The sequence below is a fragment of the Cellulosimicrobium marinum genome (assembly GCF_020551945.1).
Lineage (GTDB): Bacteria > Actinomycetota > Actinomycetes > Actinomycetales > Cellulomonadaceae > Cellulosimicrobium > Cellulosimicrobium marinum.
The window spans coordinates 128,108-185,778 of the sequence record NZ_JAJBZH010000001.1 but is presented as its reverse complement, the minus strand read 5'-3'; the positions used below and the strand labels follow the sequence as shown (position 1 = coordinate 185,778).

The following is a 57,671-nucleotide window of genomic DNA, read 5'->3' as shown; positions in this document are numbered from 1 at the left end:
ATGGCCCCGGCGAACGCCGTGAGGACGCCGCCGAACCGGCGCAGGCCCTGCGCGGTGGGCGAGAAGTACGCCGAGCAGTAGACGAGGACGAGCGCGCCGACCCCGCCGACGAGCAGGAGCATGAGCCACGACAGCGTGTCCATGCGGAACGCGAGCTCGAGGCCGAGGCCCGGCACCCACTCGACGACCGAGGTCGGGTGCTCGCCCGCCATGACCCGCCCGGTCCACGCGAGCGCGTACACCGCCGCGGACGCCGGCGCGAGTGCCATGACGAGGAAGGCCTTGCGACCGAGGAGGGAGACGAGTGCGGGCGCGCCGAGTGCCATCGCGAGATGCGCGAGGAGCACGTAGGTCACGGGCCGCTCCGTCCGGGTCGGGGGCGGGTGGGCGGGTGGGGCATGAACTTGTCAGGCGTGTCAGGCGCTGCCATTTTACCGGCCGACGAGCGGGCCCGCGGCCCGCGCGGCCCGGACGTGGCCCGTCCCACACCCGGGACACGCTCCACCCGGACGCGCTACAGGTCGTCGGGCTCCACGAGGAACTCCGCCTCGTCGGCGATCTCCCCGCCCACCGCGCGGTGCAGCGTCCGGGTGATCTGCGCGACCACCTCGGCGGCCCGCTTGCGCGCCACCCGGTGGTCCATCGACGGGTGCTCCTGCTGCGACTCCACGAGGTCGCGCGGCTCCCAGCGCACGCGGTAGCTCACCGCCCCGGCCGACGCCCACGGCAGCCCGCGCAGCAGCAGGGGGAGCTGGTCCTCTCCCCCGACCTCGACCGCGACGACGCCGTCGAGCGCCAGGTCCACCAGGAGCCCGTACCCGTCGAGGACCGACCCGGTCGTCAGCGCCGCGATGTCGGCGTCGTCCGCGGCCGCGTGGATCGCGCGCCGCCGCTCCGGGTCCATCTTCTCGCCCGGGTACAGCGGCAGCTCGGCGATGCCCTTCGGCGGGCCCGCGTACGACGCCCCCTCGGTCGCGAGGACGGCCCGCGGGTGCTGCCGCGCGACGAGCGCCCGCGCGGCGTCGGGCTCCAGCCACACGTCCGAGTACAGGCACATGTCGATCGCGACGCCCGGGTCAGGGGTGAGCACGACCCCCGCCGAGGCCGGGTTGCCGACGTCGGTGCGCACCGACCCGCCGAGGCGACGCGCCGCGGCGACGAGCCACGCGACGACCCGCTCCTCCTCGCGCACCGGCAGCCCGCCCGCGAACGCACGACCGATGCCGTCGCGGTCCCCGCCGCCGGGGTAGGGCGCCTCCCCGCGCTCGCGGGGGCACACGACGTCGAACACGAGCGCGGTGCCGGGCGGCAGGCCGGACCCGGTCGCCGCGTAGGGGCCCGTGAGGGTGGTGTGCCGGGACGTGCGCAGGACGCCCGGCTCCCCGGGCCCGGCGGTCCGGGCCGGCGGGACGAGCGGTTCCGTGCCGGCCGGGGCGACGTCCCAGCGCGCCCCGGCGAACCGGGACAGCGCGAGCGTCTCGACCTCGTCGACCAGCACGTCGGCGGGGACGCCGAGCAGGTGCCGCGCCTGGTAGCCCTGCGCGGCGCCGGGCCCGTCCGGGTGCGGCAGGGCGGGGAGCGCGGTCACGGTCGCCACGTCACACGTCCGTCCGGTGGAAGCCCTGGAAGGAGCGCGACGCGGTGGGCCCGCGCTGCCCCTGGTACCGCGACCCGTACACGCTCGACCCGTACGGGTTCTCGGCCGGCGACGACAGCCGGAAGAAGCAGAGCTGCCCGATCTTCATGCCCGGCCACAGCGTGATGGGCAGGGTCGCGACGTTGCTCAGCTCGAGCGTCACGTGCCCCGAGAAGCCCGGGTCGATGAACCCCGCCGTCGAGTGCGTGAGCAGCCCCAGGCGGCCGAGGCTCGACTTGCCCTCCAGACGCGCCGCCACGTCGTCGGGCAGCGTCACCGTCTCGAACGTCGACCCGAGCACGAACTCGCCCGGGTGCAGCACGAACGGCTCGGCCGGGTCCACCTCCACGAGGCGCGTGAGGTCCGGCTGGTCCTGGGACGGGTCGATGAACGGGTACTTGTGGTTGTCGAACAGCCGGAAGTACCGGTCGAGGCGCACGTCGATGCTCGACGGCTGGATCATCGCCGCGTCGTACGGGTCGAGGCGGACGCGGCCGGCGTCGAGCTCGGCCCTGATGTCCCTGTCGGAGAGCAGCACGGGGCCACGCTAGCCGACACCGTGCGAGCACCGTCGCACACGTCTACGTTCTCCCTCATCGTCGAACGGGAGGAGTCACCATGAAGGCCAAGATCGCCCTGCTCGTGGGCGTCGGGATCGGCTACGTGCTCGGGACGCGCGCCGGACGCGAGCGCTTCGAGGAGATCAAGGTGAAGGCGCAGGACCTGTGGCGGTCCGAGGACGTCCAGTCCGCCGTCCACACCGCGCAGGAGAAGGTCACGGCCGTCGCGAAGGAGCAGGGCTCGCGGCTCGCCGACGTCGCCAAGGAGCAGGGCGGCAAGGTCGCCGGGGCCGTCAAGGACCAGGCCGCCTCGCTGCGGACCGGCGACCCGTCCTCGCCCGACCCCGTCGGGCCGGACGACTACCGCGTCTGAACCGCGCGCCCCGGCCCCTGACGGGCGTCAGGCGCGCAGGGGTCGGCCCGTCGAGTCGACGGCGTACGTCCCCTGCTTGGCGGTGAGGTAGAGGATCCCCTCGACCAGCCCCCAGATCGACACCGCGATCGGCGCGAGGCCGAACGTGGGGAAGAAGCCGATCACCGTCACGAGCAGCATCGTCAGCCCGATGCCCGTGTACCCCAGGTAGAACCGGTGGATCCCCAGGGCGCCCAGGAAGATCCCCAGCAGGCCCGCCGCGAGGCGCGACTTCGCACCGGGGTCGAGGTTCGGGTCGTACCCGTACGGGTGCTGCAGCGGCGGGTAGCCGTACGGCTGGCCCGGCGGCGGGTACGGGGCCTGACCCGGCGGCGGGTAGCCCGGGGCCGGGTACTGCGAGGCCGTGCCGTAGCCCTGCGGCAGCGGCTGCGTGGGCGGCGTCGTGCCCGACGACGGCTCCGGGCTCCCGTACTCCGGCTCGGGCTGGTACGGGTTCTGGGTCACGGGCGCTCCTCCGACACGATGCTGGCATCCCCGGCGGCGTCCGCTATGATCGGGGCGCGCGCTGGTTCGCCAGGATCCTCCCACGAGGCTCCGCGGCGAGCGCCACCAGCGCCGCGCGGGTGTAGTTCAATGGTAGAACTTCAGCTTCCCAAGCTGATAGCGCGGGTTCGATTCCCGTCACCCGCTCAGCGCACGAGAGCCCCGCACCACGAGGTGCGGGGCTCTCGTCGTCTGCGGCGTGCGCACCGATCGACACTCGGACACGTCTCTCCCGACGCGAAACCTCGGGTCGACGCCTACGGTCGGGCTCCAGGTCCGCACGGATCGCCAGGCATGCCCGCTCGAGCGCGGCGAGCGGCTCTCCGATCGTCGCTCGAACGATCTGGGCGTCGAGCTTGTCGTAGTGGTGCCCGATGAGGTCGCGCATGCGTGCGACCTTCGACCACGGGACGTCGGGCCGGCGCGCTGTCACGGTGTCCGGAAGCGCCTTGACCGCTTCCCCGATCGTGAGGACCCAGTACTGGATCGCCGCGACCGCGACCTCTTCGACCGCGTCACCGCCGTCGCACTGCAGGAGCGCCTCGGCCCTCCGGACCGCCGAGACCGCGTCGAGGATGTCGTCCAGCCGTTCGGCGATGCTGCGGCTCACAGCGGGACCGCCGTGGCGAGGGCGGACTCGGCGACGTGCGGCGCGAGCGCGTCGACCGGGACGACGTCGACCCGCTCGCCGAGCAGCACCGACAGCTCGTCAGACATGTCCGCGACCGGGAACAGACCCCGACGGTGCACATCGAGGTCGACCAGGATGTCGACGTCCGAATCCGGGCCGTCGTCTCCGCGCGCCACGGAGCCGAAGACGCGGACGCCCGACGCGCCGTGCCGCCGGGTGATCGCCAGGATCTCCCGGCGGTGCGCTCGGAGCGTGGACATGCGCGACGTCCGAGCGTCGAGTCGTCGCGGGGCCTGCCTGACCGACATCTCGAGACGCGCGCCCATGACCGCGAGGAGCCTCTCGAGCGTCGTGACCGACGGCGAGCTGGTCCCGGCCTCGTACCGCGACACCGCGGGCTGCGAGGTGCCGCCCCTCGCTGCGAGCGCTGCCTGGCTCAGGCCAGCGCGCTCCCGTGTCGTCCTGATCAGGGTCGCGACGTCCATCACCGCAGTATACCTGTACCAGTATCCCGCAATCAAAGGCTGCGGTGTCGCCTCAGAGCGTCTTCGCGAAGTGGTGGGCGACGATGTCCATCCGCTCGCGCAGGTAGAAGCGGTGCGCGTCGAACCGCTGGACGCCGGAGTCGAGGTCGAGGACGGAGCACCCGGCCGCACGGGCGCGTCGCTCCAGCTCCCCGAGCAGCAGCGCGCCGACGCCGCGCGAGCGTGCCGTGGCCGCGGTGACGAGGTCGTCGACGTAGAGCTTGCGGCCCGCGCTCGTGTTCGCGACCAGACGCCAGCCCGCGACGCCGAGGCACGTGTCGCCGTCGAACGCGGCGAGAAAGCGGGGCCCGGGGGCGTCGTCGACGAGGACCTGGCGCAGCGCCTCCGCCGTGAGGTGCGGGCGCAGCTCCTGCAGCACGGGCAGCACGGCTGCCCAGCGCGGGTCGTCCGCGGCCAGGTCGTCGAGGGTCACGGCGTCGGGCTGGTGTCGGGTCACGTCGCGCACCCTAGTCCGCCGAACCCTGGATTGGTCGGCAGGATCCGGCCGACGTGCCGCACAACCCGGGGCTCGGCGACGGGTGGTGACGCGGAACCCCGGGTTCGGCGCGACGCTCAGCCGAGGATGCGGCCGGCGGCCTTGGCGGAGGCGGCGAGCGAGCCGGTGAGGGGCAGGTCCGGCAGGATCGCGGCCTGGGCGGCATGGTAGACGTCGGGCTTGCCGACCCACGTGACGCCGTCGGGCGTGTTGTGCGTGTCGAGCTCGTGGTGCCAGGACCCGCGCTCGTGGTCCACGAGGTGCTGGTCGACCCACGCCCACCACTGCGTGGCCAGGGCCGTGTACCGGGTGTCGCCGGTGACCCGGCCGAGCACGTCGGCGGCCGCGACGGCCTCGGCCGCGACCCAGTGGTAGCGGCGCGCCTCGACGGGCACCCCGTCCCAGCCGACGGTGTACACGAACCCGCCGCCGTGCTCGCCGTCCCACCCGTCGACGACGGCCTGGTCGAAGAGCGCGACGGCGGCGTCCGAGCGCGCGCCGGGCGTCCCTGCCGCGACGTCGAGCTGGAGCAGCAGGCGCGCCCACTCCAGGCCGTGCCCGGGGGTGGACCCGTACGGCTTGAACGGGTCGCGCGGGCGGTCGGCGTTGTACTCGGGCAGCGGCGTCCACGACGCGTCGAAGTGCTCGGGGATGCGCCAGTCGTGCTCGGCCGCCCAGCCGACGACGCGGTCCGCGACCGACGCGGCGCGGGCGAGCCACTCGGGGTCGCCGGTGGCGTCGTGCGCGGCGAGCAGCGCCTCCACGGCGTGCATGTTCGCGTTCACGCCGCGGTAGGTGTCGAGGGTCGACCAGTCGCGCGACCACTCGTCGGCGTGCATCCGCGGGCCCGGCTCCCAGAACCGCTCGTCGAGCACGGCGAGCGCGGCGTCGAGCAGCTCGCGCGCGCCGTCGCGCCCGGCGATCGCCCCCGACGCCGCGGCGAGCACGACGAACGCGTGCGCGTACGCGCTCTTCGTCCCGTCGACGGGCCCGTCCGCGCTGTCCACGACGTCGCCCGGGCGGGGGTCGGGCCCGCGCGACGCGACCCAGCCGCCGTGCTCCGCGTCGACGAGGACGGCGCGCAGCCCCTGCAGGGCGCGGTCCGCGCGCTCACCGGCACCGGGGACGCCGAGCAGCGACGCGAACGCGTACACGTGCGCCATGCGGGCGGTGATCCACGTGTGCACGGGCTGCGTCGGGTCGGGGCGACCGTCGTCGTCGAGCCACTGCGCCGCGCCGTCGGCGCGCAGCGAGGCCTCGCCGAAGCGGAGCAGCGCGGCGAGCTGGTCGCGCCGCCAGGAGGTGCCCCCGGGGGCGTCCGGGGCGGCGGCGGGAACGGGGGTGTCGGTCGTCATGAGGGCCCTTCGGGTGTGCGGAGGCTGATCGGGCACGTGCCCAGTCTCCTCCGGTACGGCGCGGTGCCCCGGGAGGATCCTCCCGGGGCACCGCCGGTGGTGCTGCCCGGCCCGGGTCCTGGACGTCAGGACCCGGGGCGGGCGGCCGCGCGACGAAGCCGCACGGCGGCCGACGTCAGCCGCAGCTCACGGCGTCGTAGCCGGCCTCGAGGCTCGCGGTCACCTCCTCGTCGCCCGCACCGCGGACGGCCTCGACCGTCACGGTCCCGGCGTCGACCTCGGTGGCGCGGGTCGCGAACGACTGGTAGGCCGACGCCCCGGGCTGCACGGACGCGTACTGCTTCGACCCGTACGGGGTGACGAGCCGGATCGCGAGCGGCACGTCCTCGCCGTTCGTCGCGCGGACGGCGACGTACGCCTTGCCGGCGAGGCACCGCGTGCTCGTGGTGACCTCGACGTCGAGCGTCGGGGCGGCGTCGGTCACGGTCACGGGGACCTCGACGACCTGGCTGGTCCACCCGTCGTCGACCACGACGTACGCGGTGTACGTCCCGGTCTCCGCGTAGGCGTGCGCACCCGTCACGGTCCCGTCGGCGACGGTCCCCGCGGCGACGTCGCTGCCGTCGCCCCAGGTGATCGCGGCGGTGAGGTCGGCGCCCTCGCGGCCGCCGGCGACGGTCGCGAGCACCGTGTCGGTCTCCTGCCCGACGCCGACGCTCACGCCCTCGGCCGCCGTCACCTCGAGCGGTGCGTGGTCCGCGAACGTGCCGTCGTGCGCGACGGCGAACACGTGGATGCGGCCGTCGCGGGAGAGCTCGCCCGGCTGGTCCGGGAGCGTGAGGCTCACGGCCCGCTTGCCCTCGGGCAGGTCGACCGGCGCGGTGGCGAACATCGCCGCCGGGGTGCCGGTCTGCGGGCTCCCGCCGCGCAGACGGTCGTCGGTGACGGCGACCGCGATGTTCCCGTAGACGGGGTTGCGTGCGGCGCCCGACCAGTCGCCGAAGCTCAGGTCGATCGCCTGCGTCGAGCCGTCGTCGAAGGTCAGCGTGCCGGAGGCCTGCTGGTTCTTCTCCGTGCCCGTGCCGATCACCGAGAGCTGCTCGGCGTCGGCCGGGAGGTCGAGCTCGACGGTCTGGCCGTCACCGGTCGCGTTGTCCGGCTCGCCCGCGGGGACCGCGGGCAGGTCGAACCGCAGGTCGGTGCCGGGGACGTCGATGCGCTCGCCCTGGACGACACCCTTCTCCTCGAGCTGTGCCCGGTCGAAGAAGACGCCCTGTCCGTCGCACGACCCGAGGGTCGTGCCGAGGTCGCCGATGCAGACGTTGTCGTACGCGGCGAGCAGCGAGCCCTCGCGCAGCAGCGACACCGAGACGTGCGTGGTCGCCGTGGCCGGCTCGCCGCCCTCGGGCGTCACGGTGACGGTCACGGGGTAGACCCCCGCGGCGTCCCACGTGTGCGCGGCACGGACCGCCCACGCCCCGAACGACCCCTCGACGAGGGTCGCCTCGACCGGCTCGCTGCCGTCGCCGAAGGAGACGGTCGCCGCGAGGCCGGACGGGTCGCCGTCCTCGACCCCGGTCAGGGTCGCGAACGTGCCCTCGACCTCGCGGCCCGTGACGGCGTCGCGGTCGGCCGCGGCGGTGAGCGTGAGCTCGTCCGCCCCGGACTCGGACGGGTCGGCGAGCAGCTCGACCTCGGCGAGGGACAGCGCAGCACCCGAGGTGCCGCCCGCCGTCGCCGTGACCGCGACCCGGTAGTGCGCGTACGCGCCCGGCTCGGCCACGGTGAACGGCCGGGTCTGCAGCGCCCAGTGGAACTCCTCGCCGGAGCGCTCGTCGAGCGTCGTCCACGTCTCGCCGTCGTCCGAGCCCTCCAGGGTCCAGGCGGCGGGCGACGCCGTGCCGCTCGCCCCGGACGTCAGGGTGTACGACCCGACGGTCGGGCGGATCCCGTTGCCCGACCACGTGACCGTGGGCGTGCTCGTGGCGAACGTCGTGCGCGAGCCCGACGTGTTGTCGACGAGCGCGGCCGCGCCGGTCGACGCGTCACCGTCGGCGACGGTCGTCGTGCCGAGGCCGGCGGTCGTCGCGTCCTGGACGGGCTCGGGAGCCTCGTCGCCCTCGGTGAGCGACGGCGGGGCGTCGTCCTCGCCGGTGCCCCAGTCGGACGGCTCCGGGCCCATGACGAAGTCGAGCGTCGCGCCGCCGGAGAGGTCCTCCTGCGAGAGCGAGGTCGAGGTCACGGCCTCGCCGTCGACCGCGAGGGACTGCACGTAGACGTTGTCCACCGAGTTGTTCGCGGCGTTGACGACGAGGTCGCCGTCCGGCAGGTGCACGGTGGCCTTGTCGAACAGCGGAGACCCGACGGCGTACTCGGCCGAGCCCACCTGGAGCGGGTAGAAGCCGAGCGCGGAGAAGAGCCACCACGACGACATCTCGCCGTTGTCCTCGTCGCCGGGGTAGCCCTGGCCGATCTCGCTGCCCGTGAACAGGCGGCGGGTGACCTCGCGGACCGTCGACTGCGTCTTGGACGGCGCGCCCGCGGCGTCGTACAGCCACGGGATGTGGTGGGACACCTGGTTGCTCATGCCCCACATGCCCATGCGGACGTCGCGGGCCTCGCGCTGCTCGTGGATGCCGCCGCTGCCGGCGCCGAGCTCGGGCGTGGAGAAGAACGCGTCGAGCTTGGCCTCCAGGCCCTCCTTGCCGCCGTACAGGTTGGCCAGGCCCTGCGGGTCCTGGGGGGCGTGGAAGGCGAAGTTCCAGCCGTTGGTCTCCGTGTAGCCGCCGCCCCACGCCGCGGGGTCGTACGTCTCCGGGTCGACGGCGAACTCGCCGTCCGCGTGCCGCGGCACGAAGAAGTCGACGTCGGCGTCGAAGAGCTCCACGTAGTGCGTGGCGCGCTCGAGGAAGTACGCGGACTCCTCGCGCAGCGCGTCGCGGCGCTCGTCCGGCGTGGCCGGGTCCTCGGCGAGGGCGGCCGCCATGTTGCCGATGCCGAAGTCGTTGACCAGGCCCTCCAGGCCCCACGACACGGACTCGTGCGTGGACTCCGGCGTGAACCCGAGGAACGGCGACGTCTGGAGGCCCTTGCGGCCCACCGCGTTGTTCGGCGGGGAGACGGTCGCGTTCTTCAGCGCGGCGTCGTACGCCTCCAGGGCGACGTCCGTGTCGAGCGAGCCCTTGAGGTAGGCGTCGGCGAACGCGACGTCCGAGCTCGTGCCCGTCATGAGGTCGGCGTAGCCCGGGGAGGACCAGCGCGCGATCCAGCCGCCGTCGCGGTACTGCTCGACGAACCCGTCGATCAGCTCGCCCGCGAGCTCCGGGTACAGCAGGGAGTACGCCGGCCAGGCCGTGCGGTACGTGTCCCAGAACCCGTTGTTGACGTAGATCTTGCCCTCGACGACCTTGGCGTTCGTCGTCGTGTCCGTCGCGGAGCCGGTCGTCGCGGAGACGGGGCTCGCGTACTCGTACACCGGCTCGTCGACCGTGCCCGTGTTCTCGAACTGCGAGTTGGGGTACAGGTTGAGGCGGTACAGGTTGGAGTACAGGGTGACGAGCTCGTCCTCGCTCGCCCCCTCGACCTCGACGACGCCGAGGCGGTCGTTCCAGGCGTCGGCCGCGGCGGCCTTCACCTCGGTGAACGTGCGCCCCTCGACCTCCTGCGCGAGGTTGGCGCGCGCCTGGTCGAGGCTGATGAACGACGTCGCGACGCGTAGCTCGACGGTGTCGTCGGACGACGTGTCGAACGTGGCGAAGCGTGCGTCCGCGCGGTTGCCCGCCGCCGTCCCGACCGCCGTCGGACCACGGTCGAAGGTTCCGGTGACGAACATGCGCGTGCGCCCGACCGAGAGGCCGGAGCCGTTCTCGACCCAGCCGGACAGGGTGCCCGTGGCCTGGTCGAACGTCAGCGTGGAGCTGCCGTCGACCTTGTCCACGAGCACGTGCCCGACGTCGCCCGGGAAGGTGAAACGCAGCACCGCACCGTGGTCGGTGGGCGTGGCCTCGAGGGCGGAGTCGTTCGTGAAGGTCACGCCGTAGTAGTCCGGCCGCGCCGTCTCGTCGGCGTGGTCGAACTCGAGGCCGCGCTGGGACAGCGTGCCGCTGGGCGTGCCGGTGGCGGTGGACGGCAGGAACGTGAGCTGGTTCCGGTCGCCCATCCACGGGCTGGGCTCGTGGGAGATGCCGAAGCCCTCCAGCACGGGCTTGTTGTTGGCGTTGTTGCCCTTGTGGTACTCGTACAGCCAGCTCTGGGAGTCCGCGTTGGTGAACGGCACCCAGAAGTTGAAGCCGTTCGGCACGGCCGTCGCCGGGATGTTGTTCCCGCGGGAGAAGCTGCCCGTCGCGTGCGTGCCGCGGCGCGTGTCGACGTAGTTGGCGAGGCTCGACCCGTCGATCACGGGCGGCTGCGCCTCGATCGCGACGTCGTCGAGCCAGCCCGCGAACTGGGTGCCGGCCTCGCCGCCCGGGTTGTCGTACCCGATCAGCACCTTGTCGACCGTCTTGCCCGCGGCGACGTCGCCGAGGTCGACGCGCACCGAGTTCCACTGGTCGGCGTAGAGGATCTTGCCCTCGCCCTGCTCCTGGGCCGACGCGCCCGTGCCGTGCGCGTCCGTCGCGTCGAGGTCGGAGAGGTAGGTGCCGTCGGTGAACTCGAGGTCCACGGACGCGAAGGTCGACGGGTACTGCAGGTCGTCGAGCAGCTCGGGGAAGATCTTCCAGCTCAGCCGCGTGTCCTCGCCGACGGTGACCTCGACGTCGTCGTAGAGCACGTTGGTGGCGTTCGCCTCGCCCTCGCCGAGGTGCGAGCCGTCGTACCGCAGCGAGTGCGTGCCGGTGAACCCGACGCCCGCCTTGTTCGTGAAGCTCACCGACGGCCCGGTGCCGACCTCGGTCGTCATCGGCGCCTCGGCGGGGGGTGCGTCGAGGTCGGCCGAGAGGTCCCACTCGGCGAGCTGGACGATCCCGTCGCCCGAGTTCGCCGTGATGTTCAGCCGGTAGTACCGGTGCGCCTGCGTGGGCTCGTCGAGCTCGAACACCCGCTGCTGGAAGCGCTGGGGGAAGTCCTCGTCGGTGCGCTGGTCGACGGCGGTCCACGTGGAGCCGTCGTCGGACGCCTCGATGGTCCAGTTCTTGGGGTCGCGCCCCGCGGAGTCGTTCGCGGACGTCAGCGCGTACGCCTCGATCGCGACCGGCTCGGCGAACTCGTAGACCACCCAGCCCGTGGACGCGAACGCGAGCCACTTGCTGCTCGCGGACCCGTCGGCGAGCTTCGCCGCGCCCTCGTTGGGCAGGTTCTGCGCGCTGGCCGTGACGGCGCCGAGGGATCCGAGCACGCTGCCCGGCAGGCCCGACGTCGCGGCGGCGATGTTGGACTGCCACGGCGCTCCGTCGCGCTGGGCGACGGTGGACTCCAGGGGGGCCGCGTCGCTCTCCTCGAAGGACGTGGCGAAGTCCCCGGGCTCGGCGGCCGCCGCCGGGAGCGCGGTGAGCGAGCCGACGGGGACGGCGAGGGGGACGGCGAGCGCCGCGGCGAGCGCGACGCCCCAGGGGCGTGGACGGCCCCCTGCGGGGCGCGCCGACCCGGCGCGCGCGGGGACGGGAGGGTGGGTCATGACGAGCGATCTCCTTCGATCGACAGCGCTGTCTGCTCTCCGAGGACGAACGATGGACAACGCGAGGGAAGCGCTGTCATCCAGGCGAACCTATGTGGCGCGGAGGTCGATGTCAACGGCTCCGGCCCACACGGCCGGGGCCGTCACTCCCAGCGGACCGGGACGTCCTCGAACGTCGGCCACGTCGGCACCACGGACACGTAGAGCGACGACAACGACTCGTCGAGCGGCCGTGGCAGGTACACCTCGTAGCGCACCGTGCCGCCGACCGCCGTGCGCGCGCCGAACGGGTCGGACTGCAGCTCCAGGCCGCGGCTCTCCACCGGCTCGTACGAGACGAGCGCGTACGGGTCCACCGCCCGCGGGTGCAGCTCGCCGCCCGTCAGCTCGTACACGGTCAGGCGGTCGGAGTCGCCGTCGACCGGGTCGAGCGGCGTGAGCTGGAGCCGCAGCCGCATCACCGAGCCGCGGACCACGATCGGCTCCACCCCGACCCGCACCCGCGCCTCGCCGCCCTCGGGCAGCGGCACGTCCACGACCTCGCGCGTGACGACCTCCGCGTCCTCGACCGGCTCGACGCGCGGCCCCTCCGCCGGCTCGTACGGCACGGTGACGGGCGCCAGGTCCTCCTCCTGGCGCTCCAGCATCGACGCACCCGGCGCCGTGCCCGAGTACCGCAGCTCGACGCGACGGTTCTGCGCCCGCGCGTCCGCGACGTCCTCCCCCGACTCCGCGACCTTGAGCCGCGACTCGCCGAACCCCGTCACGTCGAACGAGACGTCGGGCCGCTCCGCCGCCGCGACGTCGGCGACCGCCTGCGCCCGGCGCTGCGAGAGGTCCTGGTTCGCGGCGTCCTCGCCCACGGAGTCCGTGTGGCCCGCGACGCCCGCCGTCACGCCCTCGGGCAGGTCCGCGGCGACCTCCCGCACCCGCTCGACCGCCGCGTCGGAGAGCTCCGCCGAGCCGACGTCGAACAGCACGTCCGTCTCCAGCGTGACGACGACCTCCTCCTCGACGACCTCGACGTACTCGAACGACTGCACGGCACCGTCGAGCTCGAACGTCCGCGCGACCCCCGGGTCGAAGCGGGTCACCGCACGGTCCAGCAGCTCGCGCGTCGGCGCGCCGCCGAGGTCGTCGAGCGTGAGCGGGTCGACGCCGGGGACGGACGCCGCGCCGTCGGTCGCGTCCGCGGCCCACGCGCCGGGCGCGACCGCCGCGGCCAGGAGCAGCCCCGCGACGACCGACCCGGCGACCGGCCTCGCCACCGCGACCTCCCTGGCCCGACGGCGGCTCACTCGCCCTCCTCCCACGTCACGGGCACGTCCTCGAAGGCGGGCCACGCGTCGTGCAGGCGGACGTCGACCGCGGCCGGATCGCCCTCCGGGCGGGGGAACCACGCCTGGTAGAGCAGCGCGCGGTCGTTCGTCGTCTGCGCGTACACGATGTCGGTCGACAGGTCCTCGCCCGGCGCCGACACGACGTCGTAGCGCGTGAGGGTGTCGACGTCGAGCAGCCACGGGTCGTGGTGGCTGCCGAGCATGTCGTACACCGAGTGCTCCTCGGGCCGGTCCGGGTCGTCCTCGACGAAGTGCGGGGTGAGGAGCACGCGCAGCTCGACGGTCGGCCCCTCGGCGACGAGGGACACGAGCCCGACCGTCACCTCGTCCTCGGCCGAGCCGGGCACCGGCAGGCGCACCTCCAGGACGGGCTCGTACTCCTGCGCCCCCACGACCACGGGCGACGGCCCGGGCTCCGGGTCGTCGCCCGTGCAGGCCACGAGGAGGACGGAGAGCGACAGGGCGGCCGCGGCCACCCCTGCGCGCCGGCGGGCCGACGTGCAGGGGTCGACGGGCGGGCGGGGACCGGGAGGCCGGGTCGGCAGGCTCGTCATGGCCGGGGAGGTTACCCGACCCGTACGACCCCGCGACGCGTCGTCCGCGACCGGGCGTCCCGGCACGGGATCGGGCGACCCCGCGCCCGCTCAGGCGTCCGACGCCACCGGGGAGACCTCCCCGGTCCCGCGCACGACGACGCGCGTCGGGACGACGACGAGGCGCGGCGCGAGCGTCGGGTCCGCGGCGCGCGACACCGCGAGCGAGGCCGCCTGCCGGCCCATCTCCGCGACGTCGTACCCGACGACGGTGACGTCGAGGAGGTCCGCGAGCTCGAAGTCGTCGAACCCGACGAGCGCCACGCGCGGACGGCCCTGCGCGTCCGTGCCGTGCTCCCGCAGGGCGTGCAGCGCACCCTTGGTGATCTTGTTGTTCGCCGTGAGCAGCGCCGTCGGGGGCTCGGGCATCGCGAGCAGCTCGGCGACGAACGTGCGTGCCAGGCCCGCGTCGTGCGCGCCGGCCCGCACGTACCGGTCCGGGTCCTCGACGCCCGCCGCGCGCAGCGTCGTGACGAACTCGTCGCACCGCTCCTGGAAGGTCCACAGCCGCGACTCGTCGCCGACGAGCGCGATACGGCGGTGCCCGTGGGCGAGGAGGTGCGTGACGGCGTCGCGCACGCCGCCCCGGTTGTCGATGACGACCGTGTCCGCCTCGACGCCCTCCGCGGGGCGGTCGACGAAGACGACGGGCAGACCACCGGCGAGCTCGTGCCGCAGCGCCGAGTGGTCCGTCGCGGTCGGCGTGACGACGAGCGCGCCCACCCGGCGCTCGACCAGCGCCTCGGTGAGCTCGTGCTCGCGCTCGGGCTCCTCGTCCGAGCTCGTGGTGATGAGCTGGAGCCCGTGGGGCCGCAGCTCGCGCTCGATGCCGGCGGCGAGCGCCGAGTAGAACGGGTTGGCGAGGTCGCCGGTGACGAACCCGACGAGGCGCGACGACCCTCCGCGCGCCAGGTCGGCCGCCACGGCGTTGCGCCGGAACCCGAGCTGCCGGGCGGCGTCCTGCACCTTCTCGCGCGTCTGCGGCGCGACGTTCGGCTCGTCGTTGAGGACGCGCGAGGCCGTCTTGAGGCTCACCCCCGCCAGCTCCGCGACGGACGCGAGCGTCGGCCGCCGACCTCCTCGTGACCCGGTCGTCCGTGGCACCGGACGCACCTCCTGCTCCGTGAGCGCGGGTTCCCCCTGCAGCACCATGTTCCCTAGACCTCCCGTCGACCGCGGATGAGCATGTCGACGACGATAGCGAGGAGCAGCACGGCTCCCGTGACGATGTAGCGCGTCGCCGTGTCGAGGTTCAGCAGCGTGAGCCCGTTGGCGATGGACTGGATGACGAGCACGCCGAGCAGGGCGGACCACGCGCTGCCGCGCCCGCCGAAGAGGCTCGTGCCGCCGATGACGGCGGCGGCGATGGCCGTGAGGTACGTGTCGGCGCTGCCCGTGCCCTGGTTCGCGGCGGCGAGGCGACCGGCGGCGAGGACCCCGCCGAGCGCGGCGAAGGTGGAGCACGCGACGAAGCAGGACACGACGGTGCGGCGCACCGCGACGCCCGCGAGCAGCGCCGAGCGCCGGTTGCCGCCGACGGCACGGACCGACCGGCCCCAGCGGGTCCGCCTCAGCAGCACGTCGACGACGACGACGAGCGCGACGAACAGCACCACGGTGTACCCGATGCCGCGCGCCGTCCCCAGGTACGCGACGGTGGCGACGAGCACGGCGGCGAGCGCACCGGTGCGCAGGACGATGCGCCCCGCCCGCGGCGCGGGGAGCTCGGCCCGGACGCGGCGCACGTGCTCGACGACCTGGACCGCCGCGTAGCCGACGACGACCACGGCGACCAGCACCCACGCGGCGGCCTGCGGCAGGAAGCCCTGCTGCACGGTCCGCACGAACCACGACTCGAAGGGCAGGTTGATGGTGCCGCGCGGCCCGAGGACGCGCAGCTGCACCCCCGCGAGGATCAGGAGGCCCGCGAGCGTGAAGACGAACGACGGCAGCCCCAGCCGGGTCGACAGCGCCCCGTAGCCGAGCCCCACCACGACGCCGACCGCGAGCGCCGCGACGACCGCCAGTCCGATCGGCCAGCCCAGGGTCACGGCGCCGACGGCGAGCACGGCGGCCGCGAGGCCGCTCACCGACCCGACGGACAGGTCGATCTGGCCCACGAGCAGCACGAGCACCACGCCGAGCGCGATGACGCCGGTGGGGACGCTCTGCAGCGTGAGGTTGACGAGGTTCTCCGCGGACAGGAACGCGGGGTTGACGATGCCGAGCACCGCCCAGATGAGGACGAGGGCCCCGACGATGGGCAGCATGCCGAGGTGGGTGCCGCGCACGCGGGCCACGACGGACCCCGACAGCGCGCCCTCACGGGGGAGCTCGCGGCCGGGGCGGGCGGCGGGCCGGGCGCCGGGGACGCTCATCGCCGCACCCCCCCGGTGTCGTCGGCGCGGCCGGGCCGGGCGTGCTCCGGCCGGCCCGGGCGCACGGCGCCGGTCATCGCGGCGAGCAGGTCCTCGTACGTCGTGTCGCCCGCGAACTCGCCGTGCACGCGGCCGAGCCGCAGCACGAGGATGCGGTCGGCGACCGCCTGGAGCTCGCCCGCCTGGTGGCTGACGAGGACGACGGCGTGACCGCGCTCGCGCAGCCGCTCGATGAGGTTGAGCACCTCGGCGGCCTGCCGCATGCCGAGGGACGCCGTGGGCTCGTCGAGCACGAGCACGCGCGGCGACCCGAGGAGGGCGCGCGCCACCGCGACGACCTGCCGCTGGCCGCCGGACAGGGCACGGACCGGCAGCCGGACGGACGGCACGGTCGCGGCGAGCTGGTCGAGCAGCGCCCACGCCTCGCGCTCCATGGCGATCTCGTCGAGGAAGGGACCGTGGCGCGTCTCCTGCCCGAGGAACAGGTTCTCGACCACGTCGAGGTCGTCGACGAGCGCGAGGTCCTGGAACACGGCGGCGATCCCGGCGTCGCGGGCGTCCTTCGGCGACCCGAGGGCGACGGGCTCGCCGTCGAGCAGGACCTGGCCGGTGTCGGGCCGGAACGCGCCCGCGACGACGCCCGCGAGGGTCGACTTCCCGGCGCCGTTGTCCCCGACCACGGCGAGCACCTCGCGCTCGTGGACGTCGAGGTCGACGTCGACGAGCGCGCGCACCCCGCCGAAGCTCTTGGAGACCCCGCGCAGCGACAGCAGGGGACGGTCGGCGCTCACGGTGCCGCCTCCACGAGCCCGAGCGCCGCGCACGCGTCGACGTAGTACGGGGTGCAGATCTCCTCGGTCGTGTACACGCCGCCGTCGACGATGACGCGCTGGACGTCGTCGGGGCCGACGGCGCGGGGGGCGAGGAGGAGGCTGGGGACGCCGTCGATCCGGGCGGTGGCCGCCGGGTCCTGGCCGCGCAGGAGACGGACCGCGAGCTCGGCGGCGGTGCGCGCCTGCTGGGTGGTCGCCTTGTAGACCGTCATGTACTGGTCGCCGGAGATGACGCGCTGCACGGCCGCGAGCTCGCCGTCCTGCCCCGTCGTGGGCGGCACGGGGTCGAGACCGGCGGCCTTCATCGCGGCGACCGCGCCGCCCGCGATGCCGTCGCTCGCCGCGAGCACGCCGTCCACCCGACCGGGGTGCAGGGTGATCTGGCCCTCGACCCACTCGGTCGCCTTGTCCGGGCTCCAGTCGGGGGTGTCGTACTCGCCGAGCACGTCGATGTCCTCTCCGTCGAGGGCGCGGTGGGCACCCGCGGCGAGCGCCGCGGAGTTCGGGTCGGTCGGCGACCCGTGCACGAGCAGCACCCCCGGCCGTCGGCCGTCCGCGGGCGGGTCCTCCTCGGCGCGCGCCTCGACCGCGCCGACCAGGGCCTCCCCCATGAGGTAGCCGATGAGCTCGTTGTCGAACGACACGTAGTAGTCCGCGCCGGCGACGAAGCGATCGTAGGCGATGACGCGGACGCCGAGCCGCTGGGCCTCGGCGACGACGCTCGCCGCCGCGACGGTGTCGACGGCGTCGAGGACGAGCACGTCGGCGCCGCGCGCGAGCATGGACTCCGCCTGCTGCTGCTGGACGGCGGCGTCCTGGGCGGCGTTCGCGTAGAGCACCTCGCAGCGCGGGCAGCGGCGCTCGACGACCGCGAGGAACGTCGGGCGGTCGGTCGTCTCGTAGCGGGCGGTCTTCACCTCGGGCAGGAGGAGCCCGATCGTGCCCTCGACGGGCTCGGTCGGCTCGGCCGGGACCTGCGTCGCGCAGCCCGCCGCGAGGGCGAGGGCGAGCGCGGCGGTCGCGGCGACGACGCCCGTGCGGCGGCGCCTCATGCGCTCACCCCCAGGGACCCGCTCACGCGCGCGGTGTCGAGCGCGACGGCGAGCGCGCCGCGCACCTCCGCCGCGGAGCCCAGCGCGGACGCGACCACCTCGACGGGGCCGAACGTGCTCGGCACGGTCCGCTGCTCGAGGGCGGTCCGCAGCGGGCCCAGGAGGATCTCCCCGGCCTCCGCGAGCTGGCCGCCCACGACGACGATCTCGGGGTCCACGAGGTTGCACAGGTTGGCGGCCGCGACGCCGAGGTGCTGCCCGGCGTCGAACAGGACGCGGCGGCAGCCCGGGTCGCCCTCGCGGGCGCGGAGGATGACGTCGCGCAGCGTGAGGTGTCCGCGGCTCTCGGAGAGCATCCCCAGGAGCACGTTCGCCCCGACGAACGTCTCCAGGCAGCCGCGGTTGCCGCACCGGCAGATGGGGCCGTTCTCGTCGATGGTCACGTGCCCGATCTCCCCCGCGACGCCGCCGCGCCCGTGGACGAGCCGCCCGCCGAGCACGAGGCCCCCGCCCACGCCGTGCGACACGCGCAGGTAGGCGACGGCGTCGTGACCGGCCGCCGCCCCGAACCGGGTCTCCGCGAGCGCCCCGAGGTTCGCGTCGTTGTCGACGCTCACCGGGGCGCCGAGCTCGGCCTCGATCAGCTCGGGCACGACGACGCCGTCCCACCCGCGCATCATCCCGACGGTCGCGATGCGGCCGGTGCGGACGTCGACGGGGGCGGGGACGCCCACCCCGACGGCGAGCAGCTCGTCCGGCGCGGCGTCGACGGACGCGACCAGCTCCTCGACGAGCAGGACGGCGCGCTGGAGGCCCGTGTCGGCGCGGTGGTCCGGGGCGAGGGGCATCCGCTGGTCCGCGAGCACCCGCATCGACGCGTCCGCGAGCGCGACGCGCAGCGAGCGGGTGCCGAAGTGGATGCCGGCGACGAGGCCGAGGTTGCGCGCGAGGGTCACCTGGAGGGCGCGGCGGCCGCTGCGCGTGGACGGCGACGTGTGCAGCACGCCCGCGCCGGTGAGCTCCTTGACGATGTTGGAGACGGTGGCCGGGGACAGGCCGGTGACGCCGGCCAGCTCGATCTGCGTGAGGGAGCCACGCTGCTGGACGGCGCTCACGATCCGGGCTCGGTTGGCCTCGCGCAGAGACGTCTGCGAGCCCGGGGTCACCCGGTCAGCGCGCACGAGCGCCAGGATAGCGCTCTGCGTTCATGTCCCGACGCCAAGCCCGGCCCTCGACGCCCGGCAGCGTCGAGGGCCGGGCGGTCGGGGTGCCCGGGCGCGGGCACGCCCGAGGCGCGCCGGTCCGGAGGTCGGACGACCGGCGCGCCTCGGGGGTTCTCGTCAGCCGCAGGCCGGGGCCTCGTGCTCCGGGCCGACGACCGTCTCGCCACCGGTCCCGTCCGACGGCCGAGCGGTGACCGTGACGGCGTCGGCCTGCGGCTCGGCGCCACGGACCGCGAAGGACTGGTAGGCGTTCTTCCCCGGCGCGACGCCGGCGAAGGTCTTCGTCCCGTACGGCGTCACGATCTCGACGTCCACGGGGACGTCGTCGTCGTTGACCACGCGGACCGCGAGGTACGGCCGGCCCGCGAGGCACCGGACCTCGGCCGTCGCGGTCACCGCGACGCCCTGCGGCTCCTCGGGCTGCTCGATCACGCCGTCCACGCCCTGCCCGCCGAGGCGGACCGTGACCTGGTCGAGCGCGGTCGCCGCGGACGGGTAGGAGTGGTCGAGCACGCCCCGGCCGTCGGCCGAGACGAACGCGACGTGGTCGAGGCCGTCCGTGCCCTCCACGAGGCCCTCGAGGGCGAGCACGGCACCCGGGGCGAGCCCGGTGCCCTGCACGGTGACCTCGCCGGTCTCCCCGTCGAAGGCCACGTCGACCGTCGGGTCGCCGCCGGGCACGACCTCGCGCAGCGCCACGTGGGAGAAGGACTCCTCGCCGGCCGCGAGGTCCTGCGTCCACGCGCCCGCCACGGGGGTGAGCGTGCCGTCCTCGACCAGCAGGTACGCGAGCCGTGCGGGCGTGGTGCCCTCCGGCAGCGCGATCGGCAGGTCGCCGTCCTGGTTGCCGTCCTCGGTGTCGAACGTGACCTCCTGGTGGCCGAGGACCCGGCCCTCCGCGTCGTACGCCACGGCGATGCTGCGGATCTTCTTCCCGGTCGGCTCCGTGCTGAGCAGGTAGCCCACCGACGCCTGGGTCTCGCTCACCTGAGACGTCAGCCGGATCATGTCGACGGGCTCGTCGAGCTCGTCCCCCACGAACGTCACCTGCGGGTCGCCCCACACGCCCTGCGCCGGACCGGTCGAGCCCTCGACGGGGAGCATCACGAGGCGCAGCGCCTCGTACGGGTGACGCTCGCCGTCCTCGTCGGCCCAGGTGAGGTCGAGGTCGAACCGGTGCGTGCCCGCCTCGGCGTCGCCCGCGTACCCCTCGCCCGCGAGGACGGGGGACGTGCCGAGCTCGTCCCAGCCCTCGGCCGGGAGGTCGCCCGACGCCGGGTCGGCCGCCGCGTAGTAGCCGTTCGTCAGGGCGGCGGCGTCGCGCGCGCCCCAGACGGCGAACCGGACGGCCGCCCCCTCGGGACGCATCGTCGCGTCGACGCCGACGTCCGCGGTGAACCGCAGCGCGTCGCGGTGCGACACGTCGACGTCGAGGACCTGCTGGGCACGGCCCGCGAACCCGTGGTCGTACGTGACGACGTCGTCCCCGTCGGCGAGGCGCAGCGCCGTGTCGCCGTCCACGCCCTCGCTCCGGTCGACGTACACGCCGCCCGACGCGCTGTAGGCGTAGAGCAGGTTGCCGCCGAGCACGGCCGACTGGTCCTCGCCGTCGGGCGTGATGCTGCCCGGCGCGGTGACGAGGTCGCTCAGGTAGGCCTGCTGGCCGTCGGGGGCCTCGGCCCGCTCGAACGCGATCTCGTACCGCTCGGTGCCCACGCGCACGGTCGCCGTGCCGGGGACCTGGGCGGCCTGGCGCACCTGGACGTACAGGCCGGTGTCGTGGTCCACGGTGACGGTCGGCACGTCGGCGCCCGACCCGAGGGTCACGGTGTACTCGTGCACGTCCGGGTCGAAGCCGGGCAGCGTCGCGCCGTCGAGCTCGACGCCGTGGAGCTGCGGGTCCTCGGGCAGGTCGACCGCGATGCGCGGGTCGCCCCACACGCCCTGGTCGTGCCCGTTGTCGCCGTTCGCGTTCATCACGAGGCGCAGCGCCTGGTAGCGGCCGGTGGTGCCGTCCGCGTCGTAGGTGAGCGGGACCTCGTCGAACGTGAAGTCGTTCCGGCCGGAGATCACGGGGCTGCTCGCGAGCTTCGTCCAGCCGTCGGTGACGATCGTCCCCGTCCCCGCGCTGCCCGGCGCCATCGGCGCGTAATAGTCGGCGGTCAGCGCGCCGACGTCGCGGTGACCCCAGACCTCGAAGATCACCGTGGAGCGCGTCGCGCCCGACCCGGACCACTTCGACGGGTCGATCCCGGCGACCGCCGAGAAGGACTCGACCGCGTGGTCCGAGACGTCGAGGTCGATGATCTGCTCGGCGTTGCCCTGGAACCCCTTCGCGTAGGTGCCGCTCGCCGTCTCCAGCCCCGCGCCCGTGCCGCTCACGTTCTCGAAGATCCGCGAGTAGCCGCTGTAGGCGTAGAGGAGGTCGCCGACGCCGGGCGTGCCGCCCGTGTAGGCGCCCGAGCCGGACACGCCGGCCGGGACCTCGACGAGGTCGGGGACGGACACCACCGGTGCGCGCTCCGGCGCCGCCTCGATGTGCACGGTGTAGTCGACGGACGACGAGCCGGACGTCACGTGCAGCACCGCGGTGCCGGGGACCCCCGTCGGCTGGTCGATCGTCACCGTGGTGCCCTGCGGCGCCGTCGCCTCGACGACCGGGACGAGCGACTCCGGGTAGTACTCGGGGAGCACGTGGTCGTAGTCGAACGTCTCCGGGGTGAAGCCCTCCAGCGGCTCGCCGTCGATCGTCACGGAGTCGAGCAGCGCGTAGGTCGGCGCCGGGTAGATGGCCTTCGACAGCGCCATCGGGTCGGAGCCCGCCTCGAGCGGCGTGAGCGTGTACGTGTAGTCGAGCAGGTCGGCGTCGGTCTTGGGGATCATCGCCGACGGCGGCTCGGAGCCCCAGTCGAGGTTGCCGACGCCCTTCTGGTGGTCGAGCACGCGCAGCACGACGTCGTCGGTGCGCTCGGCCTGGTACGGGTACCGGTTCTTCGAGTTGTAGGAGGACAGCGCCTCGGGCGTGTAGTGCAGCGCGACGGCCTCGAGCGGGTCGCCCGAGTAGCCCTCGCCGTACGTCATCGAGGCGAGCAGGCCCGTCCCGTCGTCGTCGGTGAGCGCCATCCAGCGCACGTCCGTCGTGTTGCCGTTCTCCTGGATGCGGGGGTAGGCCACGAACCGGTCGGTGACCGTGCTCGACCACACGCCGACGTTGTTGCCGGCCTTGCGGTCCCAGTAGGTCTCCGACGGGCCGCGCCCGTACCACTCGACGTTCTCGAAGCGGCTCGGGAGCTGCATCATCATGCCGAACTCGCCGAGCTGGTCGGGGGCCTCGGCGGAGGCCACGAGACGTGCGCCCACGACGACCGTCCCGTTGGCGTAGACCGTGTACGTCGTCGTGTACGCGCTGCCGTTGGCCAGGGTCGCGTTGACCACGATCTTCGTGGTCCCGCCGTCGCCGCCGAGCGTGTTGACGGAGACGTCCTGCAGGTCCTCGCCCTGGTTCAGCCACCCCTGGTAGCCCTCGGGGGTGTTGAGGTTGTGCGCGTTGCCGCGCACCGCGCCGTTCTGGTCGGTCTCCGCGCGGAAGAACGACCCCACGGGCGCCTTGGTGACGAGGTCCTCGCCGTCCACCTGGTAGGTGTCCAGGAGGCCGGTCGTCCTGTCGACCGCGACCGTGAACGGCGAGCCCTCGGGCGTCGTGCCCGTGACGGTGACCGCGTCGTCCGTGGTCTCGGTGGCAGCGGCCCCGAGCGCCTCGACGTCGACGAGCTGGTCGACCCCGTGGGCGTCGAGCGCGAACTGCGCGCTGCCCTGCACGTACCCGGCGTCGGCGTACGGCGTGTCCTGCTTCAGGCGGTACTCGACGAGGAGCTGGTACTCGGCGCCCGGCGCCGGGTCCTCGATGCCGTAGGGCAGGGTGACGGTCGTCGTGGAGCCGGCGTCGACGTCGCCCGTGGGCGGCGCGAGGTCGGCCTCGGCGTCCGTGAGCGTGCCCGTCCGGACGGTCTCGCCGTCCTCCTGGAGCGACCAGACGACGTCGTAGTAGTTCGCGTTCTTGAACCGGTTGAGGTTCGTGATCGTGACCTCGTGCGCGGCGCGCTGCTCCTCGGACTGCGAGAACTTGAGGTCCTGGAACTGCTTCTTCACCTCGTAGGCCGCGGGCTTCCACGACCGGTCGGGGAACAGCACGCCGTTCATGAGGAAGTTGCCGTCGCCCGAGACCTGCGGCCAGCTGCCGTCCATGCCGAAGAACAGCTCGTCCTCGGTCACGCCGTCGGACGTGTCCGCACCCTCCTGGAGCGTGAGCGCCGACTGGTCGACGTAGTCCCAGATGAACCCGCCCTGCTGGCGGTACGAGCCCTCCATGATGTCGACGTAGCGCGACAGCTCGCCGCCCGTGTTCCCCATGGAGTGCTGGAACTCCATCATGATGAACGGCTTCTCGGCGGTGGGCCGGTTCGCCGCGTTGTACGCGGGGTACATCGCGCCGATCATGTCGACGCGCGGGTTGCCGTTGTCGCCCTGGTAGTGGACGAGCTTCTCGCCGTCGAGCTCCTTGATGACGTCGATCATCGTGTCGAAGTTCGGGCCGGTGCCGGCCTCGTTGCCGAGCGAGTAGATGATGACCGACGGGTAGCTCTTGTCGCGCTCGACCATGCTGCGCATCCGCTGCTCCATCGAGGCGGTGTACCGGGAGTCGTTGCCCGGGAAGTCGCGGCTGGTCAGCGACGGGTCGATCGCGTACGGCGTGTTGTTGATGCCGTCGCGCCCGTTGTGGGACTCGACGTTCACCTCGTCCATGACGTACAGGCCGTACTCGTCCGCCAGGTCGAGCAGGTGCGGGTCCGGCGGGAAGTGGCTCGTGCGGATCGCGTTCATGTTGAGCTGCTTGGCGTTGCGCACGTCGGCGACGACGTTCTCGTACGGCACGTGGTGGCCGTACGCGGGGTCGTTCTCGCCGCGGTTGACGCCGTAGAACTCGATGTTCTGCCCGTTGATCGTCATGTTCGACGTCGAGTTCGACGTGCCGGCGTTCGCCATCGCGAACTCGCGGAAGCCGACGCGCTTGCCGAACGTCTGGAGGGTCGTGCCGTCCTCGTCGGCGAGCTCGAGCACGAGCGTGTACAGGTTCGGCAGCTCGGCCGACCACAGCGCGGGGTCCTCCACCGTGGTCGCGAGGCTCGCCGTCCCGGTCTCCCCCGGCTCGACGGCCACGGGCGCGCTCACCGGCTCGCCGACCGGGTCGCCTGCGGCGTCGAACAGGTGCGCCGTCACCGTGCGCGCGGCGGCGTCGTCCGAGGTGTTCGCCACGTCGACGTCGACCTCGAGCTGCGAGGAGGAGTAGTCCCCGTCGGCGAAGGTGGTCTCCACGTCGTAGTCGTAGACCGAGACCTCCGGCTGCACCGTGAGGTAGACGTCGCGGTGGATGCCGCCGAAGTTCAGGCCGTCCTGGTTCTCGAGGAAGCTGCCCGTGGTCCAGCGGTGCACCTGGACCGTCACGAGGTTCTCCCCCTCGTGGACGTAGTCGGTGACGTCGAACTCCGACGTGCTGAAGCTGTCCTCGCCGTAGCCGACGACCGCCCCGTTGACGTACAGGTAGAAGCCGGACTCGACACCGAGGAACGACAGGATCAGCCGGTTGTCGGCGAGGTCGTCCGCGGTGAGGTCGAGCGTGCGCATGTAGGTGCCGACGGGGTTGAACGCGGTCGGCGCCTGCGCGGCGTCGAAGTCGCCCTGGTTGGCGACGCCGCCCCCGGAGGACTGGAACGGGTAGTCCTGGTTGTTGTAGATGGGGAAGTCCGTGCCGAGCGCGCCCGCGTACTGCCCGGCCACCTGCCAGCTCGACGGGACCTCGATGTCCTGGTAACCGCTGGCGGGGATGCTCGTCACGCCGGACACGTCGGGCTTGTCCGCGGGCTTCGACACGTAGTTGAACTGCCACGTCCCGTTGAGCAGGCGCACGTCGGGCGACGAGCGCTCCGCCTCGTACAGGGTCGGGCTCGCCTTGGCCTGCTCGACGGTGTCGAACGGGACCATGACGGCGCGGGCCGGCGTCTGGCCGACCTTCACCGCGCCGGGGGTGGTCCACTCGGTGCCGGTGACGTCGCCGTTGGCGACCGCGGCGGCGGCTGGTGCGGCCGCGGCCGGGACGACCAGTCCCGAGACGGCGAGCCCGGCGGTCGTCGCGAGCGCGACGCCGATCCGGGCGATCCTGCGGTGGGGGTGCATCTGGTCGGACCTTCCACTCGATCGCGGGCCCGGTGCGACCGGCTGGGGGCGCGGGGTCGGGCGTCGCAACTTCTCTCCTTCGAGACGGTCGCGCGTGTCGTGTCGTGCCGGCGGTGGCACGGTCCGTCGGTGGATCGACGACGCGCCCCCTGATCGTACACATGCTCCAACAGAAAACAACACATCCAACCGTCACTGCACACGCACCGCACAGGTTCCGCATCCACGGCCTCCCCCGACCCACCCCTCGCCCGCAGGAGCGCACCGGACTTATCGGACGTTGTGTCCAAGTCCTGACGGTCAGATCACGAAAGAGACTCGGTTGCGTTCATTTCTTGACATCAAGGCGCCCGCGACGTTGTATGGGCGTCGGGTTCGAGGGTGCACCGATGCGCCCGGCCCGCGAGGAGCCCTTCCCCCCGGCTCCCCCGCGGGTCCCCCACGACCGAAGAAGGCGTAGGGAAAGATCACGATGCGACTCAACCGCAGGACGAGCGCGACGGTGGCCGGTGCCGCCCTCGTGGGTCTCGCACTCGCCGCGTGCAGCAGCGGCGGTTCCGGTGACGACAGCACCGACGGAGCGAACGGCGGCGGCAGCGACGAGGTGGAGGTCTTCACCTGGTGGGCGGCCGGTTCCGAGAAGGCCGGCCTCGACGCGCTGGTCGGCGTGTTCGACGAGCAGCACCCCGACATCGAGTTCGTGAACGGTGCGGTCGCCGGTGGCGCCGGCTCCGCCGCGAAGGACCTCCTCCAGTCCCGCCTCCAGGCGCAGGACCCGCCGGACACGTTCCAGGCGCACGCCGGTGCCGAGCTCCAGGACTACATCGACGCCGCGCAGATCGAGGACGTCTCCGACCTGTACGACGAGTTCGGCCTCACGGACGCGTTCCCGGCCGACCTGGTCGAGCGCGTCACCTCCGAGGACGGCGCGATCTACTCGATCCCGTCGAACATCCACCGTGCGAACGTCGTCTGGGCCAACCCGACCGTCCTCGAGGACAACGGCATCGACCCGGCCGCCGAGTACGCGGACCTCGACGCCTGGATGGCCGACCTCGACACGCTGCAGGCAGCGGGCGTCACGCCGCTGTCCGTCGCGACGACGTGGACCCAGGTCCACCTCCTCGAGACCGTCCTCCTCGCCGAGCTCGGCGCGGACGCGTACAACGGCCTCTGGGACGGCTCGACCGACTGGGAGGGCGCCGAGGTCACCGGAGCGCTCGAGCAGTTCGAGAAGCTCATGGGCTACACCAACAGCGACCGTGACGGGCTCGACTGGCCCGAGGCCACCCAGCTGGTGATCGACGGCAACGCCGCGTTCAACGTCATGGGCGACTGGGCCGTCGCCGCGTTCGAGGAGCAGGACAAGGTCCTCGGTACCGACTTCACGGCGTTCCCCGTCCCGGGCACCGACGGCACGTTCGACTTCCTCGCCGACTCGTTCACCCTCCCGGTGGGCGCGCCGCACCCCGAGGGCGCGAAGGCGTGGCTCGAGACCGTCGGCTCGCTCGAGGGCCAGGTCGCGTTCAACCAGGCCAAGGGCTCCATCCCGGCCCGCACCGACGCCGACCCCTCGGAGTTCTCCGAGTACCAGCAGACCGCGATCGAGTCGTTCGGCCAGGACACCATCGTGTCCTCGCTCGCGCACGGTGCCGCCACGCCCGTCGCGACGCTCAACGCGATCTCCGACGCGACGAGCAAGTTCACCACCGGTGGGTCCGACCTCGCGACCTACCAGTCCGAGCTCGCCGCCGCCGCGCAGGGCTGACCCCCTCGGAGGCGGGCCCGTCCCCCGGGCCCGCCTCCCTCGCGCGAGCCGCCGCGCGTCGTCGGACCGACGACGCGCGGCCGGCCCGCGCCGACCGTCCTGACGCACACCCCCCGACACCGGGAAGACCAACCATGCTCAAGTCCCTGCGGCGAGCCGGCCCCGCGCTGCTCATGCTCGCCCCCTCGCTGATCCTCGTCGGCGTCTTCGTCTACGGGCTCATCGGCGCGAACTTCCAGACCTCGATCACCGACAACCACACCGCCGCGCAGGCCACCGGGCAGCAGCCGTCGGTCGTCGTGTGGTTCCAGAACTACCTCGACCTGCTCGGCAGCGAGGCGTTCCAGCACTCGCTGAAGAACCTCGTGCTGTACACCGTCGTGTTCCTCGCCGGGACCATGATCATGGGCTTCCTGTGGGCGTGGATGCTGGACAAGCCGGTCAAGGGCGAGGGGATCTTCCGCTCGATCTACCTGTTCCCCATGGCGGTCTCGTTCGTCGCGTCCGGTGTGGTGTGGCGCTGGCTGCTCAACTCGAACCAGGACGAGCAGGCGAGCGGCCTCAACCGGCTGTTCCAGATGGTCGGTCTGGACTTCCTCCAGAACAACTGGTGGAACAACGTCACCTGGGGCATCACCGCGATCGCGATCCCCGCGATCTGGCAGCTCTCGGGCTACGTCATGGCGCTCTTCCTGGCCGGCTTCCGCGGCATCCCCGAGGAGCTCCGCGAGGCCGCCCGCATGGACGGCGCGAGCGAGTGGAAGCTCTACCGGCACGTGATCTTCCCGCAGCTGTCGCCCATCGCGCTGTCGGCGCTCATCATCATCGGTCACATGTCGCTCAAGGCCTTCGACCTCATCATGTCGATCTCCAAGCCGTCGAACTACCAGACCAAGGTCCCGGCCGTCGACATGTACGTCTTCAAGTCGAGCTTCGACTACGCCAACGCGGCGGCGGTCGGCTCGATCCTGCTGATCATCGTCGCCGTCGTCATCGTGCCGTACCTGATCCGCACCAACCGTCAGGAGAAGCGATGACCACGACCTCCACCCCGGCGGTCCCCACCCCGGACGTCGTCGGCACGCCGCGGGAGGTGCGTGCGGAGCGTCCGCGCAACCGGTTCGGTGTCGCCCGCACCCTGAAGTACGCGGCGCTGATCTTCTTCCTCGCCGTCGTGCTCATCCCCGTGTACGTGCTCTTCGTGACGAGCTTCAAGGGCGCGGGCGACGCGTCCCCGGCCCGCGCGTGGGCGCTGCCGCAGGAGTGGACGCTCGACAACTGGCAGACCGCCTGGACCCAGCTCTCCCCCGCGATCTGGCGCACGCTCCAGATGGTCGTGCCGTCCGCGATCATCGCCGCGTTCCTCGGCTCGCTCAACGGCTTCGTGCTGTCGCGCTGGTCGTTCAAGGGCGCGAACCTCGTCTTCACGCTGATCCTGTTCGGGATGTTCATCCCCTACCAGGCCGTGATGATCCCCCTGAACCAGCTCGTGCTCGACCTGGGCATCCCCAGCGGCGTGCCGTCGCTGATCCTGCTCCACGTGGTCTACGGCATCCCCATCACCACGCTCATCTTCCGCAACTACTACATGAGCGTCCCGCACGAGCTCGTCGAGGCCGCGCGCGTCGACGGCGCCGGCATGCTGCGGACCTACTGGTCGATCATCCTGCCGATCTCGATCCCGAGCTTCGTGGTCGTGCTCATCTGGCAGTTCACCTCGGCGTGGAACGACTTCCTCTTCGCCGTGTTCTTCTCCTCGAGCCAGAACGGCCCCGTCACCCTCGCGCTGAACAACCTCGCGAACGGCGCGCTGCTGCAGAACTACGGCGTGTCGATGGCCGGTGCGCTCTTCGCGTCCCTGCCGACGCTGATCGTGTACATCATCCTCGGCAAGTACTTCGTCGGCGGCCTGATGTCCGGCTCGGTCAAGGGCTGACCCTCTCGCCCACGCGCGCGAGGGAGTACCCCGGTTCCTCGAGGTAGTACTCCGGTCCCGCGAGGGAGAACCCTGGTCCCGACCAGGGTTCTCCCTCGCGGGACCGGGGCACTGCCTCGGCGGGCCGGGGTTTCTCACGTGCGCCGATGCACGACCTCACGCACGTGCCTGGACTTTGCCAGACAGCGCTGTCAGAATGGCGCTGGGCACAGCCGCCCCCTCCCGACGACGCCGACGAGAGAGCACCACCATGACCCCCACGCCCGCACCGACGCGCAGACGCTCGCGCCGTCGACGTCCGTTCGCCGCCGTCCTCGCGACGGCGGCCCTCCTCCTCCCCGGGGGTCCGGCGCTCGCCGACACCACGTCCCCGTCGACGGACGAGCACGCGTACGGCGCACCCGACGCGATCGCCGCCGACTTCTACGGCGCGCTGCTGCGCCACACCCGCTGGGTCGAGTCCGTCTGGGACGAGTCCGCCGGCGTCTACCAGAGCAAGGACATGAACTTCGCCGTCGTCCTCGGCAACGCGGTGCTGCTCACGCACGGCGAGTACGACGCCGAGGTCGCGGGCGTGTCGGAGGACGAGCTGCGCGCGCAGACGATCGCGACGATCGAGCACTACGCGGCGACGAACCGGTTCGTCGACCCGGCGGGCACGTGGGGCAAGAAGCTGTTCTGGGACTCGACGTTCCAGTCCTACTTCCTCGACGCGGGTCGGCTGATGTGGGACGAGCTCGACGCGACGACGCGGGACAACCTCACGACGATCGCCGTCGAGCAGTCGCGGTACACGGCCGACCTGGACTTCGGCAAGGACCCGCTCTCGGGGAGCTGGACGGCGGACTGGCCGACGGGCAAGCACGAGGGCGACACCGCGCAGGAGGAGGCCGGCGTCTACACGCAGGCCCTCGCGCCCGGCCTCGCGTGGGTGCCGGAGGACCCGGACGCGAGCCGCTGGGCCGAGCAGCTGGGCGACTGGGGGCGCAACGCGGCGGGCCAGCCGACCGCGGACCGCAACAACCCCGCCGTCGTGGCCGGCGAGCCGGTCTCGACGAACACGATGCAGACGATCTACGACACGTACCTCGTGGAGAACCACGGGTCGTTCGGGCCGCACTACCAGTCGGACATCTGGCGGTCGGGCGCGCGCAACGCGATCCACTTCCTGCTGAACGACGAGCCGCTGCCGGAGATCCTCACGCGCCAGCCGAACTCGGCGGAGCTGTGGGAGTCGATCAAGATGGTCATGTCGGAGCAGGGCGAGCCGTTCATGCCGATGGTCGCCGACCGTGAGTTCCTCTACGGGCGCGACGTCCTGCCGATGGCGTTCCTCGGCCAGGTGCTGCGCGACCCCGACGCCGCGCGTGCCGAGGCGGGGCTCGCGGCCGCGCTGGAGGACTACCAGGCGTACGCGCCGGTCGACCGCCTGACGAAGTTCTCGGGCGAGCCGAAGTACGAGCCGGAGGCGCGCGCCGAGATCGCGATCTCCTACCTGCTGCACGTGGAGGCCGCCGAGCACGAGGACGGCCCCGTCGTCCCGACGCCCGAGGACGAGTTCTTCGCCGGGCTGGAGGGTGTGCGCGACTTCGGCGAGGGCCCGGGCCTGACGGTCCAGCAGTCCGACGCCGCGTGGGCCGCCGCCGGGAGCAAGAAGGGGTTCGTGAAGTTCCCGTGGGTGCCGGGGCACGACTCGTGGCTGTTCCACGTCTCGGGCTCGACGCCGTACCTCTACCCGACCACGGGCTCGACGGTCGACGAGCGGCACGTCACGACCTACACGGAGCCGCGCGACGGCTTCGAGGGCACGTCGTCGGTGTTCCGCATCGGTGACGGCTACGCGGGGCAGGTGACCCTGCCGACCGGGTCGGCCGTCTACGCCTCCACGGGCGCCGGCCCCGACGACGCGAACCTGTCCGTCCGCAACCTCGACATGGGCGGGTACTCGGGCCTCGACGGCTCCCGCACCTACACCACGGCCGACGGCGAGACGACGGCGTCGCTCCCCGTCACGCGGCCCGCCGACCCCGCGGACGCCAACGCCGCGCGGGTCGACGACCTCGCCTTCGACCCCGTCGAGGCCCGGTACGTGCGCGTGCTCGGCCAGCAGGGCAACGCCCGCTACGGCTACTCGGTGTACGCGCTGCACGCCTACGCCGACGAGGAGTCGACGACCGACCTGGCGGCGGGCCGCCCGGCGTCGGCGTCGAGCGAGGACGCCGGGAGCGGCCGCACGGCCGCGCGCGTCACCGACGGCAACCCGTCGACGCGCTGGGCCGTCGCGGTCTCCGAGCGCACGCGTCCCGACTCGTGGCTCCAGGTGGACCTCGGCGAGCAGACCACCGTCGGCGCGGTGCGCGTCGCGTGGGAGGCGAGCGCCGGGCTGCGGTACCTCGTGCAGACGTCGGACGACGGCGTGACGTGGGAGACGCAGACCGCCTACGGCAAGGCGCCGGCGGACGTGAACGTCTCGCGCCTCGACACCGTGGACCTGGTCCCGGCGGGCGCCGACGAGCCCGCGCCGGTCACGACGCGGTACGTGCGCATGCAGGGCGTGCGCGGCAACCCCGAGTACGGCTACTCGCTGTACCACCTGCGCGCGTTCGCGCCGGACGGCACCGACGTGGCGGCCGGCAGGCCGGCGACCGCGTCCAGCGCGGACGGCTCCCACCCGGCGAGCGCCGTCACCGACGGCAGCGCGTCGTCGCGCTGGGCCGTCTCGCGCGACGACCGCACGCGCCCCGACTCGTGGGTCCAGGTGGACCTGGGCGAGCCGGTCGACGTCGCGCAGGTCCAGCTCGGGTGGGAGTCCGCCGCAGGCCAGGAGTACCGCGTGCAGACCTCGCTCGACGGCGAGACGTGGCACGACGCCGCGCGCTTCCGGTACACGGGCGACCTCGTGCTCGAGTCGTCGGGCGACTGGCTCAACGTCGAGGGCGAGGCGGGCTTCGTCGTCCGCGGGTCCGACGCGCCGATCAGCGTCTCGAAGGCGACGCAGGCGCGTCACGTGGTGCGCCTCGCGGACGGGTCGACCGGCCCGCGCCTCGTCGAGATGGTGCCGGGCGACGCCGCGGCGACCGCCGCGCAGGCCGCGCGGGCCGTCCCCACGACGGACGCCGACGGCGTGCACGTGAGCGTCGTCGACGGCTACCTCGTCGCGTTCAACCTCACGGCGTCGGACGTCGCCGCGACGGTCACCGTGCCGCACGACGGGGACGCCGTGCGCGTCTACGTGGGCACGCAGCGCGTGGGCGCCGAGGCGTCGACGCTCGACGTGGACGTCCCGGCGGGCGACGCCGTGGTGCTCGCGCCGCGCGCGACGGTCGCGCTCCAGGGCGGCGGCGCCCCGGCGGGCGTCACGGTCGCGGTGCCCGACGCGCGGACCGTGCGTCTCGTGGCCGGCGACCGGCCGGTCCGCGTCGAGGTGCGCAACACCGAGACGGGCGCCGAGCGCTCGGCGAGCGCGACGCCGTCGGGCACGACGGTCCGCTTCGCCGACGCGACCGCGTTCCCCGTGGCCGACCTGGCGCTGAGCACGCTGACGTTCCCCGCGTCGGTGCTGCCCGAGGGCATGACGTCGCCCGCGCTCGCGGTCGACGGCGACGCGTCCACGGCCTGGGTGCCCGGGCCGGACGGCCGCATGGTCGTCGACCTGGGCCGGTCGCAGGAGATCGGCGAGGTCGTCACCGCGTGGGCGGGCGGCGGGGCACCGGCCTCGGTCGTCTCCGTGAGCGACGACGGCCTGACGTTCACCGACGTCGGCGAGCTCCGGGCCGGGGCACCGAGCCGGACCGCCGAGGTGGGCGTGAGCGCCCGCTACGTCGCGCTGAACACGACGTGGCAGGAGGGCGACCCGGCTCTCACCGCGCTGCGCGTGCTCGCTCCGGGGACGGCCGACCCGGGGCAGCCGGAGGGCGTGCACGTCGGCACGACCGCCGAGCCGCGGTGCCTCGCCGGACGTCCGTACGTCGCCGTGCGCGTCGTGAACGACGACGACGTCGCGCTCGACGTCGAGGTCGCCACGCCGTTCGGCTCGCGGACGTTCACGTCCGTCGCACCGGGCGCGAACGCCTACCAGTCGTTCGCCGTGCGCGGGGCGGCCACCGGCGACACCGCGACCGTCACCGCCCGGCCGTCCGAGGACGCCGACGAGCGGGAGTCCGTCGTGACGACGGAGGTCGAGCCGCCGGCCTGCTGACACCCGCCCGCCGAACCCCGGGTTGTTCGTCGACCGAGACGTCGGCTGACGAGGAACCCGGGGTTCGGCATGTCCCGCTCAGACCGGACGGACGGGCTGACGCAGGACGGTGCGCAGCCGCTCGGGCGCGGTGCGGCGCGGGTCGCCCAGGTAGATCTCGTGGTGCGGCCCGGCGAACGTCAGGCCGTGCTCGGGCAGGTAGACGTCGTGGAGCGCGGCGAGCACGGGTCCCTCGTCGTCGTACGAGCCCACGTGCAGCGTCTGGACCGACCGCCCCTCGACGAGCGTGCGACGCTCGACGCGGTCGAGGGCGGGCAGGTCCTTCGTGTCGCGCACGGTCCCGGTGACGTCCGCGACGAGCGCGGCGTCGACCCAGTCCGGGAGCAGCACGAGCATGGTCCACCGCCACGCGTCCTTCTCGCGCCGCACGAACGTCCCCGGGTCGTCGGCCGTCCACAGCCCTTCGAGCGGCGCGACGACGTAGTCCCGCCCGAGCTCGCGCCGGCTCGCGAACTTCACGGCGTACGACAGCCCGAAGAGCGTCTCGACGGCCTCCCGGTACGACGTCGCCGTGTTCGGGTCGCCCTCCCCGTCGACCGCGAGGTAGGTCAGCGTCGGGACGTCGACCTCGACGAAGCGACCGCGCGGCGGGGCGTAGAGGGCGCGGTGGAGGTGCTTGAGGTCGACCTTGTCGTGGGCGTCGGCGGCCATGAGGGCACGCTACGACGCCGGCACCTCCGCGGCGACCGTCCGCACGGGCGTCACGTAGTCGACGACGGCGCGCACGACCTGCGGGTCGCGCAGGAGCCGGTGGTGCCCGAGCCCGTCAGTCGTGAGCAGCTCGCCCTCCGGCCACGCCCCGGCGAGCGCCGCCCCGACGGCGTACGGCACCTCCTTGTCGGCGCGGTCGTGCACGACGAGCGCGGGCGGGACCGGGTGGGAGCGCAGCGTCTCGCGGACGTCGAGCTCGACGAGCGGTCGGCCCGCCAGCGCGGCGAGGCGCGCGGACAGCAGCCCGCGGGTGCGCTCGTCGAGGCGCAGCAGGTCGGCGAAGGCACCGAGCTGACCGACGACGTCGGCGATGGCGGCGACGAGGACGAGGCGGGCGGCGGGCAGCCCGTCGCGGACGGCGAGGACGGTCGTCGCGGTCCCGAGGGAGTGCGCGACGACAGCGGCGGGCTCGCCGTGCGCGGCGACGACGGCGGCGAGCGCGTCCGCCATCTCGGGCATCGTGCTGCGCCGGGGGCCGAGCCGTCCGGGCCCGGAGTCCCCGTGGCTCGGCGCGTCGAACGCGACGACCCGGAAGCCTGCCTCGCGCAGCGGCCCGACGAACGCCCCCAGCTGGCCGCGGCGCCCGCCCCAACCGTGCACGAGGTAGACCGGACGCCCCTCCCCTCGCGCGCCACGGTCGGCGACCTCACCGGGCCCGGCGGTCGCCGGCCCCCAGGTCTCGACGACGACGCGTGCGCCGTCCGCCGTCGTCACGGTCCCCAGGGTCCCCGGGTCGGGGCGGACGTCGCGACGGCGGCCCGCGCCGTCGGGCGGGGTGCACCACAGGTCGAGCGCGTACCGCGCGGCACGCTCGGGGGCGACGCGCTGCAGCAGCGCGAGGCGACCACGGACGACGGCGAGCGCGACGGCGGCGCGGCGGCGCCGTGCCGCACGGCGACGGTCAGCAGCACGAACGGTCGTGCTTTTCCTGGCGGGTGCGTCTGCCACGGGACGATCCTCTCGACGGGTCGAAGACGAAGACGAAGACGGGAGCGGGGGCCTGGGATGACGTGCGAGCCGTCAGGCCGCCGGGACGGGTGCGGTGCGCGCGGCGTCGAGCAGGGCCTCGAACGACCGGCGCGCGCGACGCTCGGCCTCCGGGTCGGCCATGAGCACGTGCGCGTGGTGCAGCGCGAGCATGACGCCGTAGAGCTCGGACGCGAACTGCTGCGGGTCCACGTCGTCCCGGTACCCGCCCTCGGCGACGCACGTGCGGAACACCTGCGCCACGGCGTCGTAGAGGTCCTGGTGGTCCCGGACGAGCTGGTCGCGCACCGGGCCGTCCTGCGCCGCGAGCTCCGTCGCGGCCTTGACGAACAGGCATCCGCCGGGGTGCTGCCGCAGGTCGCACGCGAGCCACCGCTCGAACAGGTCGCGCAGGCGCGGCTCGCCGCGCGGGGCGCGCAGGGCCGGGCCGACGACCGTGTCGACGAACTCCTCGCGCGCCTGCCCGAGGACCGCGAGCTGCAGGGACTCCTTGGAGCGGAAGTGCGCGTACAGGCCGCTCTTCGACAGGCCCGTCGCGCGCGCGAGCTCGCCGATCGTCAGACCGGACAGCCCGACGCGGTACGCCGCCTCGACGCCGCGGTGCAGGATCTCCTGCCGCGTCTCCTCGCCCTTGCTCACGGACGCGACAATAGCACGGTCGTGCTGAAAGCGGTCCGCGTCCGCACGCGCCGAACCCCGGGTTGCCCGGCACGCGGCCGCGTACCTGACGAGCAACCCGGGGTTCGGCGGGACGGTCCGAGCGGTCAGACCGCGGCGGGCTCCTCCATGACGAGCGGGTACACCCCGTTCTCGTCGTGGACCTCACGACCCGTGACCGGCGGGTTGAACACGCACACGCACGTGATGTCCGTCCGCGGGCGCACCGTGTGCTTGTCGTGGTCGTTCAGCAGGTACAGCGTGCCCGGCGCGAGCTGGTGCACCTCACCCGTGGCGAGGTCCTCGATCTCGCCCTCGCCGGACGTGATGAACACCGCCTCCACGTGGTTGGCGTACCAGAAGAAACTCTCCGTGCCCGCGTACAGCGTGGTCTCGTGCACCGAGAACCCGACGCCCTCCTTCGCGAGGACGATGCGCTTGCTGCGCCAGTTCTCGCTCCGGACGTCGGCGTCGGTGTCGGTGATCTCGTCGAGGGTGCGGACGATCATGGGCGGACCTCCAGGGTCGGTTCAGGGGCGGGTCAGGAGAGGACGGCGGCCAGCGACGCGTCGATGATCGCGAGCCCCCGGCGCAGCTCGTCCTCCGTGATCGTCAGCGGCGGCAGCAGCTTGACGACCTCGCCGTCGGGGCCCGACGTCTCCATGAGCAGACCCCGCGCGAACGCCTCCTCGCACACCCGGCCGGCCAGCTCGCCGTCGGGCAGCTGCAGCCCGCGCGCGAGACCGCGGCCCTTCGAGATCAGGCCGTGGTCCGGGTAGCGCGCCACGAGCGAGTTGAAGTGGGACTCGACGAGCGCACCCTTCGCGAGCGTGGACCGCTCCAGCGTGTCGTCGGACCAGTAGGCGCGGATCGCCTCCGTCGCCGTGGCGAACGCGGGCGCGAAGCCGCGGAACGTGCCGTTGTGCTCTCCCGGCTCCCAGATGTCCAGCTCGGGGCGCACCAGCGTCAGAGCCATCGGCAGCCCGTAGCCCGAGATGGACTTCGAGAGGCAGATGATGTCCGGGACGATCCCGGCCTCCTCGAACGAGAAGAACCCGCCCGTGCGGCCGCAGCCCATCTGGATGTCGTCGACGATGAGCAGGATCCCGTGGCGCGTGCACAGCTCCGCGAGGTGACGCAGCCACTCGGCGCGCGCCGCGTTGATGCCACCCTCGCCCTGCACCGACTCGACGATCACGGCGGCCGGCTCGTTGAGCCCGCTGCCGCCGTCCTCGAGCAGCCGCTCCAGGTAGACGAAGTCGTCGACGTCGCCGTTGAAGTAGTCGTCGTACGGCATCGGCGTGGCGTGGACCAGCGGGATGCCCGCCCCGCCGCGCTTCATCGAGTTGCCCGTCACGGACAGCGCACCGAGCGTCATGCCGTGGAACGCGTTCGTGAAGTTGATGACCGACTCACGGCCCGTCACCTTGCGGGCGAGCTTGAGCGCCGCCTCGACCGCGTTCGCACCGCCCGGGCCGGGGAACACGACCTTGTGGTCGAGACCGCGCGGGCGCAGGATCGTCGACTCGAACGTCTCGAGGAAGTCGCGGCGCGCCGTCGTCAGCATGTCGAGCGAGTGGACCATGCGGTCGTCCGCGAGGTAGTCCAGCAGCACCTTCTTCAGGCGCGGGTTGTTGTGGCCGTAGTTCAGCGAACCCGCACCGGCGAAGAAGTCGAGGTAGGCGGTGCCGTCCTCGGCGTGGACGGTCGCTCCGACGGCGCGGTCGAACACGACGGGCCAGGCGCGCGAGTAGCTGCGCACCCCGGACTCCAGGGCGGTGAAGGCCGTCGGGTCCTCGGCGGCGTGCGCGTCGGTCGTCGGGAGGGTCGGGGTTGTCACGAAGGAGCACTCCTTGTGGTGGTGCGCACGGGTGCGAGGAGTCGGACGAGGGCTGCGGCGTCACCCGCGCGCCGGACCGGCGCAGCCCGTGGTCTCGGGTCAGCGTGGACGGATGCCGTCGATGACGAGCATCGGCTCGTCCACGTGGGAGTCGGGGAAGTGGTCGGCCGTGAACAGCGGCGCCGTCTCGATGGTCGCCCCGCGACGGGCCGCCCAGCGGACGAACAGCGCGCGCGACGCGACGTTGTCCTCCGCGACGGTCGTCTTCACGGTCGTCACGTCGGGCGCGGCGTCCACGAGCGCGTCGAGCAGTCGCCCGGCGACGCCCTGCCCGCGCACGGCCGCGTCGACGGCGACCTGCCACACGAACAGGTGCGCGACGTCGTCGGGGAGCCGGTAGCCGGACACGAACCCGACGACACGCTCCCCACCCACGGCGTCCGCGTCGGGGACGACCGCGACGCGGCACGTGTCCGCGAAGTGCTCCGCCAGGAGCAGGTAGGCGTAGGAGGAGTTGAGGTCGAGCTCGCCCGAGTCGCGCGCGACCCGCCACATGGCCGATCCGTCCGCCACCGTCGGGCGGCGCACGCGGACGGGTGGCCCGACCGGGGGGTCGGGCACGGCACCGTCGGTGCTCAGGGTCGAAGGGACGGAGGGCGCGGCGTTCGTCGTCGTCGGGTCCATACCGTGACCGACCCTAGGCACAATGCCCACGGAAGCGCACCCTCCGATGCCCGATCGATGACGAATCCGTGCCGCAGAGGCCGCGATGATCCGCAGCAGGCTGCGGATCATCCGGGTCAGGTATCGATTCGATCACAGTGCGACCGGTCGTCTCCCATCGTGAGAACCCGGCTTCCACGACGGCAGGTCGCCACCGGCACGACGGCACGCACGACGGCACGCACGACGGCGGCCGGACGGCCGTCCCGTGCGGGAAACGACGAGACCCCGGGACCATGTGGTCCCGGGGCCTCGTCGTGCGGTGCGCCCGGAGGGATTCGAACCCCCAACCTTCTGATCCGTAGTCAGATGCTCTATCCGTTGAGCTACGGGCGCCGGTCGTGCTGGGCCGTTGATCGCTCACCGGCCGTCGAGAAGACTACCGTGTCCGCGCGGCGATTCCCAATCCGATCCGCCCCCCAGGGCCCGCACGTGACCGACGCCACGGACGCACCCGGCCTCCGCCCGGCGTCGCACACCCCCGTCCGCCCCCGGGTGGAGGGCGCCCCGGCGAGGACCGCACCACGGCCGGACGCGCCGGCCCGGCCCGGCGACGCACGATCGACGCATGACGCCCACAGCCCCCCGACCCGCCGTCGGACCACCCCTCGTCGCCCACGGCCTCACGAAGGTCTACGGCACCGCGCACGCCACGACCCACGCCCTCGCCGGCGTGAGCCTCGCCGTCCACCCCGGCGAGTCCGTGGCGATCATGGGCCCGTCCGGCTCCGGCAAGACCACGCTGCTGCACTGCCTCGCCGGGATCGTCACCCCGACGTCCGGGACCGTGACGTGGCGCGGGCAGGACCTCACCACGCTCTCCGAGACGCGCCGCACCGTGCTGCGCCGCGAGGACTTCGGCTTCGTGTTCCAGTCCGGCCAGCTCCTGCCCGAGCTCCCCGCCGTCGAGAACGCCGCCCTGCCCCTCATGCTCGCCGGCACCCCGCGCGCCGAGGCGACCGCCGTCGCGGCGCGCTGGCTCGCCCACCTCGGCCTCGCCGGCATGGACCAGCGCCGCCCCGGCGAGCTGTCCGGCGGGCAGGCGCAGCGCGTCGCGATCGCCCGGGCGCTCGTCGCCTCGCCCGGGGTCGTCTTCGCCGACGAGCCCACCGGCGCCCTCGACCAGACGACCGGGGCCGAGGTGCTCGACGTCCTCGTCGGGGCCACGCGCGCCTCCGGGGCCGCGCTCGTCGTCGTCACCCACGACGCCGGCGTCGCGCGGCACTGCTCGCGCACCGTGACGATGCGCGACGGGCTCGTCTCCGGGGAGTTCCACGCACCCGGCGCCGGGGTCACGGTCCCTGGTCCGGAGGGCGCCCGATGACGACCGTCGACCTGTGGTGGCTCCTGCGGCGACGCAGCACCGACGACCGCGACCCCCGCGCCCTCACGACCGCCCTCGCCGTCGTCGCCTTCGCCACGACGACCGCCGTCCTGCTCGTCGTCGTCGGCGGGTTCGGGGCGTTCCTCGCCCGGGCGGGCGGGGTCGAGGGCGTGCGGGCGGGCTTCGAGGGCGTCACGCCCTACGACGCGCAGTACCCGTTCCTCGCGGGGATCGCGAGCCTGCTGCTCCTCGTCCCGCTCGTCACGCTCGGCGGCGCGGCGGCCCGCCTCGCCGTCGCCCGCCGGGACGCGCGCCTCGCCTCTCTGCGCCTCGCGGGTGCCACGCCCCGCCAGGTCACCACCCTCACCGTGCTCGACGCCGCGGCCCAGGCCGTCGTGGGAGCGCTCGCCGGGGTCGCCGGGTACGGGCTCCTCCTGCCGCTCGTCGCCCGGCTGCGGTTCCAGGGGCGTCCGTTCGAGATCGGCGAGCTGTGGGTCGGTGTCCCCGCCGTGCTCGGCGCGGTGGCGCTCGTCGTCGTCGTCGCGCTCGTGTCCGCCCTCGCAAGCCTGCGCCGCGTCGCGATCACCCCGCTCGGCGTCGCCGCCCGCGTCACCCCGCCCGGCCTGCGCGCGGCACGGCTCCTCACGACGGGCGTCGCGTTCGCCGCGCTCCTCGTCGCGACCAACGTCTCCCTCGGCTCGCCGGCCGTCGTCGTCACGGTCCTCACCGCGGTCCTCGTCGTCGGGTTCGCGACGCTCAACGTCGTCGGACCGTTCGTGCTGTGGGTCGTCGGACGCATCACCGCACGACGCGCGCGGCACGTCGCGACGCTGCTCGCCGCGCGCCGCGTCGTCGACAGCCCCCGCTCCGCCTGGCGGTCCGTCGGAGGCGTCGCGCTCGCGACCTTCGTCGCGGGCCTGACCAGCATCTTCGCGCTCCTCGACCCCGGCGTCGGCGCGGACCCGGCCGAGCGCCAGTACCTCACCGACCTCAGCACGGGAGGCTTCCTCACGCTCGCCATCGCCGGGGTGCTCGCCGCCGTCTCGACGGGCGTCATGCAGGCCGGGCGCGTCGTCGACCAGCGCCACGAGTACCGCGCCCTCGTCCTCGCGGGCACCGACCTCCGCACGCTCGACCAGGCACGGTTCCGCGAGACGCTCGTCCCCCTCGTGGCGAGCGTCGGGGTCGCGACCGTCGCCGCCCTGATGTTCATGGCACCGGTCATCGGGTTCGGCGCCTTCACGAACGTCGCGGTGGTGGCCCAGTTCCTCGCGTGCGTCGCCGCGGCGTCGACGCTGGTGCTCGCCGGTGCGGGGGCGTCGAGGTTCGTCGTGCGGGGCGCGCTCGCCACCACCGGGACGGCGTGAACGCCCGCCAAGCGTCTGCGGGCAACAGAAAAGGCCCCGGGCGAGATGCAGCCGGAGCCTTCCTGGCGGAGACGGAGGGATTTGAACCCTCGAACGGGTTGCCCCGTTACCACCTTAGCAGGGTGGCGCACTAGACCTGACTATGCGACGTCTCCTCGCGGGACCGGTCCCCGGGCCACCTGATCGCCCGGGACAGCACCCGCGTCGCCCAGGGTACCGGCGGCACCCGCGCACGACCAAACCGCGCCCGCGGCGCGCGCACGAGGAGCTGCCCGGGCGCCGTCGGCCTAGCGTTCGAACGTCCACCGCGGGTCCGTGAGCATGCGCGCGACCGCCAGGCCGATCGCCAGCGCGACGACGACGAGGCCCGTCTCCACCGCGTAGGCGAGCGCCTGCGTGGTCGCCCCGGTGTTGAACTCGTAGACCGCCCGGTAGGCCGTCACGCCCGGGACCATGATGACGACGGCCGGCACCGAGACGGTGATGCGCGGCACCCGCAGCGCCGGGGCGACCACGGCGGCCAGCAGCCCGACGAGCAGCGCCGCGGCTGCGGCCGCCGCCTGGGGCACCGCTCCCCCGTCGACCAGGGCGAGCCGCCCCACGTTCGCGACCGTGCCGATGCCCGCCGCGCCCAGCGCCATGGTCCACGGGCTGTTGAACATGAGCGCGAAGCCGAGCACGCCGAGGAAGCTCGCGAGGGCGCGCAGCAGCACCAGCGCGGGCTCCGCGATCACCGGCGGCGGGACCGGGTCCGGGGCGAGACCCGCCACGGCGGACACGCCCCACACGGCCAGCGCCGCCGACGCGAGGACCATGAGGGCGTACGTCAGCCGCGCCACCCCGGCCGAGAAGTCGAGCTTCGCGAGGTCCAGCGCCCCCGTGACGAGCGCGAAGCCCGGCACGAGGAACAGCACCGCCGACACGTACCCCGCCTCGTGGCTCCCGTCGACCCCGGCGAGCGACGAGAGCGCGACGACCAGCCCCAGGTACGTGAGGCTCGCCACGGCCGCCGCGAGCATCGTCACGCCGAACTGGTTGATCCCGCGGTGCAGCATCGCCCGGCGCACCCCCTGACCGAGCGCCGCCGCCACGAGCACCGCGCCGCACTCCACCCAGCCGCCGTTGTTGAGGAACGCGAACGCCGCGCACGCCAGGCCCGCCCAGAGCGCATTGAGGACCGGCCCGTAGAGGGGCGGGCGCGACGCGATGCGCTCGAGTCCCGCCTCGACGTCGTCGAGGCGCGCCGACGTGGGCAGGGACGCGGCGAAGCGCTCCAGCTCGTTCAGGCGGTCCGCGTTGATCCCGACCGCACGCACCTCCGTGAGCTCCGTGCGGAAGATCGGTCCGCGGTGCGACGTCGCCGTGATCTCCGTCAGCGTCACGTGGGCCGCCACCCGGTCCAGTCCCAGCGCACGCCCCACGCGCCACATGTGCGACTTCACCCGGTAGCTGCCCGTGCCGGCCGACAGCGCGAGGCGCCCGATCCGCAGCACCGCTCCGGAGCGACGGATCAGCTCGACGGGTTCGAGCGCGGACTCGTCCGGCGCGGCACGCACCGGTTCGGGGGGCTCGGTCGTCACCCGGTCATGATCCCGCACGTCTCGCCGGTCGGCACGCGCCGAAGGTCCCGCGTCGCTCGGCCCGGGACACCGTTCCCCGCGCGCGTGCTGGACGACGACGCCCGGTGCGCGCTCGAGGGCACGCACCGGGCGTCGGGGCACGGCGGAGGGCGAGGGATTCGAACCCCCGGTGCGTTGCCGCACAACGGTTTTCAAGACCGTCACATTAGGCCGCTCTGTCAGCCCTCCTCGGGCTCGCGCCCGGCGTGCCATTCTGGCACGCCCGCTCCGTGCACGACGACGGCGGGCCACCTCGGGAGGTGACCCGCCGAGCGGCGGTGCGTGCGGCCCGTCGTCAGGCCGCGCCGCGCAGCTGGCGCATCGCGAGCTGCACGAGCGCGATGAGCGTCTGCTTCGTCGCGGCGCGCGAGCGCGCGTCCGTGTAGAGCATCGGCACGTGCGCCGGGATCTGCAGCGCCTCGCGCACGTCCTCCAGCTTGTGCTTGGCCACGCCGTCGAAGCAGTTCACGCCCACGACGAACGGGATGTTGCGCGACTCGAAGTAGTCGATCGCGGGGAAGCACTGCTCCAGGCGGTCCGTGTCGACGAGGACGACCGCGCCGATTGCACCGCGCACCAGGTCGTCCCACATGAACAGGAAGCGGTCCTGACCCGGCGTGCCGAACAGGTAGAGCAGGAGGTTGCCCGCGAGCGAGACGCGACCGAAGTCCATCGCGACCGTCGTGGTCGTCTTGCGGTCGGTCACGCCGCCCGCGTCGTCGACGCCCACCGAGTGCTCCGTCATCGCGGCCTCGGTGTTGAGGGGCTCCACGTCGGAGATCGACCCGATGAACGTCGTCTTGCCGACCGCGAAGCCACCGGCCACGACGATCTTCACGACCGTCGGCGCGGTCCGGCGCTCGACGGGCGCCCCGCCGGCCTGCGGCGGGGTCGCGGCCTGCGGCGGCGTGGCGGCCTGCCGCGGAGCGGCGGGCTGCGGCGCGGTCTGCGGCTGGGGTGCCACGGTCACGGACGCACCCTGCGGTGCAGCCGTGGCCTGCGGCGCCGTCGCCGGAGCGCCCTGGTGCTGCGCGGTGGGCGTGGGGTGACCGGCTGGCGGCTGGGCGGACGCCTGCGGCTGGGCGGACGCCTGCGGCTGCGCCGACGCCTGCGGCCCCGCGGGCTGCTGCCGCGGCGCACCCGCGGCGGCCGGGGCCACCTGCGGAGCGACCGTCGAGCCCACCGGGGGGGACGTCACCGCAGACGGCCCACCGACGGGCGCCCACGACGGACCTCCGTGCGGCTGCGGCGCCGTGCCGGAACCGTCAGAGGGTGGAAATGCCATTGAGAACACTCTCCAGAACGCTCAGGGACAGGCCCGAGTGGTTGCTTCCGTGCCCCGTGTGGACGTTGAGCGGGGTCGACGTGTGCACGGTGACGTAGTTGTCCTCCTGCAGGTCCGCCACGAGCACCTTCGTCACCCCGAGGGGCAGGCGCAGGAGCGCGGACAGCTCCGCGATCGAGACGTACGTGTGCGCGGCGTGCTGCAGGATCGAACGCTTCTCCGGCGGGAGGCCGTAGCTGTTCACCGCGCCCGGCATGACCTCGACGAGCGCCTCGAGCGGGAGGTCCGACGTGGCCGACCGCACGCGCCCGCCGGTCACGGCGTACGGGCGCACCGTCGCCGCCTCGTAGCCGTCGCCGTGCGCTGTGCCGAAAGGTACGTTCGTCATCGATCAGACCTCATCCCACGGGGGCTCGGGTTGCACCGTCAACGGGGAGGCTACCCCGCATCTCCGAGATGAGCTGCGGCGTCAGGGTCGCCTCGGTGCGAGAGACCAGCAGCGCCATCTCGTAGCCGATCAGGCCGATGTCGCAGTTCGCCTCGGCCACGACGCCGAGGACCGACCCGTTCGACACGTTCATGAGGAACAGGAAGCCGTTGTCCATCTCGATGATGGCCTGGCGCACGTTGCCGCCGTTGAGCTGGCGGGCCGCACCCCGGGTCAGGCTCGACATGCCCGAGACGATCGCGGCGAGCTGGTCACCGCTGGTGCGGTCCAGCTGGTCCGACATCGCCATGAGCAGGCCGTCGGCCGACACCACGAGCGTGTGCCGGCTCCCCGGGACCGTGCGCACGAAGTTGTCGAGCAGCCACCCGAAATTCGTGGCCTCGGTGCTGAGCGCGTTCACTCTTCCTCCTCGTCAGTTGCCGCAGACGGCACGTCGTCACCGCGCCTGCGGCGCTGAATCAGGGACATAATCCACGTTCTGGGTGTCCCACGTCGAACCGGTCACATCCTGACCCTCGACACGACCGCGCGCGGTCGCCGACTGGAAGGCCGAGAGACGCGCACGCAGCTGCTCCGGGTCACGGTCGATGCTCGCCGTGAAGCGGTCGACGTAGCCGTCGCCCGCACCGCCGCGCGACCGTCGGGTCAGGCCCGTGTCCGCGGCCGACTCGACCTTGAGGGGCTGGTACACACCGTCGTTCGGGTCGGCCAACGTCTCTTCCTGGAACTCGGTGCTGCCCCGCAGCAGGGTGGACATCTCCTCGTACAGGACCGCCGACGCCATCCAGTCGGACCGCGCCTCGACCGAGTCGCTGATGTAGCCCGGGTCGAGCGGCTCCAGCGCCTCCGGCACCTGCCGACGCACCAGGGGCGTCGGCGCGCCGTACGACCCCGCGTCAGCCGCGGGGGCCGGCTCCGTGTACGCGGCCGGCTCGACATAGGCGGGCTCGGCGTACGCGGCCGGCTCGGCGTACGCGATCGGCTCGGGGTGAGAGGCAGGAGGAGCGTAGCCGCTCGGGGCCTGCTCGGACGACGGCCCCGCGGCGGGAGCGAACGACGACACCGACGGCTGCTCGACGGCGGGGGCCGCGAAGGCCGATGCCCGGACCGGGCCACGAGCGGGCTCCGGCTCGGTCGGAGTGAGCGTCAGCGGGGGTGCCTGCGTCGGCGCGGGCGCACCGGCAGGGGCAGGACCGGCGGACGCAGTGCCGGACGACGCGGGGCCGGACGACGCAGGGCCGGACGTGGCACCGGCGTACGTCGGGCGCTCGACACCCGTGCCCGTACCGGGCACCGCCGGACGCGCCGCGGTCTCGGGCCGCGCCGTCGTGCTCCGCGAACGGCGGCCGAAGATGCCGCGCTTGCGGGCCTGGCTCTCCCGCAGGGACCTCCGGGTGGGGAGGTCGGCCATCAGCTCCTCGAAGCGCGGCAGCGCCTCGAAGGTCAGCTCGGCGGGCACCTCGTCGGCGGTTACCGGGGCGGCGTCCCGGGCCTGTGCGACCTCGGGGACCGCGTCGTGCGACGCGATCGGCGCACGGGCGGCCGTGGCATCGTCGGCCGGGTCCGGTGCGGTCGGCACTGCGGGGACGACACGCGTCTCGTCCGCGCGCCCACCGAGCAGCGGTGCACCGGGCTCGGGCGCGAACTGCGGGGACCACGCGCCCTCCGTCGCCACCGGCTCGGGCTGCTCCGCGGCCGACTGGCCCGTCGGCTGCGGCTCCCACGACTCCTGGGACGGCGCGGGCTGCGGCTCCCACGCGGCGTCGGGCACCGGGGCGGCCTGCGGCTCCCACGGCTGCTCCTGCGGCTCGTCGGGGACGGTCCACACCGCGTCGCCGACAGGCTGCACGGCGTCGGTCGACGTGTCCACGACCGGGATGTCGGTCGCCGTGACCTCGGGCGCTGCCTGGAGCTCGACGGGGTTGTCCGCGGCGTCCCGGTCGCCCACGGGTCGGAAGCTGGAGAAGAGCGCGCTGCGGGTGCTCACGTCGAGCACCGGGATCTCGGCCGACGTCGGCTCGACCGGCGTGGCCGCGGCGCGCGAGCGGCTCGGCAGCGCACGACCCTGGGCGACCTCGGCGGGCGGCGTCCACGCCTCGTCCCCCGCCGGGAGCTCGTCCGGGAGGGCAGGGGTCGCGAGGGGCGGAAGGACGATCGCGCCGGTCTGGGGCCCGGAGGCGAGCGAGGCGCTCGGTGCGGACGCGGACGGGTCGACGGTGCGGGACCGACGCCGGGGCATGCCCGTCTGCGTCGTGCCGTCCGTGAGCGCGGCGAGGTCGACCGGCACGGCCTCGGGGGCCTCCGGCTCGACGACGGCCTGCGACGAGGTCGACACCGAGGCCGAGGGCGCCCACGTGCTGTGCTCGGGCTCGACGGCGGGGAGCGCCGCCGTGCCCGTGAACTGCTGGGCGGCGACCTGGGTCGAGCTCTCCAGCGGGTCGGTCGGCTGCGGCAGCGGGACGTTCGAGTCCGGGACGAACAGCACCGCGGGGAACGACACCGTCACCTCGGTGCCGTTGTCGTCCGGCGCGGACGCGTACCGGACCTTGGCGCCCAGGCGGTCGGCGAGGCGGCCGACGACGAACAGGCCGAGGCGCTGCGCACCGACGACGTCGGACGCGGCGTGCGAGGTGACCTTGCGGTTCGCGTCCGCGATCTCCTCGGGCGTCATCCCGAGGCCGTGGTCGCGCACGACGACGTGGACGGCGTGCTCGTCACGACCCGTCGTGACCTCGACGGGAGTGTGCGGCTCGGAGAACATCGTCGCGTTCTCGAGGAGCTCGGCGAGCAGGTGGGCGGCGTTCAGCGCGTTGTGCCCGAGCATGAGCGGGTCGACGACGAGGTTGAGCCGCACGCGGTCGTACAGCTCGATCTCGGACGACGCCGTACGGATGACGTCGGACGCCGGCATGGGCTGGCGCACGCGACGACCCGAGTCGATGCCCGCGAGCACGAGGAGCGACTCGGCGTTGCGGCGCATACGGGTCGCGAGGTGGTCGAGGCGGAAGAGGTTCGACAGCGTCCCCGGGTCCTCCTCGGACCGCTCGAGGTCGTCGAGGAACGCGAGCTGGCGGTTGAGGAGCACCTGGTCGCGGCGGGCGACGTTGACGAACATCTCCGCGATGGAGCCACGCAGCGCGGCCTGCTCCCGGGCGACCTTGACGGTCGTGGAGTTCACGTCGTTGAACGCGGTGGCGAGGTGACCGACCTCGTCCGTCGACTCCACGGTGATCGGGGCGAGGTCGAGCGCGGGGCCCTGCCCCGGGACGGCCACCTGCTCGACGAGCCGCGGGAGCTGGTCCCGCACGTCCTCGGCCGCCGCGGTCAGGCGGCGCAGCGGGTTGACGATCGCGCGGGCGATGAGGCCCGCGACGATGATCGACAGGACGACGGCGGCGACGGTCGCGATGATCGTCAGGACGGCGCGCGTCGTGGCCGCGCTCGCGAGCTCGGACGCCTGCGTCGTCGTCGCGGCGCGCACCTCGTCGCGGACCGGCGTGGTCTGCGCACGGTCCTCCGTGGACGCGGACTCCCAGTCGGCGGCCGCCGTGGGGGTGATCGACTGCGGCCGCGAGCCGGACACGTTGGCGCGCACCTGGCTGTACAGGGTGTCCGGCGGCGCCAGCGCGAGCCCGGAGTCGGGCAGCGCGCGCAGCTCGGCGCGCGCCTGGTCGGCCAGGGAGTCGCCGGTCGTCATGAGGATGGCGGCGCGCTGGGTGTCGTTCTCGTTCTGCTGCCCGGCCTGCGCCGCCGTGATGACGCCGCCGACGATCGGGAGCTCGAGCGCCTGCTGGGCCAGCAGCTCGTCGAGGGTGACGTAGACGTCGACGTACTGGGCGAGCGTTCGGTCGGTCGACGTGTCGGCGAGCGCGCGCGGCACGTTGAGCGCCTGGTCGATGAGCTGGGTGTACTGGGCGGTCCGCTGGCGCTCGCCGTGGCTGCCGCGGTCGATACCGCGGCGCAGCTCGTCGAGGGCCTCGCGGTCCTGGAGCGTCTGATCGACGGCGGTCGCGACGCGCGGGTCGAGCGCCGACAGGTCGAGGTCGCGCAGCGCGGCGTCTCGCCTGTCGAGCGCCGCGTTCGTCTTGTCGCGCTGCGCGAGCATCTGCTCGTTGGCACCCTCGACGCGGTTGGAGTCCATGATCGCGAGGGCCCGCTCGGCCGCGAACTCGGTCCCGGCGGCGTCCTGCGCCGCGAGCACCTCGGTGAGCGCGCTCGTCTGGGACGCGGTGCGCGCGGCCGCGATCGCCTGCCCGGAGATCACGGCTGCGGCGAGGAAGAGGACGAGGACGGGCACGGCGAGGGCCGCAAGGATCTTCCCGCGAACGCTCAACCTGCGGAGCATACGAACCTGCCTCCATCACCCTGGTCCACCCGGTCCGCCGGCGGACATCGCGCAGGTGCGCGGGCCACCCCGACCGGTCGTGCGTACTAACTATCGGTGCACTCGCCCCGGACGCCTAATCCGTCCGGGTCCGTCCCGCCTCGGGACCCTCGGCACCGCACCACCGGTCGGGACCGGCGCCCGCGTCGGCGCGCACGTAGTCTCGTCGGTGTGCGAGGCGTCACGATATCGGCCCCCGGTGGCCCTGAGAAACTAACGGTTTCCACGCTCCCTGACCAGACCCCTGGCCCCGGCGAGGTCGTCGTCCAGGTGGCCGCGGCGGGCGTCAACCGCGCTGACCTGCTGCAACGCGCGGGGTCGTACCCGCCTCCGCCGGGTGCGCCGGACTGGCCCGGCCTCGAGGTCTCGGGGACCGTGGCGCGCGTGGGGGACGACGTCGTCGGCTGGTCGGCCGGCGACCGGGTCGTCGCCCTCCTCGACGGGGGCGGCTACGCCGAGCAGGTCCGCGTGCGCGCGACGCAGGTGCTCCCCGTGCCCGACGGCGTGGGCCTGGTCGAGGCGGCGGCGCTCCCCGAGGCGGCGTGCACGGTGTGGAGCAACCTCGTCGACGTCGGCCGCCTGGCCGCGGGCGAGTGGCTCCTCGTGCACGGGGGCTCGGGCGGCGTCGGCACGGTCGCGGTGCAGGTGGGGGCGGCGCTCGGCGCCCACGTGGCCGTGACCGCCGGGGGCCGGGAGCGCGCGGACCGGTGCCTCGCGCTCGGGGCGAGCCTCGCCGTCGACCACCGCGAGGAGGACTTCGTGGCCGCGGTCCGGGAGGCCTCGGGAGGGCGCGGCGCGGACGTCGTGCTCGACGTCGTGGGCGCGGCGTACCTCGACCGGAACCTGCGGGCGCTCGCGACCGGCGGGCGGCTCGTCGTCATCGGGATGCAGAAGGGCGCACGGGCCGAGCTCGACCTGGGTCGGCTGCTCGCGCGGCGCGCCACCGTGGCCGGCACGACGCTGCGGTCGCGCCCCGCGCACGAGAAGGCCCGGATCGTCCACGAGGTCCTGACGCACGTGTGGCCGATGGTGGAGGACGGGCGGGTGCGACCGGTCGTGCACGCGCGGCTCGGGCTGGACGAGGCGGCACGCGCGCACGAGCTCCTCGACTCCGGGGACGTGTTCGGGAAGGTCCTGCTCCTGCCCTGAGCGACCGGGCCGCTGCGTGCGTGGGCGGTCCGCGTAAGACTGGCCCCATGGCAGACGACACCCCGGACCCGCGTCCCGACGAGACGAGCGACGAGACCGCGCAGCCCGACGACGCGCCGGAGCGCGTCACGGTCGTGACGCCGGGCGGGGTGGGGGTGAGCGTCGTCGAGAGCGACGACGCGGCGGACCCGGACCGCAACCCGGCGACCGTCATCGAGGAGCCCGCCAAGGTCATGCGGATCGGGGGCATGATCAAGAAGCTCCTGGAGGAGGTCCGCGACGCGCCGTTGGACGAGGCGGCCCGGTCGCGGCTCGCGGAGATCCACGAGCGTTCGCTCACGGAGCTGGAGGAGGGCCTGTCGCCCGACCTCGTCGCGGAGCTGCACCGCATCACCCTGCCGTTCACGGACGACACGGTGCCGACCGACGCGGAGCTGCGGGTCGCGCAGGCGCAGCTCGTGGGCTGGTTGGAGGGGCTGTTCCACGGGATCCAGACGGCGCTGGTCGCGCAGCAGATGGCCGCGCAGTCCCAGCTCTCGCAGATGCGCAAGGCCCTGCCTCCGGGCACGATCCCCGTCGGCCCCGGCGGTCCGGGTCAGATGCCGGGCGGCCCGGGCCAGCGGGGCGACGAGCACGACGGGCGCCCGTCCCCGGGCCAGTACCTCTGACCGCTCCGCAGCTCCGCCGACCACGAGGTTGCCGTCGTTCTGGGCCTCGTGACGTCCTCGATCTCGTGCTCGACGGCGAGCAGTCTCGTGGTCGGCCACGTCACCCGGGCGCGGGGTCACCCGGGCGGCCGCGCGCCGCGGTCATCGCGATGGCGCCGGACACGAGGAGCAGCCCGACGAGCTCGGGCCAGGTGGGCACCTGGCGCAGCACGACGGCGCCGACCACGGCGGCGGTCGCGGGGAGCAGGGCGAGGAGCACGGAGAACGTCGCGGCGCTGACCCGCTGCAGGACGACCTGTTCGAGCGCGTAGGGCACGACGGACGAGAAGAGGGCGACGGCCGCGACGGCGAGTGCGTACCGCCAGTCGCCCAGCACGGCGCCCGCCGTCGGGGCGACGAACGGGGCGAGCACGAGCGCCCCGAGCGTCATCGCGACGGACAGGGACGTGACGCCCGAGCCTGCGACGGCGACCCGGCGGCCGAGCACGATGTAGACGGCCCAGCAGGCGGCCGCGACGAGGATGGCCGCGAGCCCGACGACGGCGTCCTCGCGCGGGAGGCCGGAGTCGAGCGTGACCCCGGCGAGGAGCACGACCCCGGTCGCGGCGACGCCGATCGCGCCGCGCTCGCGCCAGCCGCGCCCGGTCACGGCGGCGACGGCGACGGGCCCGAGGAACTCGATCGCGACCGCCGTGCCGAGCGGCAGGTGGTCGATGGCGACGTAGAACGCGAGGTTCATCGTCGCGAGCGCCACCCCGAACACCGCGACCCACCCGAGCGCGCGCACCGTCCAACGCCGGCGCCACGGCCGCCGCCACGCGAGCAGCAGCAGGGCCGACGCCGCGATGCGCAGCCACCCGACCTCGACGGCTCCTGCCACGGCGAACAACCCGACGGCGATCGCCGCCCCGAGATACTGGGTGAGCCCGGACACGACGAACAGCGCCGGAACGGGCACCCGGTCGAGCGCGGCAGCAGGTCGGACGGGCACCGGACGACTCTACGACCGCCGCACCCGCGCCGTCGGCCACGGCACGATCACGCGGAACGCCCGCTCCTGGGTCAGCCCTCGCCTCAGCGCGGACGAGAGGCGACCGGACGGACGAGCGGTGGTTCCCGGGCGGCGCGCGCGGTCGTGGCGGGTCTGGCGGGAGGCCGCGAGGCACGAGCGGCCGGATGGAAGACCGCGCGCGCCGCCCGGGAACCACCGCGAAACCCGCCCCCGGAAGATCACCGGGCGCCCCGAAACCGCGGAGACGACGCCTCAGCCCTTGACCGACCCCGCGAGCAGCCCGCGCACGAAGTATCGCTGCAGCGCGAGGAACACGATCACGGGCACGATCATCGAAATGAACGCGCCGGCGGGCAGGAGGTGCCAGCTCGCGCCGCGGGAGCCGCTGAGCTCGGCGAGCCGCACGGTGAGCGGGGCGACGTCCTTCGCGGACCCGAAGGTCAGGGCGACGAGGAGGTCGTTCCACACCCACAGGAACTGGAAGATCCCGAACGCGGCGATGGCGGGGACGAGGAGCGGCATGAGGACCTGGAAGAAGATCTTCACGTGCCCGGCGCCGTCGACGCGGGCGGCTTCGACGAGCTCGCGCGGGATGTCCTTCATGAAGTTGTGGAGCAGGAAGATCGCGAGGGGCAGCGCGAAGATCGAGTGGGAGAGCCACACGGGCCAGAAGGACCCGTCGATGCCCCAGTCGACGTACTGGGTGAGCAGGGGCACGAGGGTGACCTGGATGGGGATGACCTGGAGCGCGAACACGGCGACGAACAGCAGGTTGCGTCCGGGGAAGCTCACCCAGGCGAAGGCGTAGGCGGCGAGCAGGGCGAGCGTGATGGGGATGACGACGGCGGGGAGGGTGATGACGATGGAGTTGACGAAGTAGGTGGCGAAGCTGGTGGAGCCGCCGAAGAGCGCGTCGGTGTAGTTCTCGGTGGTGAACTCGGGGTCGGTGAGGGCGGTCCACCAGCCGGAGCCGCGGATCTCCCGGGCGGGCCTGAAGGACGTGACGAGGAGCCCGAAGGTGGGGATGGTCCACAGGACGGCGAGGACGATCGCGATGATCGACGCGGGCCGGGAGGAGAGCTTGCGGCGGGCTTTGCCGGCGCGGGCGTCGAGGGACTTGAGGGCTCCCTTCCCGCTTCCTTCTTCGCGGGTCTCGTCGACGAGGGGGGCGTCGGGCAGGGAGGCGGGGACGGGGGTGCTCATCGGATCTCCTCCGCCTGCTTCAGCTGCCGCACGTTGTACACGATGATCGGGATGACGAGGACGAACAGGATGACGGCGAGCGCGGCGCCGAGCCCTTGCTCTCCTTGGCGCAGGGCCTGGGTGTAGAACTCGTTGGCGACGACGGAGGTCTCGAAGCGGCCGCCGGTCATGGTGCGGACGATGTCGAAGACCTTGAGGGTGCCGATGGCGATGGTGGTGAGGACGACGACGAGGGCGGGTCGGATGCTCGGCACGGTGATGTAGCGGAACATGCGCATGCCGCCGACGCCGTCGAGCCGGGCGGCCTCGACGACGTCGTCGGGGATGGCGCGGATGGCTGCGGCGAGGATGGTCATGGCGAACCCGGCCTGGATCCAGATCATCACGAGGATGAGGTAGAAGGTGTTGGCGGGTGCGTCGAGGAGGAACTGCTGGGGTTCGAGCCCGAGCCAGACGAGCACCTGGTTGAGCAGGCCGATCTGGGGCCGGCTCTCGGGCTTGTACTCGTACATGAACTTCCAGATGATGCCGGCACCGACCATGGAGATCGCCATGGGCAGGAAGATGAGCGTCTTGGCGAACTTCTCGAAGCGGGACCGGTCGACGACGACGGCGTAGACGAGGCCGAGGAGCGTCGAGACGACGGGGACGACGATGACCCAGACGGCGGTGTTGCGGAGGACGATCTGGAACTCGTCGCGCGTGAACGCGGTGACGTAGTTGTCGAGGCCGACGAAGGCGGTGCCGGTGCGGTTGTAGAACGAGTCGCGGATGGTACGCAGCCCGGGGTACAGCAGCCCGAACGCGAGCATGACGACGGCGGGGCCGGCAAACGCGACGGCGACGACCCAGCCGGGGACGCGCTTGGGCCGGTCGACGAGGAAGAGGATGAGGCCCATGACGACCACGAACAGCAGGATCGCGACGATCATGACCGCGAACTTGCCGCCGGGGCCGCTGGGTTCGAGCAGCCATTCCATGTGAGAGCTCCTGGGGTGGGACCGCGGGTTCCCGGGCTGGGCCGGGGTGGGGCGCGGGACCGGTGCCCGACGCCGCGGGGTGACCCCGCGGCGTCGGGCACCGGTCCGGACCCGGGTGGTCCCGGGTCAGCGCCTGTCAGCGCCTGTCAGCGCCTGTCAGCGCCTGGTCAGGACGACGGCCAGGACGCCTCGATGGCGTCGAGGACGGCCTCGTCGGCCTTGTCGCTCGCGATCCACTCGGTCATCTCGGACCAGAACGACCCGGCGCCGACGGCGGCGGGCATCATGTCGGATCCGTCGAAGCGGAAGGTGTAGCTCTCGTCGGTGAGGAGCTCGTACGCCTGCTGGTCCATGGGGGACTGCAGGAGCTCGGGGTCGAGACCGTTGTTGGCGCTGATCCAGCCCTGGGGGGTGACGCTGGCCTTGGCGTTGGACCACTCGGGGCTGGACAGGTAGGCGTGGAACGCCTGGACCTCGGGGCGGTCGGCGAACGCGGCGACGAACTCGCCGCCGCCGAGCAGCGGCTTCTCGCCCTCGGCGCTCTCGCCGGGGAGGTAGAAGGCCCACACGTCGCCGTCCTCGGCGACGACGAGCGAGTCGTCGAGGGTGGTCCAGTTGGCCTGGTAGAACGTGGCCTGGCGGTGCATGTAGCACAGGCCGTCGATGATCGGGTAGCCGCCCTCGGTGAACTCGGTGGTGGCGATGGTGCTGACGTCGCCGAGGCCGCCGTTGACGAAGTCCTCGTTCTTCAGCACGTCGCCGACGGTGCCGAGCGCCTCGGCGATCTGCGGGTCGTTGAACGGGATCTCGTGGTTGACCCACTGGTCGTAGACCTCGGGCCCGGCGGTGCGCAGGACGACGTCCTCCATCCAGTCGGTCGCGGGCCAGCCGGTGGCCTCGCCGGAGGCGATGCCGGCGCACCAAGGCTTGACGTCGCCGTCGGGGTTGTCGGCGACGATCTGGTCGGAGAGCTCGATCATCTCGTCCCACGTGGTGGGGATCTCGTAGCCGGCGTCCTCGAACATGGCGGGCGAGTACCAGACGAACGACTTGACGTTGGCACCGAGCGGCGTGGCGTACAGCGTGCCGTCGACGGTGCCGTACTCCTTCCAGGACTCGGTGTAGTACTCGTCGACGTTGGCGGCGGCGGCGTCGCCGACGGGGAGGATCGCGTCGGGGAAGTCGGCGACGATGCGGCGCAGGAGGCCGGGCTGCGGCAGGTAGGCGATGTCGGGCGCGCTGCCGGACTGGATGCGCACGGGGAGCTGGGCCTCGAACTCCTTGGAGCCCTCGTACTCGATCGTGGCGCCGGTGCACTCCTCGAACGGGTCGTAGGAGGCTTCCTGCTGCTCGGCCTCGGTGTCGACGATGGTCGAGTACACCGAGACGGTGGTGCCCTCGAGGTCGCCGTACTGCTCGAAGTCGGCGCAGTCCACCTCGGCGGTGGTCTGCTCGTCGTCGCTCCCGCCGCTCCCGCCGCACGCGGTGAGGACGAGCGCGAGGCTCGCCCCGCTCGCCGCGACCGCGAAGGCCCGGCGACGTGTCGCGCGGGTGATCGTGCTGCTGGTCATGTCAACCCTCCACCTCGTCGTGAGTGCGGACGTCACGACCCTCGGCCTGGTCGGCCGGGCGCGTCGCGACGTCGCGAGCGCGGGTACGCTCTCGCCCTACCGTCCATGCAAGCGGTTGCATCGGCCCTTCGCAAGCACGCCGGGACGGCGTTTGCGTAACGATTCCGTCACACGGACCCACGGGAGGGCGACCGCGGTGACCACGCTCCCACGCCTGAGTCACCCGCGCGCGGCGAGCGGCGCCGTCGACCTTCGCAGCACGAGCTCGGTCGGGTACGTCAGGCTCGACGGCACCGGCGCCCCCTCGATCATCTCCAGCAGCAGCACGGCCGCGTCCGACCCCTGCCCGTAGGCGTCCTGCGCCACCGTCGTCAGCCCCACCACCTCGCCCAGGTCGTGCCCGTCGACCCCGACCACCGACAGGTCCTGCGGGACCCGCAGCCCCAGGTCGCGCGCCGCGAGCAGCACCCCCATCGCCATCTCGTCCGACGCCGCGAACACCGCCGTGACGTCCGGGCGCCGACGCAGCAGCTCCGTCGCGGACACCCGCCCCCCGGCCACGTCGAAGTCGCCGTTGACCTCCAGATCCGGGTCGACGGCCACCCCCGCCTCCTGCAGCGCGAGCGCGTACCCGAGCGACCGCTCCGCCGGCGGCGACCACGACGACACGACGTCCGGCGCCCCCGTGACGTGCCCGACGACGCGGTGGCCCAGGTCCAGCAGGTGCCGTGTCGCCGTCCGCCCGGTCGCGACGTCGTCGAGCCGCACCGTCACCTGGTCCGACGGGCCGGAGCCCACGAACGCCAGCGGCCGGTCGAGCCCGACGAGCGCGCGCACCTCCGCGTCGTCGAGCGGCAGGCCCACGACGAGCGTGCCGTCCACACGGTGCCGCAGCACGTTCGGGTCCACCCGGCGGCGCGGCTCGTCCCGCCGCACGACGAACGTGTGCAGCAGCACGTCGTAGCCCACGTCGCGCAGCGCCCGCTCCGCCCCCTCGATGACGTTGGCGAAGAACCACCGGTTCACCCACGGCGTGAGGAGCCCGATGGTGCGCGTGCGCCCCGTCGCGAGGGACGCCGCCGACGGCGACGGCACGTAGCCGAGCCGCGCCGCCTCCGCGGCGACCCGACGACGCGTCGGCTCCGACACGTTCGGCAGGCCCCGCAGGGCGCGCGAGACCGTCGCCGTGGACACCCCGGCGGCCCTCGCGACGTCGTCGATGCCTGCCACGAGGGGAGATTCTGCCCTCCCCGACGGCCCCGCGCGAGGGACCGCGCCGCCGGGCTGCAAGCGCTTGCGCCGCGACGTCCGGCGCCCCGCCTCCCCCACGTCCGCCCCGGCCGGATATCGTGGGGACCGCCCACGCCGGCGACGGACGGCCGGCCCGGAGCCGGCGACGCCGCGACGGGCACCCGAGACCCGACCGGAAGGACCACCATGATCGAGCTGCGCACACCGCGGGAGATCGAGCAGATGCGACCCGCGGGGCGGTTCGTCGCCGACGTCCTCACGACGGTCCGCGCCGCGGCGAAGGTGGGCACCAACCTGCTCGAGCTCGACGAGGTCGCGCACCGCATGATCCGCGAGCGCGGGGCGGAGTCCTGCTACATCGACTACCACCCGTCGTTCGGCGCCAGCCCCTTCGGCAAGGTCATCTGCACGTCCGTCAACGACGCCGTCCTGCACGGCCTCCCCCACGACTACGCGCTGCGCGACGGCGACCTGCTGAGCATCGACTTCGCCGCCTCGGTCGACGGCTGGGTGTCGGACTCCGCCGTGTCGTTCGTCGTCGGGACTCCCCGCGCGGGCGCGCTCGGCGAGGCCGACGCGAAGCTCATCGAGGCGACCGAGCGCGCGCTCGAGGCCGGGATCGCCGCCGCGCAGGTCGGCAAGAAGGTCGGCGACATCTCCGCCGCGATCGCCGACGTCGGGCACGCCGCGGGGTACACGATCAACACCGACTTCGGCGGTCACGGCGTCGGCCGCACCATGCACGGCGAGCCTCACGTGCCCAACGACGGCCGCCGCAAGCGCGGTTTCCCCCTCAAGCCCGGCCTCGTCATCGCGATCGAGCCGTGGTTCCTCGAGACGACCGACGAGATCTTCACCGACCCCGACGGCTGGACCCTGCGCTCCGCCGACGGCTCGCGCGGCGCCCACAGCGAGCACACCATCGCCATCACGCCCGACGGCCCGGTCGTCCTCACCGCGCGCGAGCCCCGCGAGTAGTCCTCCCCGTACCGCAGTTCGCGAGGAAGAACCGCAGTCCGCCGAGGTAGTACCGCAGTCCGCGAAGTAGTACCCAGGTACGCCGGCAGCGTCTCGTCCGCCGGTCGGTCGTGCCCGACGGCGAGCGCGCACCCCGGGTGGGACGGCACCGGGAGGGGGGGGGGGGGGGG

At 73.3% G+C, this 57,671-nt stretch carries 42 protein-coding genes, 4 tRNA genes and 1 pseudogene (1 of these 47 cut by a window edge); 11 read left to right on the top strand and 36 right to left on the bottom strand.

The annotated features are described in order from the left end of the window. From LGQ04_RS00790 to dcd, 3 genes are all read right to left on the bottom strand, one after another. Window positions 1-356, bottom strand: the beginning of a protein-coding gene (locus LGQ04_RS00790; RefSeq protein ID WP_229241576.1) for a Na+/H+ antiporter subunit A. 2,704 nt of this gene lie to the left of the window's left edge; only the first 356 of its 3,060 coding nucleotides appear in the window; it begins with the start codon at window positions 354-356; the stop codon falls past the left edge of the window. A gap of 158 nt (window positions 357-514) precedes the next feature. Beyond that, window positions 515-1,588 carry a hypothetical protein gene (locus LGQ04_RS00785; protein WP_229241575.1) on the bottom strand — a complete coding sequence of 358 codons (1,074 nt, stop codon included), beginning with the start codon at window positions 1,586-1,588 and terminating at the stop codon, window positions 515-517. 10 nt (window positions 1,589-1,598) lie between these two features. After that, the gene (gene dcd / locus LGQ04_RS00780) at window positions 1,599-2,174 is read right to left on the bottom strand and encodes a dCTP deaminase (RefSeq protein WP_229241574.1); all 576 of its coding nucleotides are present in this window, start codon (window positions 2,172-2,174) and stop codon (window positions 1,599-1,601) included. Window positions 2,175-2,254: 80 nt separating this feature from the next. Between dcd and LGQ04_RS00775 the strand changes: the two genes are divergently transcribed. Further along, window positions 2,255-2,569, top strand: coding sequence for a YtxH domain-containing protein (locus tag LGQ04_RS00775; RefSeq protein WP_229241573.1), 315 nt, complete (start codon window positions 2,255-2,257; stop codon window positions 2,567-2,569). Between the two features lie 27 nt (window positions 2,570-2,596). Here the strand turns inward: LGQ04_RS00775 and LGQ04_RS17580 are convergent, their stop codons facing one another. Next, window positions 2,597-3,073 (bottom strand): TM2 domain-containing protein, encoded by a 477-nt coding sequence (locus tag LGQ04_RS17580; RefSeq protein ID WP_229241572.1) that lies wholly within the window; start codon window positions 3,071-3,073, stop codon window positions 2,597-2,599. 115 nt (window positions 3,074-3,188) lie between these two features. Between LGQ04_RS17580 and LGQ04_RS00765 the strand changes: the two genes are divergently transcribed. Further along, window positions 3,189-3,259 (top strand) — tRNA-Gly (locus LGQ04_RS00765). Window positions 3,260-3,413: 154 nt separating this feature from the next. On the opposite strand, the pseudogene LGQ04_RS17880 reads toward LGQ04_RS00765, so the two are convergent. From LGQ04_RS17880 to LGQ04_RS00705, 13 genes and pseudogenes are all read right to left on the bottom strand, one after another. Continuing rightward, window positions 3,414-3,722 (bottom strand): annotated as a pseudogene (locus tag LGQ04_RS17880) (HepT-like ribonuclease domain-containing protein); the annotation flags it as partial. Then, the gene (locus tag LGQ04_RS17955) at window positions 3,719-4,228 is read right to left on the bottom strand and encodes a helix-turn-helix domain-containing protein (RefSeq protein ID WP_504748048.1); all 510 of its coding nucleotides are present in this window, start codon (window positions 4,226-4,228) and stop codon (window positions 3,719-3,721) included. The gene LGQ04_RS17955 and the pseudogene LGQ04_RS17880, both read right to left, overlap by 4 nt. Window positions 4,229-4,280: 52 nt before the next feature. Next, window positions 4,281-4,724, bottom strand: coding sequence for a GNAT family N-acetyltransferase (locus tag LGQ04_RS00755; protein WP_229241570.1), 444 nt, complete (start codon window positions 4,722-4,724; stop codon window positions 4,281-4,283). A 116-nt stretch (window positions 4,725-4,840) separates the two neighbouring features. Beyond that, on the bottom strand, window positions 4,841-6,118 hold the full coding sequence (locus LGQ04_RS00750) for an AGE family epimerase/isomerase (protein WP_229241569.1): 1,278 nt from the start codon (window positions 6,116-6,118) through the stop codon (window positions 4,841-4,843). A gap of 175 nt (window positions 6,119-6,293) precedes the next feature. Beyond that, window positions 6,294-11,732, bottom strand: coding sequence for a GH92 family glycosyl hydrolase (locus LGQ04_RS00745; protein ID WP_229241568.1), 5,439 nt, complete (start codon window positions 11,730-11,732; stop codon window positions 6,294-6,296). Window positions 11,733-11,875: 143 nt separating this feature from the next. After that, a complete protein-coding gene (locus tag LGQ04_RS00740; protein WP_229241567.1) occupies window positions 11,876-13,000 on the bottom strand; it encodes an OmpA family protein in 1,125 nt (374 codons plus the stop codon). 26 nt (window positions 13,001-13,026) lie between these two features. After that, entirely contained in the window at window positions 13,027-13,626 is a 600-nt protein-coding gene (locus LGQ04_RS00735) for a hypothetical protein (protein ID WP_229241566.1), read from the bottom strand. A gap of 90 nt (window positions 13,627-13,716) precedes the next feature. Next, complete coding sequence (locus LGQ04_RS00730; RefSeq protein ID WP_267493946.1) at window positions 13,717-14,817, bottom strand: LacI family DNA-binding transcriptional regulator; 1,101 nt, start codon at window positions 14,815-14,817, stop codon at window positions 13,717-13,719. A 5-nt stretch (window positions 14,818-14,822) separates the two neighbouring features. Beyond that, the gene (locus tag LGQ04_RS00725) at window positions 14,823-16,043 is read right to left on the bottom strand and encodes a sugar ABC transporter permease (RefSeq protein ID WP_229241564.1); all 1,221 of its coding nucleotides are present in this window, start codon (window positions 16,041-16,043) and stop codon (window positions 14,823-14,825) included. Continuing rightward, window positions 16,040-16,834 (bottom strand): ATP-binding cassette domain-containing protein, encoded by a 795-nt coding sequence (locus tag LGQ04_RS00720; RefSeq protein ID WP_229241563.1) that lies wholly within the window; start codon window positions 16,832-16,834, stop codon window positions 16,040-16,042. The genes LGQ04_RS00725 and LGQ04_RS00720 overlap by 4 nt, the downstream gene beginning before the upstream one ends. Further along, window positions 16,831-17,928, bottom strand: a complete 1,098-nt coding sequence (locus LGQ04_RS00715; protein WP_229241562.1) for a substrate-binding domain-containing protein — start codon at window positions 17,926-17,928, stop codon at window positions 16,831-16,833. Before LGQ04_RS00715 ends, LGQ04_RS00720 begins: the two co-directional genes overlap by 4 nt. Beyond that, window positions 17,925-19,109, bottom strand: a complete 1,185-nt coding sequence (locus tag LGQ04_RS00710; protein ID WP_229241561.1) for an ROK family transcriptional regulator — start codon at window positions 19,107-19,109, stop codon at window positions 17,925-17,927. The genes LGQ04_RS00715 and LGQ04_RS00710 overlap by 4 nt, the downstream gene beginning before the upstream one ends. Window positions 19,110-19,268: 159 nt before the next feature. After that, window positions 19,269-25,382, bottom strand: coding sequence for a glycoside hydrolase family 2 TIM barrel-domain containing protein (locus tag LGQ04_RS00705; protein ID WP_229241560.1), 6,114 nt, complete (start codon window positions 25,380-25,382; stop codon window positions 19,269-19,271). A gap of 472 nt (window positions 25,383-25,854) precedes the next feature. Between LGQ04_RS00705 and LGQ04_RS00700 the strand changes: the two genes are divergently transcribed. The 4 genes from LGQ04_RS00700 to LGQ04_RS00685 all read left to right on the top strand — a co-directional run bounded on the left by LGQ04_RS00700 (window position 25,855) and on the right by LGQ04_RS00685 (window position 33,284). Next, window positions 25,855-27,150, top strand: a complete 1,296-nt coding sequence (locus LGQ04_RS00700; RefSeq protein WP_229241559.1) for an ABC transporter substrate-binding protein — start codon at window positions 25,855-25,857, stop codon at window positions 27,148-27,150. Between the two features lie 134 nt (window positions 27,151-27,284). Further along, window positions 27,285-28,187: a carbohydrate ABC transporter permease gene (locus LGQ04_RS00695; protein WP_229241558.1), complete on the top strand. Its 903-nt coding sequence runs from the start codon at window positions 27,285-27,287 to the stop codon at window positions 28,185-28,187. Next, window positions 28,184-29,086, top strand: a complete 903-nt coding sequence (locus LGQ04_RS00690; protein ID WP_229241557.1) for a carbohydrate ABC transporter permease — start codon at window positions 28,184-28,186, stop codon at window positions 29,084-29,086. Before LGQ04_RS00695 ends, LGQ04_RS00690 begins: the two co-directional genes overlap by 4 nt. Before the next feature lie 250 nt (window positions 29,087-29,336). Further along, entirely contained in the window at window positions 29,337-33,284 is a 3,948-nt protein-coding gene (locus LGQ04_RS00685) for a discoidin domain-containing protein (protein ID WP_229241556.1), read from the top strand. 78 nt (window positions 33,285-33,362) lie between these two features. On the opposite strand, the gene LGQ04_RS00680 is transcribed toward LGQ04_RS00685, so the two are convergent. The 7 genes from LGQ04_RS00680 to LGQ04_RS00650 form a co-directional block, all read right to left on the bottom strand. Then, on the bottom strand, window positions 33,363-33,995 hold the full coding sequence (locus LGQ04_RS00680) for a GyrI-like domain-containing protein (RefSeq protein ID WP_229241555.1): 633 nt from the start codon (window positions 33,993-33,995) through the stop codon (window positions 33,363-33,365). A gap of 9 nt (window positions 33,996-34,004) precedes the next feature. Continuing rightward, window positions 34,005-35,003, bottom strand: a complete 999-nt coding sequence (locus tag LGQ04_RS00675; RefSeq protein WP_229241554.1) for an alpha/beta hydrolase — start codon at window positions 35,001-35,003, stop codon at window positions 34,005-34,007. A gap of 72 nt (window positions 35,004-35,075) precedes the next feature. After that, window positions 35,076-35,681: a TetR/AcrR family transcriptional regulator gene (locus LGQ04_RS00670; protein ID WP_229241553.1), complete on the bottom strand. Its 606-nt coding sequence runs from the start codon at window positions 35,679-35,681 to the stop codon at window positions 35,076-35,078. Between the two features lie 125 nt (window positions 35,682-35,806). Then, complete coding sequence (locus LGQ04_RS00665; RefSeq protein WP_229241552.1) at window positions 35,807-36,208, bottom strand: ectoine synthase; 402 nt, start codon at window positions 36,206-36,208, stop codon at window positions 35,807-35,809. A 32-nt stretch (window positions 36,209-36,240) separates the two neighbouring features. Further along, entirely contained in the window at window positions 36,241-37,539 is a 1,299-nt protein-coding gene (ectB, locus tag LGQ04_RS00660) for a diaminobutyrate--2-oxoglutarate transaminase (RefSeq protein ID WP_229241551.1), read from the bottom strand. 99 nt (window positions 37,540-37,638) lie between these two features. After that, entirely contained in the window at window positions 37,639-38,160 is a 522-nt protein-coding gene (gene ectA, locus LGQ04_RS00655; protein WP_229241550.1) for a diaminobutyrate acetyltransferase, read from the bottom strand. Window positions 38,161-38,525: 365 nt separating this feature from the next. Continuing rightward, a tRNA-Arg gene (locus LGQ04_RS00650) sits at window positions 38,526-38,598 on the bottom strand. 232 nt (window positions 38,599-38,830) lie between these two features. On the opposite strand from LGQ04_RS00650, the gene LGQ04_RS00645 reads away from it, so the two are divergent. Together LGQ04_RS00645 and LGQ04_RS00640 are read left to right on the top strand one after the other, a co-directional pair. Next, the gene (locus LGQ04_RS00645; protein ID WP_229241549.1) at window positions 38,831-39,586 is read left to right on the top strand and encodes an ABC transporter ATP-binding protein; all 756 of its coding nucleotides are present in this window, start codon (window positions 38,831-38,833) and stop codon (window positions 39,584-39,586) included. After that, window positions 39,583-40,953, top strand: a complete 1,371-nt coding sequence (locus LGQ04_RS00640; RefSeq protein ID WP_229241548.1) for an FtsX-like permease family protein — start codon at window positions 39,583-39,585, stop codon at window positions 40,951-40,953. The genes LGQ04_RS00645 and LGQ04_RS00640 overlap by 4 nt, the downstream gene beginning before the upstream one ends. A gap of 63 nt (window positions 40,954-41,016) precedes the next feature. Here LGQ04_RS00640 and LGQ04_RS00635 read toward each other — a convergent pair. From LGQ04_RS00635 to LGQ04_RS00605, 7 genes are all read right to left on the bottom strand, one after another. After that, window positions 41,017-41,108, bottom strand: a tRNA-Ser gene (locus LGQ04_RS00635). A gap of 132 nt (window positions 41,109-41,240) precedes the next feature. After that, entirely contained in the window at window positions 41,241-42,533 is a 1,293-nt protein-coding gene (locus LGQ04_RS00630; protein WP_229241547.1) for a threonine/serine exporter family protein, read from the bottom strand. 143 nt (window positions 42,534-42,676) lie between these two features. Continuing rightward, a tRNA-Ser gene (locus tag LGQ04_RS00625) sits at window positions 42,677-42,761 on the bottom strand. Between the two features lie 106 nt (window positions 42,762-42,867). Further along, complete coding sequence (locus LGQ04_RS00620) at window positions 42,868-43,542, bottom strand: GTP-binding protein (protein WP_372469859.1); 675 nt, start codon at window positions 43,540-43,542, stop codon at window positions 42,868-42,870. A gap of 295 nt (window positions 43,543-43,837) precedes the next feature. Next, the gene (locus tag LGQ04_RS00615; RefSeq protein ID WP_229241546.1) at window positions 43,838-44,245 is read right to left on the bottom strand and encodes a DUF742 domain-containing protein; all 408 of its coding nucleotides are present in this window, start codon (window positions 44,243-44,245) and stop codon (window positions 43,838-43,840) included. 10 nt (window positions 44,246-44,255) lie between these two features. Beyond that, window positions 44,256-44,705, bottom strand: coding sequence for a roadblock/LC7 domain-containing protein (locus LGQ04_RS00610; RefSeq protein WP_024839165.1), 450 nt, complete (start codon window positions 44,703-44,705; stop codon window positions 44,256-44,258). A 36-nt stretch (window positions 44,706-44,741) separates the two neighbouring features. Next, the gene (locus LGQ04_RS00605) at window positions 44,742-48,638 is read right to left on the bottom strand and encodes a sensor histidine kinase (protein WP_229241545.1); all 3,897 of its coding nucleotides are present in this window, start codon (window positions 48,636-48,638) and stop codon (window positions 44,742-44,744) included. A 108-nt stretch (window positions 48,639-48,746) separates the two neighbouring features. Here LGQ04_RS00605 and LGQ04_RS00600 point away from each other — a divergent pair, with 108 nt between their 5' ends. After that, window positions 48,747-49,838 carry an NAD(P)H-quinone oxidoreductase gene (locus LGQ04_RS00600; protein ID WP_308016316.1) on the top strand — a complete coding sequence of 364 codons (1,092 nt, stop codon included), beginning with the start codon at window positions 48,747-48,749 and terminating at the stop codon, window positions 49,836-49,838. 47 nt (window positions 49,839-49,885) lie between these two features. Next, entirely contained in the window at window positions 49,886-50,506 is a 621-nt protein-coding gene (locus tag LGQ04_RS00595) for a bacterial proteasome activator family protein (RefSeq protein WP_229241543.1), read from the top strand. A gap of 100 nt (window positions 50,507-50,606) precedes the next feature. Here LGQ04_RS00595 and LGQ04_RS00590 read toward each other — a convergent pair whose 3' ends face one another. The 5 genes from LGQ04_RS00590 to LGQ04_RS00570 all read right to left on the bottom strand — a co-directional run bounded on the left by LGQ04_RS00590 (window position 50,607) and on the right by LGQ04_RS00570 (window position 56,502). After that, window positions 50,607-51,464, bottom strand: a complete 858-nt coding sequence (locus tag LGQ04_RS00590; RefSeq protein WP_229242352.1) for an EamA family transporter — start codon at window positions 51,462-51,464, stop codon at window positions 50,607-50,609. Window positions 51,465-51,770: 306 nt separating this feature from the next. Beyond that, on the bottom strand, window positions 51,771-52,721 hold the full coding sequence (locus LGQ04_RS00585) for a carbohydrate ABC transporter permease (protein ID WP_229241542.1): 951 nt from the start codon (window positions 52,719-52,721) through the stop codon (window positions 51,771-51,773). Beyond that, a complete protein-coding gene (locus LGQ04_RS00580) occupies window positions 52,718-53,701 on the bottom strand; it encodes a carbohydrate ABC transporter permease (protein WP_229241541.1) in 984 nt (327 codons plus the stop codon). The genes LGQ04_RS00585 and LGQ04_RS00580 overlap by 4 nt, the downstream gene beginning before the upstream one ends. A gap of 167 nt (window positions 53,702-53,868) precedes the next feature. Then, window positions 53,869-55,272, bottom strand: a complete 1,404-nt coding sequence (locus LGQ04_RS00575; protein WP_229241540.1) for an ABC transporter substrate-binding protein — start codon at window positions 55,270-55,272, stop codon at window positions 53,869-53,871. Between the two features lie 219 nt (window positions 55,273-55,491). Beyond that, window positions 55,492-56,502: a LacI family DNA-binding transcriptional regulator gene (locus tag LGQ04_RS00570; protein ID WP_229241539.1), complete on the bottom strand. Its 1,011-nt coding sequence runs from the start codon at window positions 56,500-56,502 to the stop codon at window positions 55,492-55,494. Between the two features lie 207 nt (window positions 56,503-56,709). Here LGQ04_RS00570 and map point away from each other — a divergent pair, with 207 nt between their 5' ends. Continuing rightward, window positions 56,710-57,501, top strand: a complete 792-nt coding sequence (gene map / locus LGQ04_RS00565; RefSeq protein ID WP_229241538.1) for a type I methionyl aminopeptidase — start codon at window positions 56,710-56,712, stop codon at window positions 57,499-57,501. The last annotated feature ends 170 nt before the right edge of the window (window positions 57,502-57,671 follow it).

What these genes read in the sequence shown, in the direction of transcription:
- LGQ04_RS00615 (WP_229241546.1), bottom strand. Translation starts at nt 44,245, where the DNA reads ATGACGAACGTACCTTTCGGCACAGCGCACGGCGACGGCTACGAGGCG.
- LGQ04_RS00680 (WP_229241555.1), bottom strand. Translation starts at nt 33,995, where the DNA reads ATGGCCGCCGACGCCCACGACAAGGTCGACCTCAAGCACCTCCACCGC.
- LGQ04_RS00750 (WP_229241569.1), bottom strand. Translation starts at nt 6,118, where the DNA reads ATGACGACCGACACCCCCGTTCCCGCCGCCGCCCCGGACGCCCCCGGG.
- LGQ04_RS00645 (WP_229241549.1), top strand. Translation starts at nt 38,831, where the DNA reads ATGACGCCCACAGCCCCCCGACCCGCCGTCGGACCACCCCTCGTCGCC.
- LGQ04_RS00700 (WP_229241559.1), top strand. Translation starts at nt 25,855, where the DNA reads ATGCGACTCAACCGCAGGACGAGCGCGACGGTGGCCGGTGCCGCCCTC.
- map (WP_229241538.1), top strand. Translation starts at nt 56,710, where the DNA reads ATGATCGAGCTGCGCACACCGCGGGAGATCGAGCAGATGCGACCCGCG.
- LGQ04_RS00775 (WP_229241573.1), top strand. Translation starts at nt 2,255, where the DNA reads ATGAAGGCCAAGATCGCCCTGCTCGTGGGCGTCGGGATCGGCTACGTG.
- LGQ04_RS00595 (WP_229241543.1), top strand. Translation starts at nt 49,886, where the DNA reads ATGGCAGACGACACCCCGGACCCGCGTCCCGACGAGACGAGCGACGAG.
- LGQ04_RS00575 (WP_229241540.1), bottom strand. Translation starts at nt 55,272, where the DNA reads ATGACCAGCAGCACGATCACCCGCGCGACACGTCGCCGGGCCTTCGCG.
- LGQ04_RS00640 (WP_229241548.1), top strand. Translation starts at nt 39,583, where the DNA reads ATGACGACCGTCGACCTGTGGTGGCTCCTGCGGCGACGCAGCACCGAC.
- LGQ04_RS00685 (WP_229241556.1), top strand. Translation starts at nt 29,337, where the DNA reads ATGACCCCCACGCCCGCACCGACGCGCAGACGCTCGCGCCGTCGACGT.
- LGQ04_RS00695 (WP_229241558.1), top strand. Translation starts at nt 27,285, where the DNA reads ATGCTCAAGTCCCTGCGGCGAGCCGGCCCCGCGCTGCTCATGCTCGCC.
- LGQ04_RS00730 (WP_267493946.1), bottom strand. Translation starts at nt 14,817, where the DNA reads ATGGTGCTGCAGGGGGAACCCGCGCTCACGGAGCAGGAGGTGCGTCCG.
- LGQ04_RS00715 (WP_229241562.1), bottom strand. Translation starts at nt 17,928, where the DNA reads ATGAGGCGCCGCCGCACGGGCGTCGTCGCCGCGACCGCCGCGCTCGCC.
- LGQ04_RS00665 (WP_229241552.1), bottom strand. Translation starts at nt 36,208, where the DNA reads ATGATCGTCCGCACCCTCGACGAGATCACCGACACCGACGCCGACGTC.
- LGQ04_RS00745 (WP_229241568.1), bottom strand. Translation starts at nt 11,732, where the DNA reads ATGACCCACCCTCCCGTCCCCGCGCGCGCCGGGTCGGCGCGCCCCGCA.
- LGQ04_RS00735 (WP_229241566.1), bottom strand. Translation starts at nt 13,626, where the DNA reads ATGACGAGCCTGCCGACCCGGCCTCCCGGTCCCCGCCCGCCCGTCGAC.
- LGQ04_RS00585 (WP_229241542.1), bottom strand. Translation starts at nt 52,721, where the DNA reads ATGAGCACCCCCGTCCCCGCCTCCCTGCCCGACGCCCCCCTCGTCGAC.
- LGQ04_RS17955 (WP_504748048.1), bottom strand. Translation starts at nt 4,228, where the DNA reads ATGGACGTCGCGACCCTGATCAGGACGACACGGGAGCGCGCTGGCCTG.
- LGQ04_RS00580 (WP_229241541.1), bottom strand. Translation starts at nt 53,701, where the DNA reads ATGGAATGGCTGCTCGAACCCAGCGGCCCCGGCGGCAAGTTCGCGGTC.
- LGQ04_RS00690 (WP_229241557.1), top strand. Translation starts at nt 28,184, where the DNA reads ATGACCACGACCTCCACCCCGGCGGTCCCCACCCCGGACGTCGTCGGC.
- LGQ04_RS00705 (WP_229241560.1), bottom strand. Translation starts at nt 25,382, where the DNA reads ATGCACCCCCACCGCAGGATCGCCCGGATCGGCGTCGCGCTCGCGACG.
- LGQ04_RS00725 (WP_229241564.1), bottom strand. Translation starts at nt 16,043, where the DNA reads ATGAGCGTCCCCGGCGCCCGGCCCGCCGCCCGCCCCGGCCGCGAGCTC.